Raw genomic sequence first — 57671 nt, 5'->3', positions numbered from 1 at the left:
TGGCATTCTTAGACCAAGAAATGTCGGATTCGCTCTCTTATCACTTCTGGAATAACGGTGTAGTGATCCGCCATAACGAAGAGTTTGAGAAAGTTGAAGGCGTTGAGGATGGCGTGATTATGCACCTCAAATCCGGCAAAAAAATGAAAGCGGACTGCTTATTATTTGCGAACGGCCGGACGGGTAACACCGATTCACTCTCATTAGAGAATGCTGGTCTTGAAGCCGATGGCCGCGGTCAAATAAAAGTTAATAATATGTACCAAACTAGTCAGCCTAATATCTTTGCGGTGGGTGACGTGATTGGTTATCCGAGCCTAGCTTCTGCAGCCTACGATCAAGGTCGTATTGCGGCACAAGCTATCATCAAAGGCGAGGCGACTGCCCATCTCGTTGAAGATATCCCAACGGGGATCTATACCATCCCAGAGATCAGTTCAATTGGGAAAACAGAGCAACAGCTCACTGCAATGAAAGTCCCCTACGAGGTTGGCCGCGCGCAATTTAAACATCTTGCCCGCGCACAAATTGTAGGGATGAATGTCGGTAGCTTAAAAATCCTTTTCCATCGTGAAACGAAGGAAATTTTAGGGATACACTGCTTTGGCGAAAGGGCCGCCGAAATTATTCATATCGGCCAAGCCATTATGGAACAGAAAAATGGTGGTAATACTATCGAGTACTTCGTTAATACCACCTTTAACTATCCAACAATGGCCGAGGCTTATCGCGTAGCCGCATTAAACGGTTTAAACAGACTGTTTTAATACATCAGCCGGTAATGCGTACATGTGTGCGCTTATCGCCTCTGCGAGTTGCTCATAGCGGCTACGCAGAGGTGATCCCGGCCGATAAATTAACGCCACTGTCCGTTGCGGCACTGGCGATTCACATCCAATGTAACACACCCCGTCTCTTTCCCTTTCTGTCGGTACGGACAGTGCTGGCATCAAGGTCACGCCGCTACCTGCTGCAACCATGTTACGTAGCGTCTCAAGACTCGTCGCACGGAAATGGGTATCCTCATCTGCCCCAGCTTGGAAACAGAACCCCATTGCTTGATCACGTAAACAGTGGCCGTCTTCTAGCATTAATAATTTCTCGCCTGAAAGATCGCCCATAGGTATGGTTTGTCGCTGGCACCAAGGATGGTCACTATAAACCGCTAATTTCATGGGTTCGTCGAATAAAGGCACCTCAATAAATGCCTCTGACTCTTTGACTAACGCCATAATGGCGCAGTCCAATTTACCACTGTCGAGCTGGGCTAACAGCTGATGGGTTTGTGCTTCATGGAGGTACATCTCAAGTTTTGGAAAACTTTTATGAAGCATAGGAATAATATGCGGTAATAAATACGGCCCAACGGTAGGGATTAGACCAATATGTAGAGGTCCGGACATGGTTTCACCCTGTTGGCTCGCCATTTCCTTAAGGATTTTGACTTCTCGCAAGACTGTACGTGCTTGGTCAACGAGGAGTAAACCCGCTTGCGTGAAAAGAACTTTGCGACTGGTTCTTTCAAGTAACATGACTCCCAGCTCATCTTCCAGCTTACGTATCTGTCCACTTAAGGTGGGTTGGCTGACATGACAAGCGTCAGCCGCTCGTCTAAAATGACGATGTTCAGCGAGCGAAACAAGATATTCCAGATCACGGATGTTCATTAATACCCTTCCTTCATGATAGGTCGTAACGATAGGTAGCATAGCAACGAACGATTAGCCCTATCAAGGAATGTCTCATATTATTAACTCATCAAACAGTTAACCTATATCAAATAGTGGAGTACAGCATGCCATTAGAGAATCAAGAAGGTAAAAACGTCCCGCAAGTAACGTTTCATACACGTCAAGGTGACAAATGGGTCGATCTGACCACTGATGACTTATTCAAAAACAAAACGGTTATCGTTTTCTCATTACCCGGCGCTTTCACGCCAACCTGTTCTTCAAGCCATCTGCCACGTTACAACGAGCTGCATAGTGTATTCGCGGCACACGGCGTCGACGAGATCTTATGTGTTTCCGTCAACGATACTTTCGTTATGAATGCATGGAAACAAGATCAACATGCTGAGAAAATCACTTTCATTCCAGACGGTAATGGTGATTTTAGCCGCGGCATGGGAATGTTAGTCGGTAAAGGCGACTTAGGGTTCGGTGAGCGTTCATGGCGTTATTCTATGCTGGTACGCGACGGAAAAATCGAGAAGATGTTTGTCGAGCCAGACCAACCGGGCGACCCGTTTGAAGTCTCCGATGCTGATACTATGCTGAAATACTTGGCACCGGACCATAAATTACAAGAGTCTGTGTCAATTATTACTAAACCAGGTTGCCCTTTCTGTGCAAAAGCGAAACAGCTGTTGCAAGATAAAGGCCTACAATATGAAGAGCTGGTACTGGGTCAAGACGCTACCACAGTTAGCTTACGCGCTATCACTGGTCGTTCCACCGTACCACAAGTCTTTATCGGAGGCCGCCACATCGGGGGTAGCGACGATTTAGAGAAGCATTTCGCAGTATAGAGAATTATAAGAAGAGAGTACCACACCAGGGCAGCGGACGAATTTTCGTCCGCTTTTTTTTTACGCTAAACGAGCACGCGCTTGTTCAATCGCATAGGTTACTTGCTCGCGGGCAACTCCGCCCTTTGCATTACGCTTATCTAAGCAAGACTGAAGCGACAATAATGGATAGACGTCTTCCTCAATCGTATCGCTAAACTGTTTAAAGTGTTCCAACGATAATTGCTCAAGAGGGATCCCTTGTTTGATGGCCGACACCACGACTTCGCCGACAATATGGTGAGCTTCACGGAAGGGGACTCCTTTGGCGACTAAGTAATCGGCCAACTCAGTAGAGTTCGCATAACCTTGTTCTGCCGCTTCTTTGCAGCGTGTGGAATTAAGTTGAATGTCTTCTAAGACCAGACAGCTCATATGCAGACACTCTAACCAAGTATCTAAGGCATCAAACAACCCTTCCTTGTCTTCTTGCATATCTTTATTGTAGGCGAGGGGTAATCCTTTAAGCGTCATCATCATACCGGTCAAAGCGCCCTGCACACGGCCGCACTTACCACGAATAAGCTCTAATGCATCGGGGTTTTTCTTTTGTGGCATTAATGACGAGCCAGACGTTACTTTATCTGATAGCTCAATGAAACCCGCCTCACCTGAGTTAAAGAAAATCATATCTTCAGCGAAACGTGATAAATGTATCATGCTAATAGAAGCATGACTCATTAACTCTAGCGCGTGGTCGCGGTCAGAGACTGAATCAAGGCTATTGCGCGTAGCACTGGAGAAACCTAACCATTCAGCCAATTGTTCACGATCAATAGGATATGCGGTCCCGGCCAGCGCGCCACAACCTAGAGGGCTGACATCGAGGCGCTTTAAAGCATCCTCTAAACGACTTTGGTCACGCGCTAACATCTCGGTATAAGCTAAACACCAGTGGGCAAAAGTGATAGGTTGCGCACGTTGTAAATGGGTGTAGCCCGGCATCACTACGTCTTGATGGGTAGCCGCAGTTTCGACTAATGCGCGTTGTACCGCACGGACAGCGGTAATTAATTCATTGACCTGAAATTTACACCACAGCTTTAAGTCGGTCGCCACTTGGTCATTACGGCTCCGGCCAGTATGCAGTTTTTTTCCTAAATCCCCGACCTTATCGATGAGTTTACCTTCGACCCAACTGTGAATATCTTCCGCATCACTTTCCAGGATCTGCATTGGGTTCTCGCGCACGTCAGCCAATAACTCAGCTAATGCTTGCTCCAGACGTTGTTGCTCCTCGCGAGTCAAAACATTGACGGTAACTAAGGCTTTTGACCATGCTACCGAGCCAGTAATATCTTGCTCAGCCAAACGATAGTCAAAACGTAATGAGTCGTTGAAATGTTTGAACCGTTGATCGGCTGCCTGAGTGAACCGTCCGCCCCACAATGCCATGGTAACTCTCCTGAAAAATAGATAAGGAGGTGGCGCTACGGCCACCTAAAGACTTATTGTTGTTTTAATGCCCGGATACGAGAAGACAGCGAGTAAAGACGGATAAATCCTTCCGCATGGCTATGATCATAAACGTCATCTTCGCCAAAGGTCGCAAATTCTTCAGAATAAAGGCTATTGTCTGATTTCTTTTTAATCGCCGTGGCATGCCCTTTATAAAGACGTATCACCACTTCGCCATTAAGCTCTTCCGCTAACGATTCAGCAGAGGCTTGCAGCGCTTTACGAATCGGAGTAAACCAACGTCCGTCATAAACAACATAAGACATTTCTAAGCCAAGCTGCTCACGCCATTTGAAGCTGTCACGATCTAAGACCAGCTGCTCAACCGCACGTAAGGCATTCACCATAATGGTACCGCCCGGAGTTTCATAACAGCCACGTGACTTCATGCCGACTAAACGGTTCTCAACAATATCGATCCGGCCAACGCCGTGTTTGGCCCCAAGAACGTTCAGTTTTTCTAACGCTTGGAACGGACTTAACCTTTCACCATTGACCGCGACGACTTTACCTTTCTCGACCGTCAGGGTAACTTCTTCAGGTTGATCTGGCGCTTCTAAGGGGTCGACGGTCCAAACCCAGCAATCTTGGTTTGCAGCATTAGCAGGACTTTCTAATACGCCACCTTCAGTGGAGATATGCCACGCATTTTCATCACGGCTATAAATTTTTTCCAAACTGGCGGTTGTAGGGATATCACGCTGTTTGAGGTAATCGAGGAGCGCTTCACGAGAACGTAGATCCCACTCACGCCAAGGTGCAATCACTTTCAGTTGTGGCGCTAAGGCCGCGTAAGTGCTTTCGAAACGAACTTGGTCATTACCTTTACCGGTTGCACCATGACACAGTGCATCTGCACCCACTTTCAGGGCGACTTCAACTTGAGCCTTGGCGATAATTGGGCGCGCCATAGAGGTTCCCAGTAAGTATGTACCTTCATACAGTGCACCAGTTTGGAGTACTGGATAAACATATTCACGGATAAACTCTTCGCGTAGATCGACAACGTGGCACTCGCTCGCCCCAGACTGCATCGCCTTTTTCTCTACACCTTCTAAATCAGCAGGATCTTGGCCAACGTTGGCAACAAATGCCACCACTTCACAGCCATAATTCTCTTTTAACCACGGAATAATCGCCGAAGTATCAAGACCGCCTGAATACGCTAAAACAATTTTATTAATATTTTGAGTTTGCATTATAGATCCTTGAAAATATTCTTTAATTTACGCAACAATCCGCGTACCAATGGCTAAGCCATTGAACAAGTCTGGCAGTTTTTCAGCATGTCGCCAGCTGGCTATATCGACCGGTCTGTTTAAGCTACGCGCAGCATCTAACGCCGCGTTCACCTTCACAATCATTCCATCAGTAATAATGCCCTGATCAATCAATGATTCCGCCATTTGTGCCGACATCTGATCAATTTTTTGTCCTTTACCATCCAAGATACCACTCACATCGGAAAGGAGAATTAAATCTGCACCTAAAGCCGCTGCCAATGCTGTCGCCGCTTGGTCTGCATTAACATTCATGAGCTGCCCCCCATCAGTAATACCGATAGAACTGATAATTGGCAAATATTCAGCAGTTAAAAGTGTGTGTAACAGCGCCGGATTTCCCGCAGAGGCCTTACCCACATGGCCCAAGGATTCATCTAATTGCGTAACTTGGGTGATATTGCCATCGCCAAGCGACAGCCCAACGGCTGAGATACCATATTTTTTTGCCCAGGCTAACAGGGTCTTATTCGCCGTTCCCGCTAAAGCGCCGGTGATGATATCGATTTGGTCAGCCGGGGTGACGCGCAAACCGTTTTGCTTTTTCACGGGCAGATTAAGTTGGCTCATGAGCTCATCAACTAAGCAGCCCCCACCGTGAACAATGACCAGTGGTCGTTGATGTTGCGAGCGGTACTGCTGCAGTGCGTCAAAGAGCCTAGACAGGGCTTCTTCACTGTCTAATAGAACTCCACCTAGTTTAATAATTAATGGATTTTCCATAATCGATGACTCGTCTTAAAGTAAGGAAAGGGTGGATGAAAAGTTAAAGCGAATATTCAAGCATTGCACTGCTTGGGAAGCCGCCCCTTTCAATAAATTATCTTCAACACTGACCAAAATCAGATACTGACCTTCTACGGCAAAGCCGATATCACAATAAGGAAGCCCTACAACCGATTTCAGTGCCGGGACGCCTTCATCATAGATTCTCACTAAGGGCTGGCCATCGTACGCTTGATGGAAGATAGCCGCGATCTCTTCGCGAGAGAGCGTCTGTGTTAACTGGCAAGTGATAGTTTCAGAGATACCCCGAGGGAAATCCCCTAAATGAGGAGTAAAAATAACTGGCGTGCCGAGGTGCGTCGCAATCTCTGGCTGATGACGATGGGTAAAAATACCGTAGGGCTGTAAGCTGACTTCACACAGACTCGTTTTAAGTGAAGCTTTACGCCCCGCACCGCTCACACCGCTCGTCGCATTAATGACTGGCCAAAAATCGGTATTCAGTAACTGGCGGTCCAGTAAAGGTTTTAGTGCTAATTGGGCCGCTGTCGGGTAACAGCCCGGTACCGCAATCAGCTGTGCAGTCTGAATTTTTTCAGCCTGCCACTCGGCCAAGCCATAAACCGCCTTCGCTAACCAGTCTGTATGTTGGTGAGTAAATCCGTAATAATTAGTATAAAACTCTGGATCGTTAACCCGATAAGCACCGGAAAGATCGAACACCGTACAACCTGCACTAAGAAAGATTGGGGCCAAATCGTGGCTTACTTCATGGGCCGTAGCTAAAAACACGACATCGTGCTGTTCAGCCAACGCCTGTGGATCGGTCATCCCGTGTAAAGCGAGATCGATGCGGCCTTTGAGTTGCGGATAAAGATCTGATAATAATTTACCTGCATCTTCACTTTTTGCAGACACTGCCAGTGTGGCAAGGTTAACTTCAGGGTGACGATTCAGGTAGGTTGCCAGTTCCGCACCGGCATACCCGCTAGCGCCAACAATCAATGCATTTAACATTAGAAAAGACCTTTCTTAGCTCTCGTAATCAGGTGCGGGTTAAGTTGCTACTTTCCCTTGAATCGTGAATAAATCGTTGTCATTGAGATGGCCAATAATGTATTTTTATTCACATAATTTGCATGATTATTTGTACATCCTAATTAAAGGAGCGTCAACAGTGAATAACAAATTACCGCCATTTATAGAGCTTTATCGTCAATTAATTGGTACGCCTTCCATCAGCGGTACAGAATCTGTACTGGATCAGAGCAATGAACCGCTCATTAGCTTACTCGCGGGTTGGTTCGAAAATTTAGGTTTTCAGGTTGAACTTCAGCCGGTACCGAATACGCGGAATAAATTCAATTTACTGGCGAGTTATGGACAAGGCTCTGGTGGTCTACTATTGGCCGGTCATACTGACACCGTGCCTTACGATGAAGGGCGCTGGACGCAAGACCCCTTTACGCTGACTGAGCGCGATAATCGCTTATATGGTCTAGGGACCGCAGATATGAAAGGATTTTTTGCTTTTATTCTGGCTGCGCTAACGGAGATGGATCTGAGTAAACTCACCAAACCACTCTATATCCTCGCCACGGCAGATGAAGAAACGACGATGGCGGGTGCAAGCTACTTTGCGCAATCGACCTCTATCCGCCCGGATTGTGCAATCATTGGTGAGCCGACCTCGTTGCAGCCCGTACGAGCCCATAAAGGTCACCTCTCTAAAGCAATTCGTATCGAAGGTCACTCAGGCCACTCCAGCGATCCAGAGAAAGGGATCAATGCGATCGAGTTAATGCATGATTCCATCACCGCGCTCCAAGGTTTACGCCATCAATTAAAAGAACGTTTCAACCATGATGGATTTGTCATCCCTTACCCGACGATGAATTTTGGAAAAATTTCAGGCGGTGATGCACCGAATAGAATCTGTGCCTGTTGTGAATTACATATGGATATACGCCCTCTGCCGGGACTCTCTCTTCCCGATCTTCACGACTTACTCGCCCAAGCATTGGCACCACTCAGCGAACAATGGCCAGGACGCTTAACGATCACTGACTTACACCCACCTATTCCTGGTTATGAATGTCCGGTTCATCATCCATTGGTGGAGTTAATCGAAAAGGTGTTAGGAACTGAAACTGAGATTGTGAATTACTGTACCGAAGCGCCTTTTATTCAACAGCTTTGCCCAACCTTAGTCCTGGGACCGGGGTCGATTGAACAGGCGCATCAACCTGATGAATACCTTGAGACAAAATTTATCGAGCCAACAGATCAACTGCTGAAAAAATTAATTCATCATTTTTGCTAAGTGAGAGATCGGGACTCCTCTTTAAGAGATAGCTTAAAAAGCTTTATGAATAGAGCAAGCTCAACACAATCCGCTTCCGAAGCGCTAATTGAGCATTAATACGATATGTTTTGAAGTCACTGGACACTTCACTGACATTTGACGTTCATTCCGTTACATGGCTAGATAGAGATACAGAAAACCAATAACAATAATTAATGGGCAGACAACAGCTAAGGGGTTAACGCGTCACATGAACGAACAATATTCAGCTATGCGTAGTAACGTGAGTATGCTTGGAAAACTACTTGGCGATACGATTAAAAACGCCCTCGGCGATGAGATTTTAGAACGTGTTGAATCGATTAGAAAACTTTCCAAAGGTTCACGTTCTGGAAGTGAAGAAGATCGTGAAGCCTTACTCACCACTTTACAGAATTTGTCTAATGATGAATTGCTCCCTGTTGCCCGGGCATTTAGCCAGTTTCTCAACTTAACGAACGTCGCAGAGCAGTATCAAACTGTTTCACATCAATCTCCCGGTGAAAGTCCACCGGAAGTATTGCAAGCTACCTTCGAACGGTTGAAAAACATCCAAAATATTTCTGAGAAAGATATTTGCCAGGCGATTGAAGAACTATCAATTGAGCTCGTATTAACGGCGCACCCGACCGAAATTACCCGCCGGACACTTATTCATAAACTGGTCGAAGTGAATAATTGCCTTGAGCGTCTCGACCATAACGACTTAACCGAGTACGAGACGTCAAAAATTATGCGTCGTCTCCGCCAACTCGTTGAACAAGCCTGGTATACCGACGAAATACGTAAACAACGACCAACCCCCATCGATGAAGCAAAGTGGGGGTTTGCGGTCGTTGAGAATAGCTTATGGGAAGGTGTTCCTGCTTTTTTACGTGAATTAAATGAACAGGTTCACGCTACATTTGGTATCACCCTCCCCGTTGATTTTGTGCCGGTAAAATTTACCTCTTGGATGGGCGGTGATCGGGACGGTAACCCTAACGTCACCGCAACAGTCACTCGTCAAGCAATCCGACTGAGCCGTTGGAAAGCCGCCGATCTCTTTATAAAAGATATGACGGTTTTAATTTCTGAGCTATCCATGTCGAACTGCGACGATGTCGTTAAGGCGATGTGCCACGATCCAGAAATTCAAGAACCTTATCGCTATGTGCTTAAACGTTTAAGAACACAACTTATTTCTACACAAAACCACCTAGAACTGCGCTTAAAAGGTGAAGAGCCCCCCCCGCCTAAAGACATTATTGTCAGTAACGAACAACTTTGGACGCCCCTCTATGCGCTCTACGAGTCGTTACAAAAAAGTGGGATGGGAATTATTGCCAATGGCCATCTTCTTGATACGCTACGCCGCGTTAAATGTTTTGGCGTACCACTGGTACGTATTGATTTACGGCAAGAAAGCACTCGCCATACTGAAGCCATCTCAGAAATTACGGGTTACTTAGGGCTAGGGGATTATGAAAGTTGGTCTGAAGCCGATAAACAAGCCTTCTTAATTCGTGAGCTCTCTTCTCCTCGCCCGCTACTGCCTCGTCATTGGCAACCGAGTGAGGCAACTCAAGAGGTATTGGATACCTGCCAAGTCGCGGCTGAAGTGCCTCAAGGTTCGATTGCGGCCTATGTTATCTCCATGGCGAAAACGCCTTCCGATGTTTTAGCAGTGCATCTACTCCTTAAAGAAGCGGGGATCCGATATGCACTTCCCGTTGCGCCGTTATTTGAAACACTGGATGACCTGAATAATGCCGATAGCGTGATGACGCAATTACTGAGTATTGATTGGTATCGTGGCTTTATTCAAGGCAAACAAATGGTCATGATCGGTTATTCCGATTCTGCTAAGGATGCAGGCGTGATGGCGGCCAGTTGGGCACAATATCAAGCCCAAGATGCACTCATTAAAACCTGTAATAAAGCCGGTATCGCCTTAACTCTATTCCATGGCCGTGGTGGGTCAATTGGTCGTGGTGGCGCCCCCGCCCATGCCGCCTTGCTATCACAACCGCCTGGTAGCTTGAAAGGTGGGCTTCGTGTCACCGAACAAGGTGAGATGATCCGCTTCAAATACGGCTTACCGGAAATCACTATTGCGAGCTTAACCCTCTATACCAGTGCAATTCTTGAAGCGAACCTCCTACCCCCGCCCGAACCCAAAGCTGAATGGCGTGAGGTGATGAACCAACTCTCGGCAGACTCCTGTGACATGTACCGCGGGTATATCCGGGAAAATAAGGATTTTGTTCCTTACTTCCGTTCGGCTACGCCAGAGCAAGAACTGGGTAAATTACCGTTGGGATCTCGACCGGCTAAGCGCCGTCCAACTGGTGGTGTTGAGTCATTACGGGCTATCCCATGGATTTTTGCTTGGACACAGAACCGCTTAATGCTCCCTGCATGGCTAGGTGCTGGCGCGGCATTGAATAACGCGATTGATCAAGGTCAACAGAAAAATTTAGAAGAGATGTGTCGCAATTGGCCTTTCTTCTCGACGCGTATCGGTATGTTAGAGATGGTATTCGCTAAAGCCGACCTTTGGCTAGCGGAGTATTACGACCAACGCTTAGTTGACCCGACGCTTTGGTCTTTAGGTAAACAGCTCCGTGAACAGCTGGCAGCAGATATTAAAACGGTTTTAACGATCGCAAATGATGCCCATCTGATGGCTGACCACCCATGGATTGCTGAATCCATTGCGTTACGTAATGTCTACACTGACCCACTTAACGTGCTACAAGCCGAGTTGTTGCATCGTGCTCGTCAAGCTGAAGCAAATAACCTTCCTACAGACCCTAATGTTGAACAAGCCTTAATGGTGACCATAGCCGGCGTTGCTGCAGGTATGCGTAATACAGGCTAGGTCGTACTGGCCCAAAAAAAAGCACCTTATTAGGTGCTTTTTTTATCAAATTATATCAGTTTAGCTAATCGGTTCAGGTCGGAGAGTAACGCGCCTGCGGTAACATCTCGTCCCGCTCCCGGTCCACGTATTACCAATGGATTATCCCGGTACCATCGGCTCTCGATCGCGAAAACATTATCACCCGGTAAGAGTGCGGCAAGAGGATGATCTGGACGCAGCGCTTCTAAACCGACTTTAGCTTTACCGCGCGTATCGTATCGCGCAACGTAACGCAGAACTAAACCTAGCTCTTGCGCGGCTTCAAAACGCTGCTGGATCTGCTCATCGAGAGCTTCGCTATTTTCGAAGAAGTAGTCCATCGAATTCTCACGACACGCTTCGGGCACTAATGACTCAACCTTCACTTGGTGAGGCTCAATATCCGAGCCCGCTTCTCGCGCAAGAATGACTAACTTCCGCATAACATCTATTCCCGATAGGTCGACGCGGGGATCGGGTTCAGTAAGCCCCTGCTGCCATGCTTGATCGACCAGCTCGCTAAAAGGGATAGACCCATCATACTGCAGAAATAGCCACGAGAGAGTACCGGAGAAGATCCCGCTAATCGACAGAATTTTATCTCCCGAATTACGTAAATCCCTTACCGTATAATTGATAGGTAAGCCTGCCCCGACCGTCGCGTTAGTTAACCAGTAGCGGCCAGTCTTATCGAATGCGTCACGAAGTTGTCGCCAACGCGGATTGGAGGAGGCCCCAGCCACTTTATTAGCACTGATCACATGAAAACCATAGCTGGCAAAATCTAAATATTGCTCTGCTAGCGCTTCACTCGCGGTCACATCGAGAACGACTAATTCGTCAAAGGGATGATCACGCATCCAGAGAAAAAGCGATTCTTCATCTAAGGCTGTGGCGTCTCGTTCAAAATTTGCCAAACTCTCCGCGGCACTCAGTCCCTCATAGCTGAGCAGACTCCGCCGACTATTCGCAATACCAGCTAATACAAAATCCATCCCGGTTCGCTCAGATAGATTCTCCTGTTCGCGAGAAAACAGTTCTAACCAGCGAGAGCCAATGTTCCCTTTACCGAATAGCATGATACCTACGCGCTTTTCGGCACGAAACAAGGATTGGTGCAGCCCCTGAACGATCGGAGGGAGTGCTATCTTACGCAGCACAGCAACTAAACTCAGCTTTTCATCTGACTGCCAAACGAACTCCACAGGCAGGTCTTTAATCTGTTGCCAAAAACGATGGCAGTGGAGTGGGTTTTGAGTCACCCCAGCCCCCACCATTCCAACCAGCACCCGCCCTTCTCGTAAGCGTAAACTAACAGGCAACCCCGATGCTTGAAGTTGAGAGAGCGCGCTTTCAACTAATTCAGAGGTATAGCAAAGCTGCAGTAATTGGCGGTCACTGTGGACACCACGCGCCAACGGCCGAAGTTGCATACGAATTAAGAATTGGTCGACCTCTTTCAATAATTGAGTGAAATCGTGGCGTGGTCCAATTTGTATTTCGATTAAGCAGACATCTTCGTGACTGGTGACAATCCGCGCACCGGTTCCCGATGCTAACACGCGTTCAATGCGTGTTGACCCCACCTCAGGCTGATAACTGCAACGTAATTGCAGATCAATATGACTCGTCGCCACGGGCTGCAAGGTACGAGTATGCAGTACGGGTGCCGCGAGGCGCGCGAGTTCTGCCGCCTCGTCAAGACGTAATAGGGGGAGCAAGCAGGCATCCGAGACAATCCGTGGATCAGCACTGTAGACCCCAGCGACATCGCTCCAAATTGTTACCCGGTTAACACCGGCCAACGCACCGATTTGGGTCGCAGAGTAATCCGACCCATTGCGTCCAAGTAAGACGGTTTCGCCTGCGCGATTCGCAGCAATAAAGCCCGTTATAACGAGTCGCTTGTGCGGATATTGCGCCAAGATTGTTTGTAAAAGCGGATAGGACTCGCCCTCTTCCACTTGCGGCTGTCCCGAACGTTCTGCCCGTAAGAAAGTCCGCGCATCAATCCACTGCGCTTCAATCCCGGAATGGTTGAGCACTGCACTCATCAACCGCGCTGACCAGATCTCTCCGTGACCGACTACTTTGGCGTACAACGCATCACTCCCTTCGCCATCTAAAAGGATGGAAAGATGATCGACATCCGCTACAAACTGTTGAGCAATCGGCTCAGCTAGCGCCGCTGGCAGCAGACTCTCTAACAGCTCTATTTGATAGCGTCGTAAGTGTTGTTGAACTTGGAAAGCGGATAGCCGATCAGTTTGGCTGAGACGATACCAATTAATCAGCTGATTGGTCGTACTTCCCGCGGCAGAAACCACCATAATGTCACCAGCGTGACTGTATTCGGCCATAATTTCTGCAACACGTAAGTAGCAGCGTCGATCAGCAAGGCTGCTACCACCAAATTTATGAAGCTGACGTATCTCAGCACTTTTCAGATCTATACCGCCGACCATATTTACTCCTGGGTAAGACGTTGGAAAGCTTGGTCAAGATCAGCAATCAGATCGTTATGATCCTCGATTCCTACTGAAACACGCAGTAACGTCTCAGAGATCCCTGCCGCGGCTCTGGCTTCGGCCGACATACCCGCATGCGTCATCGTTGCCGTATGGGAAATCAAACTCTCGACGCCGCCTAATGACTCAGCAAGGGTAAAAAGTTTTAGCGATTTAAAGAATTGACGAACCGTATTTTCATCACCCGCTAACTCAAAACTTAGCATTGCACCAAACCCACGTTGCTGGCGACAGGCAAACTCGTGACCTTGATTCTCAGGAAGTGAGGGATGGTAGAGCTTGCTCACCAAAGGCTGATTTCTCAGATACTCAACTATTGCCAGCGCGTTCTCTTGAGCCGCTTTGGTCCGTAGCGATAGTGTCCGCATCCCTCTTAATAAGAGATAACTATCAAAAGCTGAGCCGGTCACACCAATATTATTCGCCCACCATGCTAAGTCCGTCGCGACTTGAGGATCTCGGGCAATAACCGTGCCTGCAACAATATCCGAATGCCCGTTTAGATATTTCGTACAGGAGTGCACCACCAAATCGGCACCGAGTTGAAGAGGGTTTTGTAACGCAGGACTAAGAAACGTATTATCGACAACCGTCACCGCGCCGACTGCACGAGCTGCTCGGCATAAGCTTTCAATATCCACCACCCGTAGCAGCGGGTTACTCGGGCTTTCGATTAAGAAAAGCTTGGGATTAAGCTTCAAGGCCTCTTCAACCGCTTGAGGATCACCCTGATCAATAAATTTCACATTGAAAGCACCGCGTTTCTGTAAGCTATCGAAGAGTCGGTAACTTCCACCATAGCAATCGTGCGGTGCAACCAGCCAGTCTCCAGGTTTTAAAAAGACAGTGGTCACAAGCATAATGGCTGACATACCGGTATTCGTCATCACCGCACCAGCCCCACCTTCTAACTCCGCTAAGGCTTGCTGGACAACATCACGTGAGGGGTTACCCCGACGAGAGTAATCGTGTGCCCGAGGTTGATTATAATCCGTAAAATTATAGGTCGTCGAAAGATGGATAGGAGGAACGACGCAGCCATATTGGTGATCTTCATTTAATCCGCTGCGTACCGCAATTGTCGCCTGCTTGAATTGTGTCATAGGGAAGTAACCAAGAGTCATAAAGTGATCCTTAGCATATCCTTGCAGAAAATAGACGTCAACACATCTAGACATCCAAATAGATTTGCGTGTAGATTGAGCAATACGAGGATAAGAGGTAAAATCAGACCACAACGTCCGGTCTTAGAAGAGAATATTTTCTTTTGACGGCTCCTGGACCAATAAATCCAGTTTTATCTGCGATATCTGGCATAATAAGCTGAATTCAAGTAATTAACATTTATTAATAAGGTACCCCATGGCTGAGTGGAATGCCGAATATATCAGCCCTTATGCTGAACATGGCAAAAAAAGTGAGCAAGTAAAGAAAATCACTGTTTCTATCCCGCTAAAAGTATTGAAAATCCTAACGGATGAGAGAACACGTCGGCAGGTTAATAATTTACGTCATGCGACGAACAGCGAGCTATTGTGCGAAGCTTTTCTACATGCCTTTACTGGCCAACCTTTGCCAGATGACAACGATCTACGAAAAGAAAGAAGTGATGAGATCCCTGAAACGGCAAAATTGATTATGCGTGAAATGGGCATCGATCCCGATACCTGGGATTACTAACGTTATGCTTTTTTCCCCATAAAAAAACCCGGCATTGCCGGGTTTTTTATACAGCGGGGAATTCCCCACTGATCAAGAAACTTATTTAGAGCTTGGGATGCTGAAACGCTTGTTGAAGCGATCAACACGACCACCAGTGTCTACAACACGTTGCTTACCGGTGTAGAATGGGTGGCAGTTACCACATACGTCTAAGTTTAAAGGCTGACGCAGGGTTGAACGCGTTTCGATTACGTTACCGCAAGAACAAGAAATGGTAACGTTGTTATATTCTGGATGAATACCTTTTTTCATGGGATAACCTCAGTAGAAGGCCGTGTCGCTCTCCGTGCCAAGCATAGCTTGCACAGCACCACACGCGATTGAACAATAATATAAGTGTATGTCTTCGTCGCGTAATAAGACCGCTGTCTAACGAAGGCCCCATATTATACAGAAAATAGACAACAACATGCAAATGACGATTTCAAACACTTCACGATCAACGGTACACTTGCCGTTTCGGTTCACTGAGTATGAGTAATGCATGACCATCATTAAGGTAGCTTTACCGGTTCCTCTTCCCAAACTGTATGATTATACCGCCGACCCAGCGCAGATCCCTCAGATAGGGTGTCGTGTCCGCGTAACTTTTGGTCGCCGAAAAATGATCGGAATCGTGGTAACGCACAGTGCGAGCAGTGATCTCAGTTCCGAGCAGCTTAAGCCTATTGATGAAATCCTTGATACCGAGAGCCTTTTCACGCCCAGTCTCTGGGAGTTATTGACCTGGTCAAATCGCTACTATCATTATCCATTGGGTGAAATTCTTTTTCACGCGATCCCATCCCAACTTCGCCAAGGCAAAGAAGCACGTAAAACAATCGCGTATGAGTGGCGACTCACCGATATGGGACGAGTCATCGACCCGAGTGAAATTAAGCGTTCGGAGAAGCAGCGCCAAGCGATGATGCTATTGCGACAAGGTGGATTATTACGCTCGGCAGTGGCTGACCACGACTTGCCGGAAAGCACGTTCCAAGCCCTACGTAAAAAAGGGTGGAGTGATCTCTACGAACTTGCTGAATCGCTTGATGATTGGCGTCCTCAGTTCCGTATCCTGGGCGATCGGCTAAAATTAACCACCGAACAAGCCACGGCGGTAGGGGCGATACATAGTTTGACTCAGCAGTTTAGCCCGTGGTTATTAGCGGGAATTACGGGTTCTGGGAAAACCGAAGTATACCTCAGCGTTATTGAGAATATCCTTGCGCAAGGGCGACAAGCCCTAGTGCTAGTCCCGGAAATAGGGCTGACTCCGCAAACTATCGCCCGCTTTCGGGAGCGTTTTCAGGCCCCCGTTGCAGTACTGCACTCAGGACTTAATGATACTGAACGTCTAAGTGTATGGCTGAAAAGTAAAAAGGGTGAGGCTGCGATTATTATCGGTACTCGCTCAGCGGTTTTTACCCCATTAGCACGACCAGGCGTAATAATTGTCGATGAGGAGCACGATAATTCTTATAAGCAACAAGATGGCTGGCGCTACCATGCTCGAGATCTCGCCGTGTTTCGGGCCAACAAAGAAAATATACCGGTCATCCTCGGGTCAGCAACCCCTGCCTTGGAAACCTTGCATAATGTCCGCGTCGGTAAGTATCGCCAGCTAAACCTTACTCGGCGAGCAGGTAATGCGACCACGGCTCAACAGCAGCTCATTGATCTTAAATCCGTTACTTTGCAATCGGGGCTATCACCCCAGCTGATTCGACGTATTCATGCTCACCTCCAAGCGGGTAACCAAGCGCTGCTATTTCTCAATCGCCGTGGCTACTCGCCAGCCTTACTCTGCCACGATTGCGGATGGTTAGCGGAGTGCCAACGTTGTGACCACTATTATACTTACCATCAGCAGCAACGCAGCCTTCGCTGCCACCACTGTGACAGTCAGCGGCCGATCCCTTGGCAATGCCCTGAGTGTGGCTCGTCTCATCTAATGCCCGCGGGATTAGGGACCGAACAATTGGAAGAGCATCTACAGCGGTTATTCCCTGAGACGCCCCTGACGCGTATAGACCGTGATACCACGCGCAGGAAAGGCATGCTCGAACAACACCTAGAGCAAATCCATCAAGGCGGCCCGCGAATTCTTATTGGTACCCAAATGCTCGCAAAGGGTCATCACTTCCCAGATGTTACCTTAGTGGCATTGTTGGATGTCGATGGAGCACTATTTTCCGCAGATTTCCGGGCAACTGAGCATTTCGCACAACTTTATGTGCAAGTGGCTGGCCGAGCTGGGCGCGCGGGTAAACAAGGTGAAGTGTTGCTGCAAACTCATCAACCGGAGCATCCTCTCCTGCAAACCTTACTCAGTAAAGGCTATTTTCAGTTCGCTACTGAAACGCTCGCCCTCCGGCAACAATTACAACTGCCGCCTTATTCTAGCCAAGCTATCTTTCGTGCCGAACATCAAGATAGCAACCAAACGGAGCGTTTCTTACAGCAATTACGTAACCTCATCGAATCAAGTCCATTAAAAGATGAGGAATGTTGGATTATCGGTCCGGTCCCCGCCCTGCATGCTAAACGTCAAGGACGTTGGCGTTGGCAACTAGTGATACAAACCCCTTCACGGAGCCGGCTACAACAGCTTCTCGCGCAAAGCTTACTGCTGGTGGGCACGCTGGCTGGGGAGAAGAAGGTCAAATGGTCTTTAGATATTGATCCTACAGAGAGTTAAGCAATAAAAGGTTGTGAAGTAACTCTTAAAATTAATCGATGAATAACAATTAGTTAATGGATTTTGATACGCTCTGGTGCATTCAGAATCTGAAGTAGCACGACTAATTGGCTGGTTGATACAGAATCTCATTCATTGAGGAGTTATGCATTGAAAACGACCCCAAATTCCTCCCCAGCAACCATGAAAGCGGTGGCATTAGCAGCGGGTGTATCAACCGCTACCGTTTCGCGCGTGTTTACCTCACCGGAAAAAGTCTCACCAACGACCCGACAACGCGTCGAATCCGTTGCAATCACCTTGGGTTACTCAACAATCCCCCTTTTTCCACGCGGTATAACACCTAGTTGGCGTAAGGTCTTGGTGATTATTGCCGATGTCACCGACAGCTTTTACAGCGAGATTATTCGTGGTATCGAGACGCAAGCAAGCCAACAGCACTGCTTGGTCACTTTATTCGATTGCGCGCATCAATCGATGAATCGTTACATTACACAAGCAAGGGGCTTACCAGAGGGGTACGATGGCTTAATTTATGTCGGCCTTTCCCCCACTGACCGTGATCATCGCCCTCCACTGCCCTGCGTGGTGATTAATGAGTACTCCTCAAATCATGGGGCCCCCACCCTGCACGTTGATAACTTAAGCGCCTCTTTTAATGCCGTTAATTATCTTATCCAACGCGGCCACCATCGTATTGCCTGCGTAACAGGTCCTGAAGCATTGGCGATCTGCCAATATCGGCGACAAGGCTATCTGCAAGCTTTACAACGTCATAACCTTCCCCTGAATCCCTATTACATTACCCGGGGCGATTTTTCATTTAAATCAGGGATAGCCGCTGCCGAGCACCTTTTGACACTTTCTACACCGCCTGATGCGATTTTTTGCCACAACGATAAAATGGCGCTTGGTGCGATGTATCGCGCTAAACAACTCGGTGTTGCTGTACCAAGGCAGCTCTCTCTAATTGGCTTCGATGATATAGAAGAGAGTCAATATGCCGATCCGCCACTCACGACCGTCGCACAACCAAGGGTCGCGCAAGGAGAGGCCGCGATTTCTCTATTAACGACACTTATGGAAGGAAAGCCACTTATTCATCGTTCCTATCTGTTGGAAACCGAACTCATTTTACGGCAGTCTACGCGTTGAGCGTTATTACTGAAAAATTTCACTCCAAATAATAAAAATCTCAACTAGAGTTTACTGGTCAAACTTCATTCGGTTAAGTAACATAGTAGCAATTGTTATTAATCAATTCTTCAGGCAATCTTGCCTTTCAGCTGGCTTAAATAATATCGGTACCGGTGTGGCACAAAAAGACTATGTAGGACGCGGACGTTCATCGACGACGCAACGAAAAAAAAATAATAGCCGACGTAAAAACTCCAAGGCAAATACTGGTATTTCTAAGGTAATTGTTGTTATTGCAGCGGCAGCTTTAGTGCTCTTTATCGGTGTGTTGGCACTGCTCGCTCATCATAAGAAACAAGCGGAAAAAGAAGCCGCCCCGCATAAGACAACCACCAACGGACTTCCTCCTAAACCTGAAGAACGCTGGAAATATATAAAAGAATTAGAGAACCGCCAAATAACGGTACCTAGCCCAGTGGAACCTAGCGCCGGGGGAGAGGTTAAGTCGCCCACGCAACTTACCGACGAGCAGCGCCAGCTATTAGCACAAATGGCTGAAGATATGCGCCAGCAACCCACTCAGCTGAGTGAAGTGCCGTGGAATCAGCAAACGCCTGAACAGCAACAGCAAACCATTCGTCAGCAACAGCAAAATGCTGCGTTACAGCGCAAGTATCAGCAGCAAGAACAGCAATTTATTTCGCAGCAGCAGCAGCTGAACCAATCTCGTCCCGCTCAGCCAGCGAACAAAGAGCTACAAGAGCAGAATCGACAAATACAGTTACAGCATGAGCGTCAACAAAAAGCCTATGCCGATCAGCAAAAAAAATTAGACCTTGAACGTCAGCAGCAGGCCTATCGCGAGCAGCAAAAGCAGCGCCAACAATTAGAGCGTCAAATCCAGCAACAGCAGCATAGTGCACCGATCACTGCGGCGAAACCGAGTACATCGCAACCTGAGAAAGTGGCTCCAGCAACACCGGCCTCGCCTCCAGCGGCAACCGAAACGGCGTCCAAACATTGGTTAATTCAATGTGGGTCGTTCAAAGGTGCCGCCCAAGCAGAGTCGACTCGAGCAAAACTCGCTTTTGAAGGGTTTGAGAGTCGTGTTACCACGGGTGGGGGCTGGAATCGGGTCGTCATTGGCCCTTACACTCAGCGCTCGAAAATAGATTCAGTGATTAAACAGTTAAAAAATTCTGGACATACAAACTGTATAACTCTCTCTGTGGGGGGTTGAAAGTTTTAAACCCACCCCCATATGCTTGAGTAAGTGACTCCGCGCTTTGTCGCGGAGTTTTTATTTCAAGAGATTAAGGGGCAGCCCGTGACAACGATAGTAAGCATACGACGTAACGGTAAAGTCGTCATTGGTGGTGACGGCCAGGCAACGCTCGGTAACACCGTGATGAAAGGCAACGTGAAAAAAGTCCGTCGTCTTTATAACGATAAAGTCATCGCTGGTTTTGCAGGAGGCACCGCAGATGCCTTCACACTTTTCGAACTTTTTGAGCGCAAGCTTGAAATGCACCAAGGCCACTTGGTGAAAGCCGCGGTAGAGCTGGCTAAAGATTGGCGAACGGATCGTATGCTACGTCGTTTAGAGGCACTCTTGGCAGTCGCCGATGAAAATGCCTCACTGATTATCAGCGGTAACGGCGACGTCATTCAACCAGAAAACGACCTGATCGCGATTGGTTCAGGTGGCCCTTATGCCCAAGCGGCTGCGCGGGCGATGCTCGAAAACACAGAATTAGATGCTCGTGAGATCACCGAAAAAGCGTTAGAAATCGCCGGTGATATTTGTATTTATACCAACCACAATCTCACGATCGAAGAACTCAACTCAGGAGATAAGGAGTAAGTTATGTCTGAAATGACTCCTCGCGAAATCGTCAGTGAACTAAATCGGTTCATTATTGGCCAAGATAACGCTAAACGCGCGGTCTCGATCGCACTCCGTAACCGGTGGCGTCGTATGCAGCTTAATGATGAGCTGCGCCATGAAGTCACACCGAAAAATATCTTAATGATCGGTCCAACCGGCGTAGGTAAAACAGAAATTGCTCGCCGCCTCGCTAAGCTTGCCAATGCGCCGTTTATAAAAGTCGAGGCCACTAAATTTACGGAAGTGGGTTATGTCGGTAAAGAAGTCGACTCCATTATTCGTGATTTAACCGAAGCAGCTGTGAAAATGGTACGTTCGCAGGCCATCGAGAAAAATAAAGCGCGTGCAGTCGAACACGCTGAAGACCGCATCCTTGATGTCCTGATCCCACCAGCGAAAAATAACTGGGGACAATCTGAAGGCTCACAAGAAGAGTCGTCAACCCGCCAATCTTTCCGTAAAAAACTACGCGAAGGACAGCTAGACGATAAAGAGATCGAGATCGATCTAGCCGCATCCCCGATGGATGTCGAGATTATGGCACCTCCTGGTATGGAAGAGATGACTAATCAGCTTCAATCCATGTTCCAAAACATGGGTAACCAGAAGCAGAAATCGCGTAAGCTGAAAATCAAAGAAGCAAAGAAATTGCTAATTGAAGAAGAAGCCGCACGTCTAGTCAACCCGGAAGAGCTAAAACAACAAGCCATCGAGGCGGTTGAGCAGCACGGTATCGTCTTTATCGATGAAATCGATAAAATCTGTAAGCGTGGCGGGCAATCATCTGGTCCTGACGTATCCCGCGAAGGGGTACAACGCGACTTACTACCGCTTGTTGAGGGGTGTACTGTCTCGACTAAGCACGGTACGGTAAAAACTGACCATATCCTGTTTATCGCATCAGGGGCCTTCCAAGTGGCTAGCCCGTCTGATCTTATCCCTGAATTACAAGGACGTCTGCCTATTCGCGTCGAATTACAGGCCCTAACGGTCAATGATTTCGAGCGTATCTTGACTGAACCAACCGCCTCCGTGACGGTTCAGTACAAGGCGTTAATGGGAACTGAGGGGGTGAATATCGATTTCACCGATGATGGGATCCGACGCATTGCCGAAGCGGCATGGCAGGTCAACGAAACCACCGAAAACATTGGTGCGCGTCGACTCTATACCGTATTAGAGAAGCTGGTAGAAGATATCTCCTTCGAAGCGAGCGATCGCTCCGGTGAGGCCGTTACGATTGATGCGGACTACGTCAGCAAGCACTTAGATGTACTCGTTGCAGATGAAGATTTAAGCCGCTTCATACTATAACCCGTCCCGTTACCCAGAGCGACTTGCTTTGGGTAACGCTCTCCTTACGCCCGACCTTCCCCAAGAACTTTGCCGCAACACTGAGAAAGAGATATACTTGGTCTACCTCTGGCAACCAGATGAAACGACTATGAAATATGATACTTCCGAACTCTGTGATATCTACCATGAAGAAGTCAACGTGGTTGAACCTCTTTTCTCTAACTTTGGGGGACGTACCTCTTTTGGTGGACAGATCACAACAGTAAAATGTTTCGAAGATAATGGGCTACTCTACGATCTACTTGAAGAAGATGGCTCAGGGAAAGTTTTACTTGTAGATGGTGGCGGCTCGGTTAGACGCGGGTTAGTGGATGCCCAACTAGCCCAACTTGCAGCCAGTAACCATTGGGAAGGGATTATTCTATATGGCTCTGTGCGCCAAGTTGACGAACTGGCAGAGTGTGATATCGGCATTCAAGCCATCGCAGCCATTCCGGCGGGTGCTTCTGGCGAGGGTGCGGGCGAAAGTGATATTCGAGTCAATTTCGGCGGCGTCACCTTTTTCTCAGGCGATTATGTTTATGCCGACAACACCGGTATTATCCTCTCTGATACACCATTAACGGAAGACGAGTAATGGTCGCAACGGCGGACAGTCATACTGCCCGCCCATTTTCTTATACTTCTTCCATCTTACCGAGCAGAGCACGTAAACGCTCTTGCCACTGCGTTTGCTCTTCTTTTAGCTGTTGATTTTCACGGGTGAGTGACTCGTGATTACCGACCGCTTGTTGAGCATCTTGCTTAAGGGCACTATTTTGCTCTTTCAATTCTTCAATTTCCATTTGTAGCAGGGTAATGGTGTCAATCGCCTGCTGTACTTTCGCTTCCAATTTCTCAAACATTTCAAATGACATTGTTACTATCTCCAATTAACGCAAGGCGTTGATAACCGCATCCTTCAATGTATCGCAATGATACATTATAAAGCCGCGCTGATAATCCGATTGTATGGAGGCCAGCGGTGCAAGTCCAGAGGGGAAACAACTTCAAGAGTAGTCTGTTCTTTTTTTTCACCGTAAAAAGGGTAAAAGGAAAAGAGAATATGCGGAAACGCGCATTTTTTTTGACCAAGTACACATTTTTTGAGTGCGGTATTTTGCGTTTTTTTTCGTTAACGATAAATTCACAAGAAAAATACATTTGAGGTTTTTGCAAAACTCAAATACTGTCTCTCTCTCCGTCAAGGAATACGCTATGAGTACATCAACCACCACGCTCACTGGTCAGTGTATTGCAGAATTTATAGGAACTGGCTTAATTATCTTTTTTGGCGTCGGTTGTGTCTCTGCGCTGAAATTGGCCGGTGCCAATTTTGGTCAATGGGAAATCAGCATCGTCTGGGGTCTTGCCGTTGCGATGGGCGCTTACGTCAGTGCTGGCGTATCAGGCGCTCACCTCAACCCTGCCGTCAGCATTGCATTATGTGTGTTCGGCAACTTCGAAGCCCGTAAGCTCTTCCCTTATATCTTCGCGCAAACAGCGGGAGCCTTCTGTTCTGCTGCCTTAGTTTACGGGTTGTACCAAAGCCTCTTTATCGACTACGAACAGACTCACCATATCGTTCGTGGCACCTTAGACAGCTTACCTATGGCGGGGATCTTCTCAACCTATCCCGATGCGCATCTCTCTATCGCTCAAGCTTTCTTGATTGAGATGACCATCACTGCAGTGTTAATGGGCGTCATCATGGGCTTGACTGACGATGGTAACGGCATCCCTCGCGGGCCTTTAGCACCACTATTAATTGGTTTACTGGTTGCCGCGATTGGAGCCGCCTTCGGTCCACTGACCGGCTTTGCCCTGAACCCTGCCCGTGACTTCGGCCCTAAACTGTTTGCAGATTTAGCGGGATGGGGACATTTGGCCCTGACCGGTGGTAAAGACGTCCCTTATTTCTTGGTCCCAATATTTGCCCCAATTGTTGGCGCATTAGTCGGCGCACTGTTATATCGGACCCTGATTGGCCGCCATCTTCCCTTAGCAGTAAAAGTCGAACCCGAGCCAATCACTGCTGAAAAGGCCACTGTACAAGAACGTAAAGTATAAACTTCACGGCGAATAGGAACTCACTATGTCTATTAAAGAAAAAAAATATATCGTCGCGCTCGACCAAGGAACGACTAGCTCTAGAGCCGTTATTCTTGATCACGATGCGAATATCGTCGCCGTTTCACAACGTGAGTTCGAGCAAATCTATCCGAAAACCGGCTGGGTAGAACATGACCCGATGGATATTTGGGCGACACAAAGCTCGACACTGGTCGAAGTCTTGGCACATGCCGACATTAGTTCAGATGAAGTCGCAGCAATCGGTATCACTAACCAGCGCGAAACCACGATTGTGTGGGACAAAGAAACGGGTAAACCGATTTATAATGCCATCGTATGGCAGGATCCCCGTACCGCCGATTATTGTTCAAGCTTAAAAGATGAAGGATACGAAGAGTATATCCGAGATACCACTGGCCTCGTCATCAACCCTTACTTCTCAGGAACTAAGGTTAAGTGGATCCTTGATCACGTTGAAGGGTCACGCGAACGAGCGAAACGCGGAGAACTTCTATTTGGTACAGTCGATACCTGGTTAGTCTGGAAAATGACTCAAGGCCGTGTGCATATTACGGATTACACCAATGCCTCACGTACCATGCTCTTCAATATCCATACCTTAGAGTGGGATCAGAAGATGCTAGATTTATTAGATATCCCGCGTGAGATTTTACCAGAGGTCAAAGCGTCTTCCGAGGTGTACGGCCAAACCAACATCGGCGGTAAGGGCGGCACACGTATCCCGATTGCGGGGATCGCGGGCGACCAACAGGCAGCGCTTTATGGACAACTCTGTGTTCAACCCGGTATGGCAAAAAATACCTATGGTACTGGCTGCTTTATGCTGATGAATACCGGTAAAGAAGCGATTACCTCGAAAAATGGTTTATTAACCACCATTGCTTGTGGTCCACGCGGCGAAGTGAATTATGCGCTAGAAGGTGCTGTCTTTATCGGAGGGGCATCGATTCAATGGTTGCGTGATGAACTTAAGCTGTTTAACGATGCGGACGATTCAGAATATTTTGCTAACAAAGTAAAAGATTCTAATGGCGTTTACATGGTGCCAGCCTTTACCGGCTTAGGCGCCCCGTATTGGGACCCCTATGCGCGCGGAGCTATCTTCGGCCTTACTCGTGGCGCGAATGCTAACCACATCATTCGTGCGACGTTAGAATCGATCGCTTTCCAAACTCGCGATGTATTGGAAGCGATGCAGCATGATGCGAACACCCGTTTACAGACACTACGAGTGGACGGCGGAGCCGTAGCCAATAACTTCCTCATGCAATTCCAAGCCGATATTTTAGGCGCGCATGTAGAACGTCCTGAAGTTAAAGAGGTAACGGCTTTAGGCGCAGCTTACTTAGCAGGCCTTGCTGTGGGATTCTGGAATGATTTAGAAGAAGTACGCTCTAAATCTGTGGTGGAGAAAGAGTTCCGTCCTTCTATTGAAACCACCGAGCGTAATTACCGATACGCAGGATGGAAAAAGGCGGTCTCACGCGTCAGAGGTTGGGAAAAAGAAGAATAGCACGCAGAGTGCTAAACAATAGCACTCACTGCCTCCTGCGCTTTGCAGGGGGCATCCCTCCCCTTTTCTCGCTATGATACACTGAGTCCCTGTTTTCTCTGACTAACCTAATGACTCAGTATGAAACACACACTCACGCAACAATTTAATCGCGTCACCGAAGCAGCGGCAATCGCCGGTTTCGAGTGGCTCGGGCGAGGCGATAAAAATCTCGCAGACGGTGCAGCGGTGACAGCGATGCGCCAGCAACTCAATGCGATGCCCATTGACGGAACGATTGTGATTGGCGAAGGCGAAATTGACAACGCCCCTATGCTTTATATCGGGGAAAAAGTCGGGCAATCGTCTGACCTGCAAGTCGATATCGCAGTCGATCCGATAGAAGGCACTAGAATGACGGCGTTCGGTCAAGGTAATGCTTTGTCGGTGATGGCGGTGGCGGAAGCGGGAACGCTGCTGCATGCCCCGGACATGTACATGGAAAAGTTGATTGTGGGTCCTGCGGCAAAAGGCGTTATCGATCTCCATCTCTCTCTTGAAGACAACCTGCGACGTATTAGCCAAGCGCTACAAAAAAATCTCTCTGACTTAACGGTATCTATCCTCGACAAGCCACGCCATGCTCCGGTTATCGCCGCCCTTTATCAATTAGGGGTTCGCGTTTTTACTTTTCCCGATGGCGATGTCTCCGCGTCTTTACTGACCTGCTTTCCTGACCAACCGATAGATGTCATGTACGGTATCGGTGGCGCACCAGAAGGTGTTATTTCTGCTGCGGCCATCCGGGCATTGGGGGGCGATATGCACGCTCGCTTACTCACCCGCGAACAGGTTAAAGGCAGCAGCGCTGAGCATTGCCTTGCAAGCCGCGAGGAAACAACGCGTTGCCAAGCAATGGGACTCACGCTGGGGCAAGTGCTCCGACTAGACGATCTTGCCAAAAGCGACAATGTGTTATTCAGCGCAACAGGAATTACCGATGGTGATTTACTTAAAGGCGTTGCGGCCTCTGAGTCGTCGATAACGACGCATAGTGTAGTCATTGATGGTCAACGTCAGACCCAGCAATGGATTAAAACGGTCACTACCCCTGACCCGATAACAACAAAATATTTACCAACTGGAGGCAATGATGGCGGTATGGTGTACAGGAAAAATTATTGAGGTTAAGGCGTGGACCGACACCCTTTTTAGTTTAATTGTCGATGCGCCCATCGCGCCCTTTACTGCTGGACAATTTGCTAAACTTAGCCTGACTATTGAGGGTGAGACCGTTCAGCGGGCCTATTCCTATGTCAATGCACCGAGTCAAACTCCCCTTGAGTTTTATCTTGTCCATGTTCCCGAAGGACGCCTAAGCCCAGCACTGTTATCACTTAAACCTGGTGACGAAGTATTAGTGACGGAAGAGGCTGCCGGATATTTTGTATTGGAAGAAGTACCCGACGCTAAAGAGCTGTGGATGATTGCGACCGGGACCGCTATCGGCCCCTATCTCTCTATTTTGGAACAAGGTGACGATCTCGAACGATTCGAGACGATTGTTCTGGTCCATGCCGCCCGTTATGCTGCCGACCTAAGTTACGTACCACTGTTCGAAAAACTCCAGCAACGCTATGGCGATAAACTACGTATTCAAACGGTCGTAAGCCGAGAGGAATCAGCGGGAAGTTTACGGGGTCGTGTCCCGGCATTACTGGCCGACGGCACGCTAGAGGACGCGGTAAAGACTCGTATCTCAGCCGAACAGAGCCATGTTATGATCTGTGGTAATCCGGAGATGGTGAGAGAAACACAAAAGTATCTCAAAGAGCAACGAGGGCTGCGTAAGCATCTTCGCAGGAAACCCGGTCAACTCACCAGCGAACACTATTGGTAAGGGCATAGCATGCGATACGCCGCTTATTTTACCCTGATTCTACTTACTAGCGGGCTAACCAATCAGGTTAATGCGCACCCCGTATCAATGCCGTTACCGGAAACGGCCCCCTACCTATCGCCAGATGCCCCAACCTTCGAACTGACGATCACTCAGTTTCGCCAACAGTACAGCCAGCTGTTTACGGCCACGCCTCTACAAGAATTTCGCGCCATCAAAACGGGGGCGATGCAGAAATTGGTGACGATTGCGGCGACAAAAATCAGTGAAACGGTTTATGCCTCGACCGTATTAGAAGTGGGGACAGCAAAAATAAAATCGATACAGCTCACTTGGCTGCCCGTGCCTGGAAATCAAGCCACAGCCTCTCGCCAGCAAGCCATGAGCTATATCACCAATATTATTCACTTTTTCTCACCACAACTTACCACTAAACAGTGTCGCGAACATTTGGAACAATTGCTGACGGTGGGAAAAGGGAAAGCCTATACGCTATCGAATGAAGGCGCAGTGCGATATATTTTATCTGATAAGGGTGAAGGGGGCATGACCTTTGCCGCAGAACCCGTTAAATTGATACTCAGTGAGACCAAATGATCCACCGGTTTGTGATCCTACGCAAGTTGGGGGCTTCGACACGGTTTATAGTGAACTTAGACGCTATTACCCCGGCGTAATAGCATTTTACTCAAGCGCGTAATGCGGAGGAAAGCATGCGACATCCATTAGTAATGGGTAATTGGAAGCTTAATGGTAGTAGACAACTTACTGCGGACTTAATCAGTGGTCTGCGTACAGCCCTTGCAGAAGTACAGGGATGTAAAGTCGTTATCGCCCCACCGGCTCTGTATTTGGCCCAAGCCGTTGCTGCCGTTGAAGGCAGTGATATCGGTGTTGGTGCGCAAAATATCGATGTGAACCTTTCGGGAGCTTTTACCGGTGAGACCTCTGCAGACATGCTGAAAGACACCGGCGTACGCTACGTCATTCTGGGTCACTCAGAACGTCGCACCTACCATCATGAAACTGATGAAGTGGTTGCTGAGAAATTTGCCATCGTCAAACAGCAAGGACTCATCCCGGTTTTATGTATTGGTGAGACAGAAGCCGAGAATGAAGCGGGTAAAACAGAAGAAGTCTGTTCACGTCAAATTGATGCTGTTATCAATGCTCAAGGTGTTGACGCGCTCACTGGTGCTGTCATTGCCTATGAACCCGTGTGGGCTATCGGTACGGGTAAATCCGCCACACCTGCGCAAGCACAAGCCGTTCACAAATTTATTCGTGACCACATTGCTAAACAGAGCCGTGATGTGGCTGAACAAGTCATTATTCAATACGGCGGTTCAGTCAACGATAAAAATGCGGCTGAACTTTTCGGTCAGCCCGATATCGACGGTGCGCTGGTCGGCGGCGCCTCCCTGAAAGCAGACGCTTTCAGCGTTATCGTTAAAGCTGCCGCGGCGGCGAAAGCATAATGATCGGAAGTATCGCAGCCCCGCTGCGATACTTATTTCATACTGCGTGACATTGATGGTCTTGTAACTCTTCTGCTGAACCCAGTATTCCCTTCATCCAATTCGTGCGTAAGACCAATATCACCAACCGTCCATCAGCAAGCATTGTGACGGCTATCCCTTCTCTACCACTGCTCGGGTCGATATCGGGTAATTCAGTAAATACACGCTGAAATAAAGAACGAGAGTTAAGTTGCTCAAGCGATAGTGTGCGTACCCAATAGGAATGGTTCAGTAATAACAGCGGTTGCCACTGATCGGTTAACGTCTGCTGCTTTTCCGCTAAACGCTGGCGAACATCACCCCGTAGGCAGGACATATGAATATGCAGCTGATTTTGCGATCTCCCCCATTTCGAATTAATCGCCAGAGAAAGTAAGGTATTCGGTATAGGCTTTTCCAAGCGCTGGCTTACCTGAGGCATCAGCGACCACGCTAAAGAGAAATAATTGGGCGTAGTAGCGGCTAATAACTTATCACTCTCAATACCCGAAACCTTATCGGTCGGAATCAACAAATACTGGGCAACGCCTATTTTGTCTTTCAGCAGAGCATAGGCTTGAGATAGATCGACCTGTTGGCAAGGGGCAGGCGAGTGTTGTTGCTGCTGATGAGGAACACACTGACGGCTGACTATCTTCCACAATGCATCACTGTTGCGATGAAGCGCGTACCCGCGCCACGTGCCATAAACCATAATACCGATAATACTGACTAGGCAGAGCCTTTTGATAACTACCCAATTCATGTTAATCATTCCGCCGAGAACCGTAGTCCCAGTGTACGACTTCTCGGCGAAAAGTCAGCGACTATTGCGGCTTCATAATTTGATCGTAGGTTCCGCCATCACTGAAATGGTTTTTTTGCGCATTCGTCCATCCACCGAATTTCTCATCAACCGTAAACAGATGAAGAGGCTTGAAGACCGTTGAATATTGCTTCTCGACCGCTTTGTCTTGAGGGCGATAATAGTTCTGCGCGATGATTTGTTGTCCTTGTGGAGAGTAGAGGTACTTCAGATAAGCTTCCGCTACCGGACGGGTGCCTTTCTCATCGACGACTTTATCCACTAGGGAAACCGTCGGTTCTGCGAGGATAGATTCTTTCGGGGTGATAATTTCAAACTGATCTTTTTTCAGTTTGTTCACCGCTAAATAGGCCTCATTTTCCCATGCAATCAGGACATCACCGATACCGCGTTCAACAAAGGTATTCGTTGCGCCTCGCGCACCGGAGTCCTGGACCTGAACATTTTTATACAATGCTTTCACAAAAGCTTCGGCTTGCTTAGCATCACCATGATGGCTATCTAGAGCATAACCCCATGCTGCAAGATAATTCCAGCGTGCTCCGCCAGAGGTCTTAGGATTAGGGGTAATAACATTCACGCCTGGCTTAATCAGATCACTCCAGTCGTGGATCCCTTTTGGATTTCCTTTACGGACCAGGAAAACGATGGTTGAGGTATAAGGTGCTGAATTATCCGGGAGTCTTTTTTGCCACTGCTGATCAATACGACCCCGCTGAGCGATCGCATCGACATCAGATTGTAAAGCAAGGGTGACAACATCGGCACGGATACCATTGATTACCGAAGTGGCTTGTTTACCCGATCCACCGTGTGACTGACGAACGACCACGTTGTCACCGGTTTGCTGCTTATAGTAAGCCGAGAAAGCTTTATTATACTGCTCATAAAACTCTCTGGTTGGGTCGTAAGAAACATTTAATAACTGAAAGTCTTTCGCCAGCACGCTGGCAGAGACCATCAGTAGTCCTACTCCGAGTTGCCACTTTTTCATAGTCACCCCTTATCGTTTATTACGCGTAGAGTGACATGAGATGTTGCAGAGTTTAAAGAATAAAAAGTATATTTTTATATCTCAAATGCATATAGCTAGAATCATTAATAAAGCCGTTTAGCTGTCGCCATCAAATCGCCTCGGAAAGGCCTACGCATGTTCTCGATAGCATCAATAATATCATGATGAACCATCCGGTCATTTTGTACCCCAACGCAACGCCCGCCAAATCCTTGCAGCAACAAATCTACCGCATAAGCGCCCATTCTTGATGCAAGAATACGGTCAAACGCGCAAGGTGCTCCGCCGCGTTGGATATGACCAAGTACCGTAGCACGCGTCTCTCTTCCCGTCTCTTTCTCAATGTACTTGGCAAGTTCAGCACAGTCGCAAAGCAGTTCAGTGATCGCGACTATCGCATGTTTCTTGCCTTTTTTCAGACCTGCGCGGATTTCAGCCACTAACTCTTCACGGGTATAAGGAATTTCTGGCAGCACGACATACTCACATCCTCCAGCAATCGCCGCCGACAGCGTTAGGTCACCACAATGGCGTCCCATTACTTCAACAATCGAGATACGTTGATGGGAAGATGAGGTATCACGCAAACGGTCAATCGCCTCAACAACCGTTTCGAGGGCGGTTTGATAACCGATAGTGTAATCCGTACCAGCCACATCATTATCGATAGTGCCGGGTAAACCAATACAGGGGAATCCCATTTCAGTTAGACGCTTTGCTCCCATGTAAGAGCCGTCTCCGCCAATCACGACGAGGGCATCTAGGCCACGCTTGCGCATATTCTCAATAGCGATTTGGCGAACACTTTCTTCCTTAAACTCTGGAAAACGTGCAGAACCCAAAAAAGTCCCACCACGGTTAATCACGTCTGAGACACTATAACGGTCTAAGCTCAACATCCTATCTTCATACAAACCGAGGTAGCCGTCGTAAATGCCAAATAATTCTAAACCTTCCGCAAGACCCGCTCGCACCACGCCGCGAATAGCCGCATTCATGCCGGGAGCATCTCCCCCGCTGGTCAATACACCGATTTTTTTGATCATAGCAACCCCTGGATGAATGAGTAAAAATTAAGCGAAATGAACAGGCCTCGGCCACCAATTAAGTATGCCGAGGCCCTGGATCATAATATAACATACCCGACAGCCTGAGTTGATATAGGTCATCGAAACTCACAGCCACCGGGTAATCATTCCACAAGTCGCTTAAAAGCTATAGCGGAGACCTACGCTGGCCATCAGTGACGTAGCTTCAATTCCCGCACTGTTTTTTGCCGACTCCGAGACGCCTTCTTCACGATCATGGTAACGGCTAGACCCTTTCTGATTAAAGGTACGGCCCCAAGTTCCTTCTAGATAGACCTTGGCATTGTCAGTGACATAATAACCACCATTGAGTGATAAGGCTGCAAACTTCTGCGTAGTAACAGACGACTTAAAGGTGGTATCGGTAAGATAATGCTCATCAACATCAGAAGCCCGTCCCCAAGCACTGTATTTAACGTCGCCCCCCACTTCCCATTGTTGATAACGGTAGGAGGCTAGTAGACCGATATAAGGTGTTTTAAAGGTTTGGCGGTAGGAGATACTGAGAATACTATTTGGCAACTCACCGACGAGTTGACCGTTATTATAATTATATTGTCCCCCATTAGCACTGAAACGATAGCGCGTCTGTTGGTAGCCACTCACAATTCCTACGCGAGCATCCTCATTTGAGAGCAGCCAATATTTTAAGCTAATGTCGAACTGGTTGGCACGGTTTAATCGAGTCGAAGGATGATGGCTCTTTGACGTCCAACTTTTTTGGTTTTCGTCTTCCCAATCGTAGTCATTCATCACGCCACTACGCTTCGCAAGAGTGCTCCATCCTGCAACCCCTAAAGAGAGTTCTGGTAACACTCGCCACTCTATCGCACCATTTAACGTTGCCGCATTACGCACACGCCAATTCAATTGACTGTTTTTATGGCCGTTAGTCGGATCGTAAACACGTTCTTTAGTGGTTGTGGAAAGCATTCCTACGCCAAGATCCACCGAGATATCTTCCCATGAAGCGCGGTACTGATCACTGGCATAAGCATTGGCGATCAGATTGCTCCCGATTAAAACCATGACTGCACGATTAATTCTACGCATTATTATCTCATCCTTGTTGATATAACTCCTTTATATTCATACCGTTAATACGGTTTATCTCAACGGATTTCTGCGTAGTGTTTATTCTGTATTTAGCTAAATTTTATTTATCAATGCCATTTTCTTCCCTTGCTACTCGGCCTCCATATCACAAGATGGTTGCAGTCGCGGTATCCCTCTCATTTCCTAACACACAGAATAGAACGCTTAATTGTCTAAAATTGCTTCCTTTTTCTCTGCTTTTTTAGACAAAAGACTGCTTCATTCGCAAAGGCTGTGTATAATGGCTCGGATATTGTCCCCGCTCTTTATCTAATCCAAGAAAACTATGGCCCAAGGTACGTTATTTATTGTTTCCGCTCCCAGTGGTGCGGGTAAATCGAGTTTGATCCAAGCGCTGCTGAAAACTCAGCCGTTATACGACACTCAGGTTTCTGTCTCACACACCACGCGAAATATCCGTCCAGGAGAAGTACACGGTGAGCACTACCACTTTGTGACGAAGGAAGAGTTTACCGCGATGATCGCTGAGAACGCTTTTTTTGAACATGCGCAAGTGTTTGGAAACTATTACGGCACCTCCCGTCATGCCATCGAACAAGTGCTGGCTACCGGTGTGGATGTTTTCTTGGATATTGATTGGCAGGGTGCTCAGCAAGTTCGTCAACAAATGCCAGGCGCGCGGAGTATTTTCATTCTCCCTCCCTCACAAGATGAGCTCGATCGTCGATTACGTGGGCGAGGTCAAGATGACGGTGACGTCATCGCGTCTAGAATGGCGAAAGCGGTTGATGAAATGAGCCACTACGCCGAATACGATTATCTGATCGTCAACGACGATTTCGATCTCGCACTGTCTGACTTAAAGACCATCATCCGCGCTGAACGTTTACGGATGCACCGTCAAAAATCTCGACACAGTGCGCTTATTAGCAAATTATTGGCAGACTGAATTCGCTTCAGTATCATGCCTTATCTATACCCGATCAGTGGAGTAATACCTATATGGCACGCGTAACCGTACAAGATGCAGTAGAACAAGTTGGCAACCGTTTTGACTTAGTGTTAGTTGCTGCACGCCGCGCACGTCAATTACAAACCGGCGGCAAAGATGCACTGGTTCCTGAAGAAAATGATAAACAAACCGTGATCGCCCTGCGCGAAATCGAGGAAGGTTTAATCACCAACAGTATTCTTGATGTGCGTGAGCGCCAAGACCAGCACGAGCAAGAAGCTGCAGAACTGCAAGCTGTCAATGCTATCGCTGAAGGCCGTCGTTAATTCTTATAGTGAAGGTAGCCCTTGTATCTGTTTGAAAGCCTTAACCAACTGATTGAAAAGTACCTGCCTGCAGATCAAATTTTACGTCTCAAGCAGGCTTATCTCGTCGCGCGTGATGCTCACGAAGGACAAACTCGTTCGAGTGGTGAGCCCTATATCACCCACCCAGTAGCCGTTGCCTGTATTTTGGCAGGGATGAAGCTGGATCATGAAACGCTCATGGCCGCTTTGCTGCATGACGTCATTGAAGACACCGCCGTCACGTATCAAGAAATCGAGCAGCTATTTGGTGAAAGCGTCGCAGAGTTGGTAGAGGGCGTTTCTAAACTGGATAAACTTAAATTCCGGGATAAGAAAGAAGCGCAAGCAGAAAACTTTCGCAAAATGATCATGGCGATGGTGCAAGACATCCGCGTGATCTTAATTAAACTGGCTGACCGTACGCATAATATGCGTACGCTCGGCTCGTTGCGTACCGATAAACGTCGTCGTATCGCGCTTGAAACGCTTGAAATCTACAGTCCGCTTGCCCATCGTCTCGGTATCCACCATCTTAAAACGGAATTAGAGGAACTCGGCTTCGAGGCCTTGTATCCTAACCGTTACCGTGTGATCAAAGAAGTGGTTAAGGCCGCCCGCGGCAACCGTAAAGAGATGATCCAACGCATCTTGAGTGAAATCGACGGCCGTTTGCAAGAAGCCGGCATCCCTTGCCGAGTCAGCGGTCGCGAAAAGCATCTTTACTCTATCTATCGTAAAATGCACCTGAAAGAACAGCGCTTCCACTCCATCATGGATATTTACGCCTTTCGGGTCATCGTCAAAGATATTGATACTTGTTACCGCGTCTTAGGCCAAATGCATAGCTTATTCAAGCCTCGCCCAGGCCGTATGAAAGACTATATTGCCATTCCTAAGGCCAACGGCTATCAATCGTTGCATACCTCAATGATCGGTCCGCACGGTGTTCCCGTCGAAGTGCAAATCCGTACTGAAGATATGGATCAGATGGCCGAGATGGGGGTCGCTGCACACTGGGCCTACAAACAGCAAGGCGAAAGTGTCACAACCGCTCAGCTGCGTGCCCAACGCTGGTTACAGAGCTTAATTGAGCTACAACAAAGCTCAGGTAACTCCTTTGAGTTCATCGAGAGCGTGAAGTCTGACCTGTTCCCTGATGAGATCTATGTCTTCACCCCAGAAGGCCGTATCGTCGAACTGCCAGCCGAAGCGACACCGGTCGATTTCGCCTACGCGGTGCATACCGATATTGGCCATGCTTGTGTCGGTGCGAGAGTTGATCGTCAACCCTATCCTCTGTCACAACCGCTGACCAGTGGACAAACTATCGAAATCATTACCGCGCCTGGGGCACGGCCCAACGCGGCCTGGTTGAATTTTGTCGTCAGCTCCAAAGCGCGCGCCAAAATTCGTCAGCTACTGAAGAATCTTAAACGTGAAGATTCGGTTTTACTGGGTCGACGCTTACTCAGCCATGCGCTGGGCGGCAGTAAAAAACTGGCTGAAGTGCCACAAGAGAGCATTCAGCACGAGCTTGAACGCATGAAGCTCGCCAGCTTCGACGACCTACTGGCTGAAATCGGCCTAGGTAACGCGATGAGTGTCGTCGTGGCGAAGAACCTTCTTCCACAACCTGAATCGCATGACACGGCAACCGGTAGTCACTCGAAACGCCACAAGCTCCCAATCAAAGGTGCTGAAGGGGTATTGATTACCTTTGCAAAATGTTGTCGCCCGATTCCTGGTGACCCGATCTTGGCACATATTAGCCCCGGTAAAGGGTTAGTGGTGCATCATGAATCCTGTCGTAATATCCGCGGCTTCAGCAAAGAGGCCGAGAAATTTATGCCAGTCGAGTGGGATACCCATACTGAACAAGACTTTATCGCCGAATTAAAAGTCGATATGTTTAATCATCAAGGGGTATTAGCCAACTTAACGGCAGCGATCAATCAGGAGCGCTCCAATATTCAGAGCCTGAACACCGAAGAGCGCGATGGCCGGGTTTACACCGCTTATTTACGGCTTACCGTTCATGATCGCGTCCATCTAGCCAATATCATGCGTAAACTACGTGTGATGTCCGATGTCATTAAAGTCCAACGAAATCGTAACTAAGCTTATGAATTCCCAACGACTTGCTCGAATTCAGGAAATGCTGGCGAGACGCCAGCCTGACCTGACCCTGTGTCTTGAACAAGTCCATAAGCCGCATAATATTTCGGCGATTATTCGTACGGCCGATGCGATCGGTATCCATGATATCCATGCCGTATGGCCAGAAGAAAAGATGCGAACCGCTGTCTCATCCTCGGCAGGCAGCAATAACTGGGTCAATGTTCATACGCATGACAGCATTGAACAGGCCGTGTCTGAAGTTACGGCGCAAACTATGCAGGTGCTCGCGACCAACTTAAGCGACAAAGCGGTTGATTTTCGAGAGATTGATTACACCAAACCAACCTGTATTATTGTGGGGCAAGAAAAGACCGGTATCAGTGACCAAGCGCTAGCGTTGGCAGACCACCATATCGTGATCCCAATGCTCGGAATGGTACAATCGCTGAATGTCTCCGTGGCGGCGGCCTTAATCTTGTACGAAGCCCAACGTCAACGTCAGGTTGCAGGCTTATACCAGCGTGACTATAGCGATATTGACCCACAAGAGCAGCAACGACTCCTGTTTGAAGGCGGCTACCCTACCCTTGCTCGGGTGGCCAAACACAAAGGCTTACCCTATCCACGAATTGATCATGAAGGCAACATTCATGCCGATCAGGCATGGTGGGACAGTATGCAGGCCACGAGAAAACGATGAAAGGTCGCCTGCTTGATGCCATCCCGCTCACTACACTGACCGGTGTCGGTGCCAGCCAATCCGCTAAATTAGCGAAAATCGGCCTCCATACGCTACAAGATTTACTGTTACATCTGCCATTACGCTACGAAGACCGTACGCACCTTACCGCTATCAATGACTTACAAGCCGGTTCACATACCACCGTCTGCGGAGAGGTGTTACACAGCGAGATCACCTTTGGCCGTCGACGCATGCTAGTTTGCCAAATCAGCGATGGAACAGGGACCCTTACGCTACGCTTTTTCAACTTCAATGCGGGGATGAAAAATGGCTTGGCGACGGGTAAGAGAATCATTGCATGGGGCGAGATCCGACGCGGACAGCGCGGCCCAGAAATTATTCACCCTGAATATCGTCAGCAGGATGAGCAACAGTCCATCACCCTGCAAGAGACCTTGACCCCGGTTTACCCCGCTACCGATGGAATTCGTCAAGCCACGCTGCGTAATTTAACGGATCAAGCATTGGTATTGCTGCAACATAATCCTATTCAGGAATTATTGCCCCAAGAACTTTGTCGCAGCCTATTGTCACTGACTGAGGCATTGCAGCTATTACATCGCCCGCCTCCGGAAATGCAGTTAGCCGATGTTGAGCTGGGCCGTCATCCTGCACAATTACGACTGATTACCGAAGAGTTATTGGCACATCAGCTCAGTATGTTACAAGCGCGGGCTGGGGCGCAGCAGTATCGAGCCTTATCCTTCAAACCTGATTACCGTTTATCGGAGCAATTATTAAGCCAGCTCCCCTTTACGCCGACCGGCGCACAGCAGCGTGTAGTCAAGGAGATCGAACAGGATTTAGCGCACCCCTATCCGATGTTACGTCTCGTTCAAGGCGATGTAGGATCGGGAAAAACCTTGGTGGCCGCACTGGCCGCATTACAAGTCATTGCCGCCGACCAGCAAGTGGTGATGATGGCCCCCACCGAGCTACTTGCCGAACAGCACGCGCATAATTTCCGTACTTGGTTCGAGCCACTCGGCATTCAAGTCGGCTGGCTAGCCGGAAAACAGAAAGGGAAAGCGCGCGCTGCCGAGCAAGAGCGTATTGCCCGCGGCGAAGTGCAAATGGTAGTAGGGACTCATGCCCTCTTCCAAGAACATATTCAATTCCAACATTTGGCTCTGGTCATTATCGATGAGCAGCACCGTTTTGGTGTTCACCAACGTCTCGCGCTGTGGGAAAAAGGTCAGCAACAAGGTTTTCATCCGCATCAACTCATCATGACGGCAACCCCTATACCCCGCACCTTAGCGATGACCGCGTATGCCGATCTCGAGACATCGACCATTGATGAGTTACCGCCTGGCCGTACCCCTGTCACGACTGTGGCCATTCCAGACTCTCGGCGTAGCGAGATCATTACCCGCGTTGAAAAAGCGTGTGCCGAAGGTCGACAGGCTTATTGGGTATGCACCTTGATTGAAGAATCAGAGCAGCTCGAAGCGCAAGCGGCTGAGAACACATTGATCGAACTTCAAGCCGCCCTGCCTGCAATGCGTATCGGTTTAGTGCACGGCAGAATGAAACCGGCTGAAAAACAGCAGATTATGCAGCAATTTAAAGGGCATGAACTGGATCTTCTTATTGCGACGACCGTCATTGAAGTGGGCGTAGATGTCCCGAATTCAAGTTTGATGATAATTGATAATGCCGAACGTCTTGGCTTAGCCCAGTTACACCAGTTGCGCGGACGAGTCGGTCGTGGCGCTATCGCCTCACACTGCGTCTTATTGTATAAACCGCCTCTCAGTAAAACTGCGCAAAAGCGTTTGCAGGTGCTGCGCGATACCAATGATGGATTTATCATCGCTCAGCATGACCTAGAAATACGAGGCCCGGGAGAACTGCTCGGGACGAAACAAACCGGAAACGCTGAATTTAAAGTCGTGGATTTAGTCCGTGACCAAAGCTTAATCCCTGAAATACAGCGTATCGCCAAGCATCTCCACCAGCACTACCCCGAACAGTCGAAAGCGTTGATTGAACGATGGCTACCGGCCAAAACGCTGTTCAGTAACGTTTGAGCCATTGAGAGTGGCCTAAGTCTAAGCAATCGTTTGCAATCGTACCCGACTCCTTTAAAATTGCCCCTTTTTATGACTCTGCCAGAGAAAAACTATGTCCGCCGAACGTGTCGAACCGACTGAAAACCCGCCACTTGCTCCGCGTAGTGAGCTAATCTATCCGCTAGAAGCTCGCCCTCCGCTTCCACAAGCTATATTTGCCGCCTTGCAGCACTTACTGGCCATGTTCGTGGCCGTGATTACGCCAGCACTCCTGATCTGTAAGGGCTTAAACTTACCGGCAGAAGACACGCGGCATATTCTGAGTATGTCGCTCTTTGCTTCCGGCATCGCCTCCCTATTGCAGATTAAAACGTGGGGTCCTATTGGCTCAGGCCTACTGTCGGTACAAGGGACCAGCTTTAACTTTGTCTCGCCGCTCATTATGGGTGGCCTCGCCTTGAAACAAGGAGGCGCAGACACCTCTCACATGATGGCCGCTCTCTTCGGTACTCTAATGCTTGCCTCCTGTACCGAAATGATTATTTCGCGAATACTTCCGTATGTTCAGCGTGTCATCACCCCACTGGTCTCGGGGATTGTGGTCATGATTATTGGCCTCTCGTTGATTCAGGTCGGCTTAACCTCGGTAGGAGGAGGTTTTAGCGCAATGGCTGACCATAGTTTTGGCTCACCGACGAATTTACTGTTGGCGGGGGTCGTGTTATTAACCATCATCCTATTGAATCGCCAAAAAAATCCTTACCTAAGAATTGCCGCTCTGTTTATTGCCATGCTAATCGGCTACATCCTTGCCTGGACGATGGGGGTGTTACCGAGTGCTCTACCGAGCACCACGCATCCACTGGTGATGTGGCCCCAACCGTTACGTTATGGGCTTGAGATCGATTGGAATTTATTACTCCCCTTGATGCTGGTATTCATGGTGACATCGCTTGAAACCATTGGCGATATTACTGCCACCTCGGATGTCTCAGAGCAACCGGTAAAAGGCCCTCTTTATATGCAACGTCTCAAGGGTGGGGTGCTGGCTAACGGAATAAATAGCTGTGTTTCGGCGCTGTTCAACACTTTCCCTAATTCCTGTTTCGGCCAAAATAATGGCGTGATCCAACTGACTGGGGTCGCCAGCCGCTATGTCGGTTTTATTGTCGCAATAATGTTAATGCTGTTAGGGCTTTTTCTTGCCGTCAGTGATATTGTACAAAATATCCCCGAACCGGTGCTCGGTGGAGCAACCTTAGTGATGTTTGGGACCATTGCTGCCTCAGGGGTACGTATCGTGGCTCGAGAAACCTTAAATCGCCGCGCAATCATGGTCATGGCATTATCTTTGGGGATTGGATTAGGGGTTTCGCAACACCCAGAAATTCTCCAGTTTGCACCCGAGTGGCTTCGTACACTCTTTTCCTCGGGTATCGCTGCCGGTGGCGTAACAGCTATCGTGTTAAACCTGATTTTGCCTCGCGAGGAATAGGTCATAATATCCGACTGATTATTGATCCAGATAGTCAGTCGTCTTTATGCTCCTTGAGCTGACAGTGATTTTGAGGCATAACCAACAGTTCGCTCATCATTAGGAAATGCCGATGAAGTTACTCGTTAAATTGCTCCTCTCTCTTATAATACTCCTGCTCGTCCTAGTGAGTCTCGGTTATGCCGTCTTACGTAGTCATTGGGGAATCGCCGCAGCCTGCCGATGGATTAGTGATGCGACAGCTTATCATTTATCGATTGAGCGTCTTTCCCATGATTGGTCGCATCCCTTAACCTTTCATATCGACAAGGTCACCTTTGGCGAAGATGGTCAACCTGCGCTGCTGATTGCCGGTAAACTGTCGCTATCACTCACTGCTCGCCAGCTGGTCAGCCCGGCACATTTCGCGCAGCTTACTATCGAACAAGGTACACTGATCCTCAGTAATTTAACCCCTGAAGCGACACTCCCAATCAGCGCCGATCGCTTAGAGCTTCAGGCGGTTAAATTATTAAATCCGTATCCAACCAACTGCCTTTCTGCGGAACATATCAACGGAGTGTTATCGCCGTGGATGCCGAGTCAACAAGCGCTATTAGGTAAGAAATTTACCTTCAGGTTTTCAGCAGAAGGCGTGCATGTTGCCCATCGGCATTTCGATAAGTTGGTCGCGCAGGGGGATAAAGACGCTCAGCGGTTGACGATCACCGCATTATCCGGGGCCGTTCAGCGTGGGACTTTTGAAGGCAAACTTTCACGGTCGGCGGAAGGCGAGTGGCAAATCCCTACGCTGCGACTCGATAATATCCGTTTTCAAACCGATAAAGGCTTAGCTGACCTCTTCGCTACGGCGATGCTACCGCCAGTCACCATTCAAGACTTAGCGATCAACCATCTCAGTATCGTTGGCCCAGACTGGGTAGCCAACGATGTATCAGCCAACGGCCAGAACCTTACCAATACCTCAGGATCCGCAGGTCACTTAGCGTTAAACGCGGACAGCCTCATCTTGGGGACAGAACAATGGTCGCAACCACACCTCAGACTAACCGCTGCAGAGGGTAATATTATCCTTGATCAATTTGATGCCGGTTGGGCGAAAGGGACCGTCTCCGCCAAAGGGCAGTGGCTAAGAAAGACCGGGGAAATTCAGTTAGATACGCTGAGTTTCAGCAATATTCGCTATACCTTACCCGCCGACTGGCGTCAGTTCCTCCAGACCCCCCTGCCACAGGCTATCCATTCGATTACGCTTAATAACCTGAGTGTGGAGAATGGTCTGCTGATCGATATTAACGTCGACTATCCATTCCAGATGACCGCGGCACATATCACGGGGACTCAGCTACAACTTGCGCAACAGCGCCAGTGGGGACTTTGGAAGGGCGAGGCAGAATACTATGCCGCGGCCGCAACCTTTAATCGCCAAGATATTCGGGCGCTCTGGTTTACACTCAGCGCGAACAGCAATAGATTGAGTTTGCAAAATATTAAGGGATTAGTACAGGAAGGTCCTGTGGTCGGTAGCCTAGATATTGCCCAATCACCGACACACCCTTTTGCCCTCTCACTGCGTGGCGAGAAGGTGCCTTACGCCGCATTCACACAGTGGTTTTGGCCACGCCCCCTGTCCGGGCAAGGCAACTTTAGTCTACACCTTAAAGGAAATCTGCCGTCACTCACCGCCCCACCGTCCTCTTTACAGGGAGCATTTACTACGCCGACCTTTAGTCAGCAGGTCGGCGTGGAGTAAAGACCAGGGTGATAAGCACTGCTTGTCACCCGACTTAGCGCTTTAGTGAGGGGCTGAGCCGCCCTCTTCCAAGGGTTTCTCAGCTTCAGCGGGTAATACCAGGTACACCCCTTGAAACACCGCCCCTTGATGATGCTCATCACTCAAGATGACGTCTAAACTCACTCTCGCTTTACGGCCACAAGCAAGGCGGTCTAAGTCACCTTTAAGCGATCCCAAATCCGCACTGGCCGTGGGCCGCCCTTGTAAGGGTTGGCTATAGCGAATATGGGCATCCGCTAAGACAATGGTCCCCCCCAATTTCCGCTCTCTAAGCAGTAACCAAATCAGTCCCCAGCCGGTCAAGGTTGCCAGCGAGAATTGGCTACCCGCAAAAAGCGTATGATGAGGATTTTGGTTACCGGTTTCCGGCATAGTCGTCATAAACTTCTGACCCGTATATTGCTGGATACGCACCCCCATTTTTTCACTTAACGGAATATGTTGATACCAAGCCTGCTGTAACTGCTCACACCAATCAGCGCGATGCAGAATATCATCCATTGACGCCATCGGCTTAATCATCAGAAAGTGGCGAATCCGGGGGGTTTGTGAGGTAGTGGCTCGGCCTTGATTGACATAACCCAGTTGAGAAAAGAACTCGACGGCATCTTCCCGCGCGCTGCAAGTCACTCGCTTAACCCCTTCTTGTCGCGCAACGGACTCTAAGGTCATGATCAGTAATCGACCCAACCCCTTACCGCGTAGTTCAGGAGATACCGCCAAGAATCGGATAGAAGCTTCATTATCGCCACTAATCGACAGCCGCCCAACACCCACCACTTTATTCTCGTCGTCGACCAGCATTTGATGGTGCGCGGTGGTATCCCAAGCGTCCTGCTCTGAACCCGGTGGCTGATTCAACGGCTTGCGTAGCATCTGCCATCGAAACTGAAAATAATCGGCAAGATCACTAGCGGTTTCGGGAACCCGTAATTGATACATCGCTTACCTCCCCCTTAACACTGAAGCCAGAAAGTCACTGGCCCATCATTTGTTAAGGTGACTTGCATCTCTGCGGCAAACTGCCCATTTTCTGTTTTAACACCCAGCTCTTGGCAATAGTTGCTAAATAAATGGTACAGCTCACGCGCCAACTCGGGCGATGCGCCTTTAGAAAAGGAAGGACGCATCCCTTTTTGGGTATCGGCGGCAAGGGTAAACTGTGAAACGACCAATAACTCCCCGACGGCCTGCTGCACATTAAGATTCATCTTTCCTAGTTCATCGCTAAAGACCCGATAGTTCACCACTTTTTCGGCTAACTTACGCGCCGTCGCCTCATCATCATTTTTCTCGACACCGAGGAGAACCAGAAGGCCGCTCGCGATCTGGCCGACCACGCCCCCCTCAACACTGACTTGGGCCGCTGAAACACGTTGAATTAATGCAATCATGAAATATCCGCTTCTTGTTGACGCTGACGACGAAGTTTACGGTAGTGCTCAAGCGAGACCGTGATCTCTGCTCCTAACAACACGATACACCACGTCCAATAGACCCAAAGGAAGAGCATTGGAATAACGGCAAGTACGCCGTAGATAAGCTGATAAGCGGGAAACATCGTCACGTACAGCGTAAAAACTTTTTTACCAATCTCGAATAATACTCCGGCCACTAGCGCCCCTATCAGTGCGTCTTTACCCGCCACATTACAGGTGGGTACTACACTAAATAGTAGCCAGAAGGCCAGGCACGACAGGAGTAAGGGAAAACTTCGCAGCACTAGCTGAATAATCTCGCTAATACCGGGCATATTAAGCCACTGCGGTGAGAGCAGATAGGAACTTAGCGCAATACTTGCCCCGGCGAGTAATGGCCCCAGAGTGAGGATCATCCAGTATACGGCAAAAGAGAAAACTAATGGCCGCTTACGCGAGCTGCGCCAAATACTGTTTAAGGCGCTATCGATGGAGAACATCAATAGTAACGACGTAAAAATGAGTCCAATCGCGCCAAACACCGTCATACGATGAACATTAACGACGAAACGGTCGATATACTCTTCAATCACATTACCCGTGGTGGGGACAAAGTTTCGGAAAATAAAATGTCGGATCTCACCACTGATATCGTTAAAAACCGGAAACGCAGAAAAAATAGCGAAAATTACCGTTACGAAGGGGACTAACCCTAATAATGAAACAAAGGTGAGGTTTCCCGCCTGTACCGTCATGTTATCGTCGTTAATTCGTCGCCAAAGTACACCTAGCCAGCGAAGGAATGATCGTGTCCTGAGTTTAACCCGCATAAATAGTTTGCTTCCCTACGAAAAATTACTGGTACCTTGAATTGCCGCGTCTAACCCTTCAACGTCTTGGTAAAGGTGAGTGTTGATCCCTAACTGTGCTGCAGCTTCAATATTTTCAAAGAGGTCATCAACAAAAAACGCTTGCTCAGGGGCAACACCCTCTTCAGCCAACACATGGTGAAAAATTGCCGTATCCGGCTTACGTAGCCCAATATGATGAGAGAAATAGCTTTGGTCGGCTGCCGCAAGGAGTTCAGGGTACTGCTGCGCCAAAAATTCGGTATGAATTTGATTGGTATTGGAAAGGAGAACGACGCGATGCCCCTCTGCGCGCAGTTGCTGGATGAGCGCTAAGACGGCTTGATTCACCCCCGTAAAAATCGCTTGCCAGCCGCTCACAAATTGCGGGTAGCTAAGGTTGACCTCTAACTCATCACATAATGCCTCAGCAAATTGTTCATCCGATATTTCTCCCCTTTCGTGGCGCTCAACCTGTGGCCCGAGTTGGAAGTGTTGTTGAACATGAGCAAGCGGAGTACCGCTTAGATTACTCCAGACGCCTAAAGCACGGGTGAAGTCGAGATTAACGATAACGTTTCCCAGATCGAAAATATATAACATGGCCTCTCTCCCGTAAGTTTTACTTATCTACACTATAAAGCCGACCCTCTCATTCTACCAATCGAGTTTTGGAAAATTGTTCGGGTTTTGCGTGCAATATTCGGCAAGCTAGACGCGAGGCAAAAAAAAACCTGAACCAGAAGGGTCCGGTTCAGGTTTGGCTTAACGCTCAGAAAACTGAGGATTAAGACTCTTTACCACCACGCGATGCACGTTTACGATCATTTTCAGTTAAATGACGCTTACGGATACGGACAGAGACTGGTGTCACTTCAACTAATTCGTCATCATCGATGAACTCAAGCGCTTGCTCAAGGCTCATCTTGATTGCTGGAACCAGTGTCGTCGCTTCATCAGTACCTGACGCACGCATGTTAGTCAGTTTCTTACCGGTTAAGCAGTTAACCGTTAGGTCGTTAGAACGTGAGTGAATACCAATGATTTGGCCTTCATACACTTCCGCACCGTGACCTAAGAATAACTTACCGCGGTCTTGCAAGCTGTACAGCGCGAACGCAACGGCTTTACCTTGACCGTTAGAAATCAATACACCATTTTGACGTTGGCCAACTTCACCTGGACGCACATCGTCGTAGTGACTGAAGGTTGAGTACAGTAAACCTGTACCTGAAGTCATGGTCATGAATTCGTTACGGAAACCGATCAATCCACGGCTAGGAATAACGTAGTCTAAACGTACGCGACCTTTACCATCTGGATCCATGTTTTTCATGTCGCCTTTACGCTCACCCATCGCTTGCATCACAGAACCTTGGTGCTGTTCTTCGATATCAAGGGTAACGTTTTCGAATGGCTCTTGTTTACGTCCATCAATCTGACGGAAGATAACTTTAGGACGAGATACTGCCATCTCGAAGCCTTCACGACGCATGTTTTCGATCAGTACCGACAGGTGAAGCTCACCACGTCCTGAAACACGGAAAGCATCCGCATCTTCTGTTTCTTCAACGCGTAGCGCAACGTTGTGTACCAGCTCTTTCTTCAGGCGGTCAAGAATTTGACGTGAAGTCACGTACTTACCTTCTTTACCACAGAATGGAGAGGTGTTAACACAGAAGAACATGCTGACGGTTGGCTCATCAACGCTCAGTGCTGGCAGGGCTTCAACTTTCTGAGTATCACAAATCGTGTCAGAAATGTTGAGTTCGCCTAAACCAGTGATGGCAATGATATCACCCGCTTCCGCTAAATCAGACTCGATACGCTCAAGACCTAAATGGCCCAGCACTTTACCGACTTTACCGTTACGTGTTTTACCTTCGCTATCGATAACCGTAACCTGTTGGTTAGGTTTGATTTTACCGCGCTTGATACGGCCGATTCCGATTACACCTAAGTAGTTGTTGTAATCAAGTTGCGAAATCTGCATTTGCAGCGCGCCGTCTTGGTCAACATTAGGAGCAGGTACGTGTTTTACGATCGCTTCGTACAGTGGCGTCATATCTTCAGCCATGTCTGCGTGATCGTCGCCCGCAATCCCTTGGATTGCAGAAGCGTAGATAATTGGGAAATCTAATTGCTCATCTGTCGCGTCTAAGTTGACGAACAGATCGAATACTTGGTCAACAACCCAATCAGGACGTGCACCCGGACGGTCAATTTTGTTGATGACAACAATTGGCTTTAGCCCATGAGCAAACGCTTTCTTAGTTACGAAACGGGTCTGTGGCATAGGACCGTCAATCGCATCAACGACTAACAGTACTGAGTCGACCATAGACATAACACGTTCAACTTCACCACCGAAGTCGGCGTGTCCCGGGGTATCAACGATATTGATACGGTAATCATTCCACTTAATAGCGGTGTTTTTTGCGAGGATAGTAATTCCACGCTCTTTCTCCAGGTCGTTGGAGTCCATCACACGCTCAGTCGCTTCAGTACGCTCGTCAAAGGTACCGGACTGTTGTAAAAGTTTGTCGACTAGGGTGGTTTTTCCATGGTCAACGTGCGCGATGATGGCGATATTACGCAATTTTTCGATCACAGCTTTGCCTCAGGCATTAGAAATAGCGCGCTATTGTACACGGATTAGGCGAAAGACTGAACATGATCACACGATTCACAGCCACTTTATGCAGTTTTTTTTTATTACCCAGGTTTGCCGACTTTTTTTGTGCAATTTCAGTGCAAAATGACTACTCTTTACCCATAATGCACCAAAATAGATCATCGAAGTTGACGAGATTGCCCTTCATTGGTGCAATGCCCTGCAATACGGCAATAGTCATTGAGGTCTACACTCGCCTCTGCTGGGCCTTTTCGGTGTTTTAGAAAAGTTGGCACGCTTTTCGCTTTAAGAATAATAAGCGAAAACGATAGCTAAAAAACGTTTTTAGGCGCTTGCCGGATTTCGGGTTAAAGGGTTGAGCCCTCGTAAGCATAATGCTTCCCATTTCCCCCCACGATAATAGAGCTTTCAGGAGAGTAGATATGTCCGTTGAACACGTTCTCTCGTTGATGAACGAACATGAAGTCAAGTTTGTTGATCTGCGCTTTACAGACAGTAAAGGTAAAGAACAACACGTTACCATCCCTGCACATCAGGTGAATGAAGACTTCTTTGAAGAAGGTAAAATGTTCGATGGCTCATCCATCGGGGGTTGGAAAGGGATTAACGAATCAGACATGGTGCTGATGCCGGATATGACTACCGCCGTGCTTGACCCGTTTTTCGAAGATCCAACGCTAATCATCCGTTGTGATATCCTCGAACCAGGCACTCTGCAAGGCTACGATCGTGACCCACGTTCTATCGCCAAACGCGCTGAAGACTTCTTACGTACCTCAGGTATCGCTGATACCGTCCTGTTTGGACCAGAACCAGAATTCTTCTTATTTGATGACATTCGCTTCGGTTCTTCTACCTCTGGCTCCCATGTCGCGATTGACGATATCGAAGCAGCCTGGAACACCGGTAAAGAGTACGAAGGCGGTAACAAGGGCCACCGTCCTGGTTTAAAAGGCGGCTATTTCCCAGTACCACCGGTCGATTCCGCACAAGATATCCGTTCTGCCATGTGTTTAACGATGGAGCAAATGGGCTTAGTCGTCGAAGCACATCACCACGAAGTGGCGACCGCGGGTCAAAACGAAGTGGCAACTCGCTTTAACACCATGGTGAAAAAAGCGGACGAAATCCAGATCTATAAGTATGTGGTTCACAACGTTGCACACATTTACGGCAAAACCGCGACCTTTATGCCAAAACCAATGTTCGGCGATAACGGTTCTGGTATGCACTGCCACATGTCTTTATCAAAAGATGGTAACAACCTGTTTGCGGGCGATAAGTACGGCGGTTTGTCCGACATCGCTCTCTATTACATCGGCGGTATCATCAAGCACGCCAAAGCGCTTAACGCCTTAACTAACCCAACCACCAACTCTTATAAGCGTTTGGTCCCGGGTTATGAAGCGCCGGTCATGTTGGCTTATTCTGCCCGTAACCGTTCTGCTTCAATCCGTATTCCGGTTGTTGCGAGTCCTAAAGCTCGTCGTATCGAAGCGCGCTTCCCCGATCCAGCGGCTAACCCATACTTAGCCTTTGCTGCGCTGCTGATGGCAGGCCTAGACGGTGTGATCAATAAAATCCACCCTGGTGATGCAATGGATAAAAACCTCTATGATCTGCCTCCGGAAGAAGATGCAGAGATTCCAAAAGTAGCAGGTTCACTCGAAGAAGCGCTGAATGCCCTGAACGAAGACCGCGAGTTCCTGACCCGTGGCGGCGTATTCACCGACGAAGCTATCGATGCTTACATCGAATTACGTAAAGCGGATAACGAACGCGTTCGTATGACGCCACACCCGGTTGAATTTGAACTTTACTACAGCGTCTAATTTTCGTTTGTAGTGTGTTGCCGTGAAGTCTTAGCCCATCCTCGGATGGGCTTTTTTCTCGGGTATCTTACCTGCGGGTCACCCCATTCTGGAGAGATGTAATGCTTAGCAATACCGCCTCAGATGCCGTGCAGATCCTAAATTCGTTGATCAACTGTGTCCTCGTTGTCGACCACAAATTAGTGATCCATTATGCCAATCCCGCGGCGCAGCAATTACTCGCTCAGAGTTCACGTAAGCTGTTTGGAACCCCGCTTCCAGAGCTCACGGGATATTTCTCCCTGAATGTTGAAGTGATGCACGAAAGCCTTAGTGTTGGACAAGGCTTTACCGACAGCGAAGTCACTCTTGTGGTAGATGGTCGAGCGCATACGCTGGCACTGACTGCGCAGCCGTTACCTGACCAACAGATCCTCCTTGAGATGGCGCCAATGGATAATCAGCGCCGATTAAGCCAAGAGCAACTGCAGCATGCCCAGCAAATCGCGGCGCGTGATCTGGTTCGTGGACTCGCCCACGAAATCAAAAATCCATTGGGAGGATTACGGGGGGCGGCTCAACTGCTCTCCAAAGCCCTGCCCGATCCTGCATTAAAAGAATACACCAACGTGATTATCGAACAGGCTGACCGTCTGCGAAATCTCGTTGATCGCTTATTAGGCCCTCAGCAGCCGGGTATGCATGTTATGCAAAATATCCATCAAGTGGCTGAACGCGTGGTTAAGCTGGTATCGATGGAATTACCCGATAATGTCACCTTAGTTCGTGACTACGATCCGAGTCTTCCTGAGCTGCAGCATGACCCCGACCAAATCGAACAAGTTTTACTTAATATGGTGAGTAATGCATTACAGGCGTTAGGCCGCGAGGGCGGAACGATTACTTTGCGAACCCGCACCGCCTTTCAGCTCACGCTTCATGGCACGCGTTATCGCTTAGCCGCACAAATCGATATTGAAGATGACGGGCCGGGGATCCCAACTCACCTGCACGACACCCTGTTTTACCCCATGGTCAGTGGGCGCGAAAATGGCACCGGGTTAGGGCTGTCGATTGCACGTAGCTTGATCGATCAACACGCTGGCAAGATCGAGTTCAAGAGTTGGCCAGGTCATACCGAATTTTCAATTTTTCTCCCTATTCGTCAGTGAGGTTTCTATGCAACAAGGGATAGTTTGGATCGTCGATGACGATAGTTCCATCCGCTGGGTGCTTGAACGCGCACTGACTGGCGCCGGATTGGTCTGCACCGCCTTTGAAAATAGTCACGACGTATTAGATGCGTTAGCGACCAAAACGCCGGATGTTTTGTTATCCGATATTCGTATGCCTGGCATGGATGGTTTGGGGTTACTCAAGCAGATTAAAAAACGCCATCCTATGCTACCGGTTATCATTATGACCGCGCATTCCGATCTCGATGCGGCCGTTAGCGCTTATCAACAAGGCGCGTTTGATTACCTCCCTAAACCTTTCGATATTGATGAGGCAGTAGCCCTGACCGAACGGGCGATCAGCCATTATCAAGAGCAGCAACAACCGCGCCATCAGCAAGAAGATGGTCCGACAACGGATATTATCGGTGAGGCGCCTGCTATGCAGGACGTCTTCCGTATCATCGGTCGGCTGTCACGCTCGTCCATCAGTGTCTTAATTAACGGTGAATCCGGTACGGGTAAAGAGTTAGTGGCCCATGCCTTACATCGCCATAGTCCGCGCGTGAAGGCCCCTTTTATTGCCTTAAATATGGCCGCTATCCCCAAAGACTTGATCGAATCGGAATTATTCGGCCACGAGAAAGGGGCATTTACCGGTGCAGGGCAAGTGCGCCAAGGCCGCTTTGAACAAGCGGACGGCGGTACACTCTTCCTCGATGAAATTGGTGACATGCCGTTAGACGTACAGACTCGACTGTTAAGAGTTCTGGCGGATGGGCAATTCTATCGCGTCGGCGGCTACGCGCCGGTAAAGGTCGATGTACGGATTATTGCCGCCACGCACCAAAATCTTGAGCTAAGGGTTCAGGAAGGTAAGTTTCGTGAAGACTTATTCCACCGGTTAAATGTGATCCGTATCCATTTACCGCCGCTGCGTGAACGCCGCGAGGATATCCCTCGCCTCGCGAACTACTTCCTGCAAACGGCGGCGCGTGAGTTAGGGGTCGAGACCAAAGTCTTGCACACGGACACCATTAACGCCCTCACCCATATGACGTGGCCAGGTAACGTTCGACAATTAGAAAATACCTGTCGTTGGTTAACCGTGATGGCCGCGGGGCAAGAGGTGTTATTGCAAGATTTACCGCCAGAGCTTTTTGATAACACCGTACCGCAGGAAAATCCGACCAGCCCATCGATTCCAGAAAGTTGGTCTGGACTACTTGCCCAATGGGCGGAAAGAGCATTACGTTCTGGGCAACAGGATTTACTGTCAGAGGCTCAGCCGGAAATGGAGCGGGTGCTACTCACCACCGCACTGCAACATACCCGCGGCCATAAACAAGAAGCCGCACGTCTACTGGGCTGGGGCCGCAATACGCTAACGCGTAAATTGAAAGAGTTAGGAATGGAGTAGCACTAATCGGGTCTAGCCACGCTTAGGCCCGATTAGATCACCCGTGAAAACGCCTGCTGGGCGGCGCGGGCACGCGAGTACTGATCAAAACATAGACAAATATGTCGGACTAACAACCTCCCTTTTGCCGTCACCTGAATCCGCTCCGGCGTGATCCTTAGCAAGCCATCGTCCTGCATCGGCGCCAATAGGCGGAGTTCTTCGGCAAAATAGTCGTCGAAAGGTTGCGAGATTCTAGCCTCTACTTGGCTAATCTCAATCGAAAATTGGCACATCAGGGTGGTAATGATGTCACGGCGTAGACAATCTTCTGCACTCAGTGTGAGGCCGCGTACTATAGCACTCCCTTTCTCAGCCAAGCGTGACGCCCAGCCGGTGAGTGTTTTCTCATTCTGGCTATAAGTGTCACCGACCATACTGATTGCCGATACCCCAACCCCTAATAAGTCGGTCTGACTTTGCGTGGTATACCCCTGAAAATTACGCTGCAAGCTGCCAGCACGTTGCGCGCGAGCCAGCTCGTCTTCCGGCAGCGCAAAGTGATCCATACCGATAAATTGATAGCCCCCTGCCTGCAACTGCATAATTGTCTGTTGTAATATCCGCAACTTTTGCGCGGCACTCGGCAGTTCGTCTGACTTAATTTTTCGCTGGGCGGCGAAGAGCTCTGGCATATGTGCATAATTGAACACACTCATCCGATCAGGGCGCAGCGTCAGGACCCTATCGATAGTATGCGCAAAACTTTCCGCCGTCTGCTGGGGCAATCCATAAATTAAATCGATATTGGTTGAGGTAAAACCCAGCCTCTTCATGGCCGTAATCAGTTCGACAATCTGCGCCTCATCTTGCTCGCGGTTGACTCGCTGTTGCACCACTGGGTCGAAATCTTGTACCCCCATACTTAAACGATTAAACCCGATGCGACGTAGGGCGGCCAACCGTTCGAGCGGGAATTGTCGAGGATCCAGCTCCAAGGAGATCTCGGCTGAGTTATCAACCGTAAAGACCTCAGTAATCACACGCATTACCTCGGCAAGTTGCGCATCGCTGAGAAAGGTAGGGGTGCCGCCGCCAAAATGGATCTGTGTCAACGGACGTAGGGAGAACAGCGTCGCGCGGGTGCGGATCTCATTGATTAACTGCTGTAAATAGCGCTCAGCTTTCTCCGAATGGCGGGTGACGACTTTATTGCAGCCACAAAAATAACAAAGCTGATGACAAAAAGGGATATGAAGATAAAGGGAAAGCGGGCGCGTGGGATAGCGTTGTGCTGCCTCACGGAAATCCTCTTCAGAAAAGCGAGGAGAAAATTCTAACGCCGTGGGATAAGAGGTGTAGCGAGGGGAGGAAGAATTATATTTTTCAATCAGTGCCTGATCCCATTCGACGTCTTGCAGCAGCATGCTTACCTCTTACGTTGGCTTTACCGCCGCGCTTTGCTCGCCCATTGCGAGAAAATAAACGTCGGTGCAACACAGACTTCCTGTGCGACAAGCGTAAAAGTTTACTAACACTCCAGACGAGATAACAGGCGAATAATCCGGCAGGAATTGATCCAAGCCAATGCATTATCAATTAATCCTTCTGATGAATGGCAGGGCGATCACTCGCCCTGCCACGCAGCATTACTGTCCTTTCAACAAGCGGTACATATCTTCTTCCGCTTCGTCGTCTTTCTCGTCATCATCAATATCAATACCCAGCAAGACCATTAGCTCTTCAATGCGGTCTAAACGCGCTTCGAGCCAGGTTTGATCTTCACCGCTTAGCGTATCGCCCGCTTCGAGGCGGTCCAGCAGTTGATCTAAACGTGGGTCGTTTTCCAACATCCGTAATTCTTGTTGGCGGGTCATTTTTTCGGGTTCAGCGTGAGCGTTCGCTGCTACCGGTGCGACAGCGACTTTACCTTCAGCGACCAAAGGCACAGGCGTTTTACTTCCAAGACGTGGGTCACTTTTCTTCGGTCCGGCGTTGCCTTGCTGTTGAGTCACTTTAGGGTGACTACGATTGCCGGCGACATTGCCTTTAAGCTTGCTTTTGCGTTTACGCTCTCGGCCTTCAAGATTCAGTTCGGCACGTGTTTTACGACGTTCCGTAGACTTGCTTTTGGTCGGTCTGGAAGGTTGCTTCATAATGTCAGTCTCAAGGAGGATTACTTCGATAGGTTCTGGGCGCGAATCTAGCAGAAACTTGGACAATAAAAAAGCGGTAACACTAAGGTTACCGCCCTTTCGTCCTTTTTTCGTAAATCCGTTACGTTGATGTTCGCATCCCGATCCCTGAACAACGTTCCCTAAAGCCCTCCGTTAGCGGATTAACTGTAGTTCAAGAAACCCATAACACAAGGCGACATTAGGACTAAATTTCACTTTTTAATCATCCATTGGTTTTTATTGATTTTTACCGAATATCGGCCACACATCACGAGACTTGAGCCTGGAAGTCAATTCGCCGGACGGTCAATAAAACTCTCCGCCACGCACGGCGTCAGCCACGATACGATAACAATGCGCGAAATCTAGGCAAAAGGCAGGTATACTCGCGGTTTATGCTGCTAAAATTATGTGGAGTTTGCTGTGCCGAGCTGGAATTATCACGTCACTCATTTTGTAACTAGTGCCCCAGATGTTCGTCATCTACCGGACGATACGGGCGCGGAAGTCGCCTTTGCTGGCCGCTCTAATGCCGGAAAGTCGAGTGCGTTGAATGCCTTAACCCAACAAAAAAGTCTTGCACGCACCAGTAAGACACCGGGACGTACGCAACTCATTAACCTATTTGAAGTAGCAGACGGTGTACGCTTAGTAGATTTACCCGGTTATGGCTATGCCGAGGTGCCAGAAGAAGTTAAACGTAAATGGCAAAAATCTTTGGGTGAATATTTAGAAGTCCGCCAAGCCCTAAAAGGTCTCGTGGTATTGATGGATATCCGCCATCCCATGAAGGAGCTCGACCAACAAATGGTCACTTGGGCGGTCGCGAGCGATATACCGGTACTAGTACTGCTCACTAAAGCCGATAAACTAGCCTCTGGCGCACGTAAAAAGCAACTCGCGATGGTGCGTGAAGCAAGCCTAGCTTTTATGGGTGATGTGCAAGTGGAGCTTTTCTCTTCCCTGAAGAAGTTGGGAATCGATAAGTTAAGCCAGAAGTTAGATGACTGGTTTAGCGAATACAGTGAACAGCAGGAAGCTGCTGAAGAATAATCCTTTTTTCCTTCCCCCAAACGAAAAAACGCCCCAGCGATAAACGAGCTCGCTGGGGCGGCTAATTTCTAGCCTAATCCGATTACGTGAAGTAAAAGGTCTTAAAGATAGAACATCTTACCTCTGTACCCTACAAGGGAAAATGTACCCCAATTTTTAAGAGCGGGAAAGCGCTTTTTTGATTCAAAAATAGCCTTTTCAGGCAATTTACGCTGGATAGATCACATAAATCCCCCTTACCCCTCGCAATAATGTTAAAAATATGTTTCTCAAACATAAAAAAAGGCGTATGCTCTGCCCCCGTTTTTTGAGACTTCTTTTCTGCATCAAATCAGCCTAAGGAGTGCATCATGACTCACTTGTTGAAGTGATGACCTTTTTCGTGATCGAAGTCTAAAAGTACAAATATTTAATAAAATTGGCACTAATTTACGCGTTATTCTGCGGTAACCTCTTCAGAGTGTTAACACCTTTTTTCGGGATAAAAATAATGAAAATAAAAAATAAATTTTTCTTACGTTCACCTTCTTTCTTTGCGATGTCCCTCGTGGCGGTCAGCTGCGCAAGCGCGTTACCCGCGGCACACGCGGCAGAACCCTTCAGTTACGACTCCGCTTGGATGCTGGGTGACTGGAATGGCACGCGTAGTCAATTAAAAGATGAAGGCGTGGATTTTCAGGTCAATTACACCATGGAAAGTGCGGCTAATTTAGCCGGAGGCTACCGCTCCTCAACCACCATGCGTTATTCTGACCAATGGGCTTTTGGCGTTGATTTAGATCTTGAGAAGCTTTTAGGTTGGAACGATACCGAGTTCCAAATGACCATTACTGACCGTAATGGCCGTAACTTATCGGACGATGCCGTCAGCCGTAATGGCACACTCTCTTCCGTCCAGGAAGTTTATGGCCGTGGTCAGACGTGGCGTTTAACGCAGTTTTGGTTACGTAAGCATTTCTTCGACAACTTAGTGGATGTGAAAGCGGGTCGCGTCACCGTAGGTGAAGACTTTGATTCCATCGACAGTAAGTTCCAAAACTTGGCCTTCGGTGGCGGCCAAGCAGGTAACTGGCGTGGTGATCACTGGTACAACTGGCCAGTCTCTCAATGGGGTGGCCGTGTTGCCGTCAACATCACGCCTGATGTTTTCTTCCAAGTGGGTTTCTATAACCAAACCCCTTACAACTATGACCGTGGCGATGGTTTCCGTTTTGAAGTCAGTCAAACAGAAGGAAACTTGGTTCCAGCAGAAGTCGTTTGGCACCCAACCTTCGGTCCAGACAACTTAAAAGGTAACTACCGTTTAGGGGGTTATTACTCTTCTGTCCGTGACCAAGTCTATGGCTCATGGCGTAATGGAAATACCGATACCGCTCATGCTTACGGCGGCTATGTACTTGCCCAACAACAACTTTTTTCCCAACCAGGGGGTAGCGATCGCGGCCTAACCTTAACGGCTCAAGCGGTGATGAACGACCATAAGACAGCGAAAATTGATAATTACCAATCGCTGACTCTGGTATGGAAAGGCCTAGCCGACGCACGTCCAGAAGATGAAATCGGAATTGGCGCCTCCCGTATCCACGTCAACTCAAGCTATTCAACTATGCAACGTCGTGAAAACCGTTCTAACGGTGCTTATTACGATAGCAACCCAGCTTGGATCCCGATTCAGCACGGTTCAGAGTATGACTATGAAGTGTATTACAATATTCATGCAACCAACTGGCTGCAAGTTCGTCCTAACCTGCAATACGTTGTCGCACCAGGTGCCGAGAACGGCGTGAAAAATGCTTTAGTCGGTGGTATCAGCGCCAACTTGAGCTTCTAAGCCCCCTCTCCGTATCCGACCTCATCGGGTACGGAGATTCTTCTCTTGCCAGCCTCTCCTTGAAGCGTTACCTTTTTGCCTCGACCAAGGAGGCACCATGTCTACAACCCCCCGCTCAATAACCATTATTAACGAACAAATTCTTTCTGATGATTGGTATTCCCTGAAAAAATACACGGTTGATTACCAGCGGATAGACGGTAGTCAACAGACCTTCAGCCGTGAAGTGTATAATAAAGGGGATGGTGTAACCGTCTTTCTCTATAACCGCGCACAGCAATCCATTATTTTAACTCGCCAGTTTCGTTTACCGTTAAAGATCCAGGGTGATTCCGGCGT

50 protein-coding genes and 1 pseudogene (2 of these 51 running past the window's edge) are annotated in these 57671 nt (G+C 48.5%); 30 read left to right on the top strand and 21 right to left on the bottom strand.

What is annotated here, in order from left to right:
* A protein-coding gene (gene sthA, locus BMX14_RS11970; RefSeq protein WP_092677086.1) for a Si-specific NAD(P)(+) transhydrogenase crosses the window boundary here: on the top strand, nucleotides 1-767 show its 3' portion. Its footprint begins 634 nt before the window's first position; 767 of the gene's 1401 nt are visible here — the last part of the coding sequence; its start codon lies beyond the left edge, outside the window; its stop codon occupies nucleotides 765-767.
* Here the strand turns inward: sthA and oxyR are convergent.
* Nucleotides 750-1667 carry a DNA-binding transcriptional regulator OxyR gene (oxyR, locus tag BMX14_RS11965; protein ID WP_048912965.1) on the bottom strand — a complete coding sequence of 306 codons (918 nt, stop codon included), beginning with the start codon at nucleotides 1665-1667 and terminating at the stop codon, nucleotides 750-752. The two genes, sthA and oxyR, sit on opposite strands and share 18 nt — an antisense overlap.
* Nucleotides 1668-1795: 128 nt before the next feature.
* Here oxyR and BMX14_RS11960 point away from each other — a divergent pair, with 128 nt between their 5' ends.
* On the top strand, nucleotides 1796-2530 hold the full coding sequence (locus BMX14_RS11960; RefSeq protein ID WP_092677084.1) for a glutathione peroxidase: 735 nt from the start codon (nucleotides 1796-1798) through the stop codon (nucleotides 2528-2530).
* A gap of 60 nt (nucleotides 2531-2590) precedes the next feature.
* On the opposite strand, the gene argH is transcribed toward BMX14_RS11960, so the two are convergent.
* Genes argH through argC form a run of 4 tightly spaced genes read right to left on the bottom strand, consistent with a single transcriptional unit; the run spans nucleotide 2591 to nucleotide 7050 of the window.
* The gene (gene argH / locus BMX14_RS11955; RefSeq protein WP_092677082.1) at nucleotides 2591-3964 is read right to left on the bottom strand and encodes an argininosuccinate lyase; all 1374 of its coding nucleotides are present in this window, start codon (nucleotides 3962-3964) and stop codon (nucleotides 2591-2593) included.
* 53 nt (nucleotides 3965-4017) lie between these two features.
* Nucleotides 4018-5226 (bottom strand): argininosuccinate synthase, encoded by a 1209-nt coding sequence (locus BMX14_RS11950; protein ID WP_092677080.1) that lies wholly within the window; start codon nucleotides 5224-5226, stop codon nucleotides 4018-4020.
* A 27-nt stretch (nucleotides 5227-5253) separates the two neighbouring features.
* Nucleotides 5254-6030, bottom strand: a complete 777-nt coding sequence (gene argB, locus BMX14_RS11945; RefSeq protein WP_092677078.1) for an acetylglutamate kinase — start codon at nucleotides 6028-6030, stop codon at nucleotides 5254-5256.
* Between the two features lie 15 nt (nucleotides 6031-6045).
* On the bottom strand, nucleotides 6046-7050 hold the full coding sequence (gene argC / locus BMX14_RS11940) for an N-acetyl-gamma-glutamyl-phosphate reductase (RefSeq protein ID WP_092677077.1): 1005 nt from the start codon (nucleotides 7048-7050) through the stop codon (nucleotides 6046-6048).
* 160 nt (nucleotides 7051-7210) lie between these two features.
* Between argC and argE the strand changes: the two genes are divergently transcribed.
* Nucleotides 7211-8356 (top strand): acetylornithine deacetylase, encoded by a 1146-nt coding sequence (gene argE, locus BMX14_RS11935; protein WP_092677075.1) that lies wholly within the window; start codon nucleotides 7211-7213, stop codon nucleotides 8354-8356.
* 232 nt (nucleotides 8357-8588) lie between these two features.
* A complete protein-coding gene (gene ppc, locus BMX14_RS11930) occupies nucleotides 8589-11240 on the top strand; it encodes a phosphoenolpyruvate carboxylase (protein WP_092677073.1) in 2652 nt (883 codons plus the stop codon).
* Between the two features lie 50 nt (nucleotides 11241-11290).
* On the opposite strand, the gene BMX14_RS11925 is transcribed toward ppc, so the two are convergent.
* Nucleotides 11291-13726 (bottom strand): bifunctional aspartate kinase/homoserine dehydrogenase II, encoded by a 2436-nt coding sequence (locus tag BMX14_RS11925; protein WP_092677071.1) that lies wholly within the window; start codon nucleotides 13724-13726, stop codon nucleotides 11291-11293.
* Nucleotides 13727-13728: 2 nt separating this feature from the next.
* Entirely contained in the window at nucleotides 13729-14892 is a 1164-nt protein-coding gene (gene metB, locus BMX14_RS11920; protein WP_092677117.1) for a cystathionine gamma-synthase, read from the bottom strand.
* 259 nt (nucleotides 14893-15151) lie between these two features.
* On the opposite strand from metB, the gene metJ reads away from it, so the two are divergent.
* The gene (gene metJ / locus BMX14_RS11915) at nucleotides 15152-15469 is read left to right on the top strand and encodes a met regulon transcriptional regulator MetJ (RefSeq protein WP_048912975.1); all 318 of its coding nucleotides are present in this window, start codon (nucleotides 15152-15154) and stop codon (nucleotides 15467-15469) included.
* An 81-nt stretch (nucleotides 15470-15550) separates the two neighbouring features.
* Here metJ and rpmE read toward each other — a convergent pair whose 3' ends face one another.
* Nucleotides 15551-15763 carry a 50S ribosomal protein L31 gene (rpmE, locus tag BMX14_RS11910; RefSeq protein ID WP_062814690.1) on the bottom strand — a complete coding sequence of 71 codons (213 nt, stop codon included), beginning with the start codon at nucleotides 15761-15763 and terminating at the stop codon, nucleotides 15551-15553.
* A gap of 232 nt (nucleotides 15764-15995) precedes the next feature.
* On the opposite strand from rpmE, the gene priA reads away from it, so the two are divergent.
* The 6 genes from priA (at nucleotide 15996) to rraA (ending at nucleotide 23149) form a co-directional block, all read left to right on the top strand.
* The gene (gene priA / locus BMX14_RS11905) at nucleotides 15996-18191 is read left to right on the top strand and encodes a primosomal protein N' (protein WP_092677069.1); all 2196 of its coding nucleotides are present in this window, start codon (nucleotides 15996-15998) and stop codon (nucleotides 18189-18191) included.
* A gap of 150 nt (nucleotides 18192-18341) precedes the next feature.
* Nucleotides 18342-19346: a substrate-binding domain-containing protein gene (locus tag BMX14_RS11900; protein ID WP_230527474.1), complete on the top strand. Its 1005-nt coding sequence runs from the start codon at nucleotides 18342-18344 to the stop codon at nucleotides 19344-19346.
* 157 nt (nucleotides 19347-19503) lie between these two features.
* On the top strand, nucleotides 19504-20568 hold the full coding sequence (gene ftsN, locus BMX14_RS11895; RefSeq protein WP_092677067.1) for a cell division protein FtsN: 1065 nt from the start codon (nucleotides 19504-19506) through the stop codon (nucleotides 20566-20568).
* Nucleotides 20569-20655: 87 nt separating this feature from the next.
* Nucleotides 20656-21192 carry an ATP-dependent protease subunit HslV gene (gene hslV, locus BMX14_RS11890; protein ID WP_048912993.1) on the top strand — a complete coding sequence of 179 codons (537 nt, stop codon included), beginning with the start codon at nucleotides 20656-20658 and terminating at the stop codon, nucleotides 21190-21192.
* Nucleotides 21193-21195: 3 nt separating this feature from the next.
* Nucleotides 21196-22530 (top strand): HslU--HslV peptidase ATPase subunit, encoded by a 1335-nt coding sequence (gene hslU / locus BMX14_RS11885; RefSeq protein ID WP_092677065.1) that lies wholly within the window; start codon nucleotides 21196-21198, stop codon nucleotides 22528-22530.
* A 130-nt stretch (nucleotides 22531-22660) separates the two neighbouring features.
* Nucleotides 22661-23149, top strand: a complete 489-nt coding sequence (gene rraA, locus BMX14_RS11880) for a ribonuclease E activity regulator RraA (protein WP_092677113.1) — start codon at nucleotides 22661-22663, stop codon at nucleotides 23147-23149.
* 40 nt (nucleotides 23150-23189) lie between these two features.
* Here the strand turns inward: rraA and zapB are convergent, their stop codons facing one another.
* Nucleotides 23190-23429, bottom strand: coding sequence for a cell division protein ZapB (gene zapB / locus BMX14_RS11875; protein WP_048912981.1), 240 nt, complete (start codon nucleotides 23427-23429; stop codon nucleotides 23190-23192).
* 340 nt (nucleotides 23430-23769) lie between these two features.
* Here zapB and BMX14_RS11865 point away from each other — a divergent pair, with 340 nt between their 5' ends.
* From BMX14_RS11865 to tpiA, 6 genes are all read left to right on the top strand, one after another.
* Nucleotides 23770-24621 (top strand): MIP/aquaporin family protein, encoded by an 852-nt coding sequence (locus BMX14_RS11865; RefSeq protein ID WP_092677062.1) that lies wholly within the window; start codon nucleotides 23770-23772, stop codon nucleotides 24619-24621.
* A gap of 25 nt (nucleotides 24622-24646) precedes the next feature.
* Nucleotides 24647-26158: a glycerol kinase GlpK gene (glpK, locus tag BMX14_RS11860; protein ID WP_092677060.1), complete on the top strand. Its 1512-nt coding sequence runs from the start codon at nucleotides 24647-24649 to the stop codon at nucleotides 26156-26158.
* A gap of 120 nt (nucleotides 26159-26278) precedes the next feature.
* Nucleotides 26279-27322 carry a class II fructose-bisphosphatase gene (gene glpX / locus BMX14_RS11855; RefSeq protein WP_092677058.1) on the top strand — a complete coding sequence of 348 codons (1044 nt, stop codon included), beginning with the start codon at nucleotides 26279-26281 and terminating at the stop codon, nucleotides 27320-27322.
* Nucleotides 27291-28037, top strand: a complete 747-nt coding sequence (gene fpr / locus BMX14_RS11850) for a ferredoxin--NADP(+) reductase (RefSeq protein WP_092677056.1) — start codon at nucleotides 27291-27293, stop codon at nucleotides 28035-28037. Before glpX ends, fpr begins: the two co-directional genes overlap by 32 nt.
* A 9-nt stretch (nucleotides 28038-28046) precedes the next feature.
* Entirely contained in the window at nucleotides 28047-28634 is a 588-nt protein-coding gene (locus BMX14_RS11845) for a DUF1454 family protein (protein ID WP_092677055.1), read from the top strand.
* A 116-nt stretch (nucleotides 28635-28750) separates the two neighbouring features.
* Complete coding sequence (tpiA, locus tag BMX14_RS11840) at nucleotides 28751-29515, top strand: triose-phosphate isomerase (protein WP_092677053.1); 765 nt, start codon at nucleotides 28751-28753, stop codon at nucleotides 29513-29515.
* Between the two features lie 37 nt (nucleotides 29516-29552).
* Here tpiA and BMX14_RS11835 read toward each other — a convergent pair whose 3' ends face one another.
* The 4 genes from BMX14_RS11835 to BMX14_RS11820 all read right to left on the bottom strand — a co-directional run bounded on the left by BMX14_RS11835 (nucleotide 29553) and on the right by BMX14_RS11820 (nucleotide 33518).
* The gene (locus BMX14_RS11835; protein ID WP_177173143.1) at nucleotides 29553-30302 is read right to left on the bottom strand and encodes a CDP-diacylglycerol diphosphatase; all 750 of its coding nucleotides are present in this window, start codon (nucleotides 30300-30302) and stop codon (nucleotides 29553-29555) included.
* A 61-nt stretch (nucleotides 30303-30363) separates the two neighbouring features.
* Complete coding sequence (locus BMX14_RS11830) at nucleotides 30364-31356, bottom strand: sulfate ABC transporter substrate-binding protein (protein ID WP_092677050.1); 993 nt, start codon at nucleotides 31354-31356, stop codon at nucleotides 30364-30366.
* Nucleotides 31357-31460: 104 nt separating this feature from the next.
* The gene (gene pfkA / locus BMX14_RS11825) at nucleotides 31461-32423 is read right to left on the bottom strand and encodes a 6-phosphofructokinase (protein ID WP_092677048.1); all 963 of its coding nucleotides are present in this window, start codon (nucleotides 32421-32423) and stop codon (nucleotides 31461-31463) included.
* A gap of 162 nt (nucleotides 32424-32585) precedes the next feature.
* Entirely contained in the window at nucleotides 32586-33518 is a 933-nt protein-coding gene (locus tag BMX14_RS11820) for an omptin family outer membrane protease (protein WP_092677046.1), read from the bottom strand.
* Nucleotides 33519-33846: 328 nt separating this feature from the next.
* Here BMX14_RS11820 and gmk point away from each other — a divergent pair, with 328 nt between their 5' ends.
* From gmk to BMX14_RS11785, 7 genes are all read left to right on the top strand, one after another.
* Nucleotides 33847-34470, top strand: coding sequence for a guanylate kinase (gmk, locus tag BMX14_RS11815; RefSeq protein ID WP_048913034.1), 624 nt, complete (start codon nucleotides 33847-33849; stop codon nucleotides 34468-34470).
* Between the two features lie 53 nt (nucleotides 34471-34523).
* The gene (gene rpoZ, locus BMX14_RS11810; RefSeq protein ID WP_048913035.1) at nucleotides 34524-34799 is read left to right on the top strand and encodes a DNA-directed RNA polymerase subunit omega; all 276 of its coding nucleotides are present in this window, start codon (nucleotides 34524-34526) and stop codon (nucleotides 34797-34799) included.
* 21 nt (nucleotides 34800-34820) lie between these two features.
* Entirely contained in the window at nucleotides 34821-36938 is a 2118-nt protein-coding gene (gene spoT, locus BMX14_RS11805; RefSeq protein WP_092677044.1) for a bifunctional GTP diphosphokinase/guanosine-3',5'-bis pyrophosphate 3'-pyrophosphohydrolase, read from the top strand.
* Between the two features lie 4 nt (nucleotides 36939-36942).
* Complete coding sequence (gene trmH, locus BMX14_RS11800) at nucleotides 36943-37638, top strand: tRNA (guanosine(18)-2'-O)-methyltransferase TrmH (protein WP_092677111.1); 696 nt, start codon at nucleotides 36943-36945, stop codon at nucleotides 37636-37638.
* A complete protein-coding gene (recG, locus tag BMX14_RS11795) occupies nucleotides 37635-39713 on the top strand; it encodes an ATP-dependent DNA helicase RecG (protein ID WP_092677042.1) in 2079 nt (692 codons plus the stop codon). The genes trmH and recG overlap by 4 nt, the downstream gene beginning before the upstream one ends.
* A 94-nt stretch (nucleotides 39714-39807) precedes the next feature.
* Complete coding sequence (locus BMX14_RS11790; RefSeq protein WP_092677040.1) at nucleotides 39808-41190, top strand: uracil-xanthine permease family protein; 1383 nt, start codon at nucleotides 39808-39810, stop codon at nucleotides 41188-41190.
* A 112-nt stretch (nucleotides 41191-41302) separates the two neighbouring features.
* Nucleotides 41303-42943 (top strand): AsmA family protein, encoded by a 1641-nt coding sequence (locus BMX14_RS11785; RefSeq protein ID WP_092677038.1) that lies wholly within the window; start codon nucleotides 41303-41305, stop codon nucleotides 42941-42943.
* 42 nt (nucleotides 42944-42985) lie between these two features.
* Here the strand turns inward: BMX14_RS11785 and fabY are convergent, their stop codons facing one another.
* The 5 genes from fabY to typA form a co-directional block, all read right to left on the bottom strand.
* Nucleotides 42986-43927, bottom strand: a complete 942-nt coding sequence (fabY, locus tag BMX14_RS11780; protein ID WP_092677036.1) for a fatty acid biosynthesis protein FabY — start codon at nucleotides 43925-43927, stop codon at nucleotides 42986-42988.
* A 14-nt stretch (nucleotides 43928-43941) separates the two neighbouring features.
* Entirely contained in the window at nucleotides 43942-44379 is a 438-nt protein-coding gene (gene dtd / locus BMX14_RS11775) for a D-aminoacyl-tRNA deacylase (RefSeq protein WP_092677034.1), read from the bottom strand.
* The gene (locus BMX14_RS11770) at nucleotides 44376-45233 is read right to left on the bottom strand and encodes a virulence factor BrkB family protein (RefSeq protein ID WP_092677033.1); all 858 of its coding nucleotides are present in this window, start codon (nucleotides 45231-45233) and stop codon (nucleotides 44376-44378) included. The genes dtd and BMX14_RS11770 overlap by 4 nt, the downstream gene beginning before the upstream one ends.
* 15 nt (nucleotides 45234-45248) lie before the next feature.
* On the bottom strand, nucleotides 45249-45854 hold the full coding sequence (locus tag BMX14_RS11765; protein WP_092677031.1) for an HAD-IA family hydrolase: 606 nt from the start codon (nucleotides 45852-45854) through the stop codon (nucleotides 45249-45251).
* Between the two features lie 184 nt (nucleotides 45855-46038).
* On the bottom strand, nucleotides 46039-47862 hold the full coding sequence (gene typA, locus BMX14_RS11760; RefSeq protein ID WP_092677029.1) for a ribosome-dependent GTPase TypA: 1824 nt from the start codon (nucleotides 47860-47862) through the stop codon (nucleotides 46039-46041).
* 446 nt (nucleotides 47863-48308) lie between these two features.
* On the opposite strand from typA, the gene glnA reads away from it, so the two are divergent.
* The 3 genes from glnA (at nucleotide 48309) to glnG (ending at nucleotide 52292) form a co-directional block, all read left to right on the top strand.
* Nucleotides 48309-49718, top strand: a complete 1410-nt coding sequence (gene glnA / locus BMX14_RS11750; protein WP_092677027.1) for a glutamate--ammonia ligase — start codon at nucleotides 48309-48311, stop codon at nucleotides 49716-49718.
* A 101-nt stretch (nucleotides 49719-49819) separates the two neighbouring features.
* Nucleotides 49820-50869: a nitrogen regulation protein NR(II) gene (gene glnL, locus BMX14_RS11745; RefSeq protein ID WP_092677025.1), complete on the top strand. Its 1050-nt coding sequence runs from the start codon at nucleotides 49820-49822 to the stop codon at nucleotides 50867-50869.
* A gap of 7 nt (nucleotides 50870-50876) precedes the next feature.
* Nucleotides 50877-52292: a nitrogen regulation protein NR(I) gene (gene glnG, locus BMX14_RS11740; protein ID WP_092677022.1), complete on the top strand. Its 1416-nt coding sequence runs from the start codon at nucleotides 50877-50879 to the stop codon at nucleotides 52290-52292.
* 32 nt (nucleotides 52293-52324) lie between these two features.
* Here glnG and hemN read toward each other — a convergent pair whose 3' ends face one another.
* Both hemN and yihI read right to left on the bottom strand, forming a co-directional pair.
* The gene (gene hemN, locus BMX14_RS11735; RefSeq protein WP_092677020.1) at nucleotides 52325-53698 is read right to left on the bottom strand and encodes an oxygen-independent coproporphyrinogen III oxidase; all 1374 of its coding nucleotides are present in this window, start codon (nucleotides 53696-53698) and stop codon (nucleotides 52325-52327) included.
* Nucleotides 53699-53920: 222 nt separating this feature from the next.
* Entirely contained in the window at nucleotides 53921-54427 is a 507-nt protein-coding gene (gene yihI / locus BMX14_RS11730; protein WP_092677018.1) for a Der GTPase-activating protein YihI, read from the bottom strand.
* Between the two features lie 444 nt (nucleotides 54428-54871).
* Here yihI and yihA point away from each other — a divergent pair, with 444 nt between their 5' ends.
* Entirely contained in the window at nucleotides 54872-55501 is a 630-nt protein-coding gene (gene yihA, locus BMX14_RS11725; protein ID WP_092677017.1) for a ribosome biogenesis GTP-binding protein YihA/YsxC, read from the top strand.
* A gap of 68 nt (nucleotides 55502-55569) precedes the next feature.
* On the opposite strand, the pseudogene BMX14_RS17250 reads toward yihA, so the two are convergent.
* Nucleotides 55570-55617 (bottom strand): annotated as a pseudogene (locus tag BMX14_RS17250) (hypothetical protein).
* A gap of 422 nt (nucleotides 55618-56039) precedes the next feature.
* Between BMX14_RS17250 and BMX14_RS11720 the strand changes: the two are divergent.
* Nucleotides 56040-57332, top strand: a complete 1293-nt coding sequence (locus tag BMX14_RS11720) for a carbohydrate porin (RefSeq protein WP_092677109.1) — start codon at nucleotides 56040-56042, stop codon at nucleotides 57330-57332.
* Between the two features lie 97 nt (nucleotides 57333-57429).
* Nucleotides 57430-57671, top strand: the beginning of a protein-coding gene (locus BMX14_RS11715; RefSeq protein WP_092677015.1) for an NUDIX domain-containing protein. It continues 364 nt past the right edge of the window; only the first 242 of its 606 coding nucleotides appear in the window; it begins with the start codon at nucleotides 57430-57432; its stop codon lies beyond the right edge, outside the window.

The sequence above is a fragment of the Rosenbergiella nectarea genome (assembly GCF_900111105.1).
GTDB classification, from domain to species: Bacteria; Pseudomonadota; Gammaproteobacteria; order Enterobacterales; family Enterobacteriaceae; genus Rosenbergiella; species Rosenbergiella nectarea.
This window is presented reverse-complemented; position numbering and strand designations above follow the sequence as displayed.

Excerpts from the sequence above, each read along its gene's own strand:
- BMX14_RS11790 (WP_092677040.1), top strand. The coding sequence starts at position 39,808 with ATGTCCGCCGAACGTGTCGAACCGACTGAAAACCCGCCACTTGCTCCG.
- glnL (WP_092677025.1), top strand. The coding sequence starts at position 49,820 with ATGCTTAGCAATACCGCCTCAGATGCCGTGCAGATCCTAAATTCGTTG.
- BMX14_RS11785 (WP_092677038.1), top strand. The coding sequence starts at position 41,303 with ATGAAGTTACTCGTTAAATTGCTCCTCTCTCTTATAATACTCCTGCTC.
- BMX14_RS11830 (WP_092677050.1), bottom strand. The coding sequence starts at position 31,356 with ATGAAAAAGTGGCAACTCGGAGTAGGACTACTGATGGTCTCTGCCAGC.
- argB (WP_092677078.1), bottom strand. The coding sequence starts at position 6,030 with ATGGAAAATCCATTAATTATTAAACTAGGTGGAGTTCTATTAGACAGT.
- BMX14_RS11865 (WP_092677062.1), top strand. The coding sequence starts at position 23,770 with ATGAGTACATCAACCACCACGCTCACTGGTCAGTGTATTGCAGAATTT.
- rpmE (WP_062814690.1), bottom strand. The coding sequence starts at position 15,763 with ATGAAAAAAGGTATTCATCCAGAATATAACAACGTTACCATTTCTTGT.
- BMX14_RS11845 (WP_092677055.1), top strand. The coding sequence starts at position 28,047 with ATGCGATACGCCGCTTATTTTACCCTGATTCTACTTACTAGCGGGCTA.
- hemN (WP_092677020.1), bottom strand. The coding sequence starts at position 53,698 with ATGCTGCTGCAAGACGTCGAATGGGATCAGGCACTGATTGAAAAATAT.
- dtd (WP_092677034.1), bottom strand. The coding sequence starts at position 44,379 with ATGATTGCATTAATTCAACGTGTTTCAGCGGCCCAAGTCAGTGTTGAG.
- rraA (WP_092677113.1), top strand. The coding sequence starts at position 22,661 with ATGAAATATGATACTTCCGAACTCTGTGATATCTACCATGAAGAAGTC.
- recG (WP_092677042.1), top strand. The coding sequence starts at position 37,635 with ATGAAAGGTCGCCTGCTTGATGCCATCCCGCTCACTACACTGACCGGT.
- zapB (WP_048912981.1), bottom strand. The coding sequence starts at position 23,429 with ATGTCATTTGAAATGTTTGAGAAATTGGAAGCGAAAGTACAGCAGGCG.
- pfkA (WP_092677048.1), bottom strand. The coding sequence starts at position 32,423 with ATGATCAAAAAAATCGGTGTATTGACCAGCGGGGGAGATGCTCCCGGC.
- BMX14_RS11950 (WP_092677080.1), bottom strand. The coding sequence starts at position 5,226 with ATGCAAACTCAAAATATTAATAAAATTGTTTTAGCGTATTCAGGCGGT.
- glpX (WP_092677058.1), top strand. The coding sequence starts at position 26,279 with ATGAAACACACACTCACGCAACAATTTAATCGCGTCACCGAAGCAGCG.
- metJ (WP_048912975.1), top strand. The coding sequence starts at position 15,152 with ATGGCTGAGTGGAATGCCGAATATATCAGCCCTTATGCTGAACATGGC.
- BMX14_RS11720 (WP_092677109.1), top strand. The coding sequence starts at position 56,040 with ATGTCCCTCGTGGCGGTCAGCTGCGCAAGCGCGTTACCCGCGGCACAC.
- BMX14_RS11835 (WP_177173143.1), bottom strand. The coding sequence starts at position 30,302 with ATGAATTGGGTAGTTATCAAAAGGCTCTGCCTAGTCAGTATTATCGGT.
- tpiA (WP_092677053.1), top strand. The coding sequence starts at position 28,751 with ATGCGACATCCATTAGTAATGGGTAATTGGAAGCTTAATGGTAGTAGA.
- fpr (WP_092677056.1), top strand. The coding sequence starts at position 27,291 with ATGGCGGTATGGTGTACAGGAAAAATTATTGAGGTTAAGGCGTGGACC.
- ppc (WP_092677073.1), top strand. The coding sequence starts at position 8,589 with ATGAACGAACAATATTCAGCTATGCGTAGTAACGTGAGTATGCTTGGA.
- BMX14_RS11960 (WP_092677084.1), top strand. The coding sequence starts at position 1,796 with ATGCCATTAGAGAATCAAGAAGGTAAAAACGTCCCGCAAGTAACGTTT.
- argC (WP_092677077.1), bottom strand. The coding sequence starts at position 7,050 with ATGTTAAATGCATTGATTGTTGGCGCTAGCGGGTATGCCGGTGCGGAA.
- BMX14_RS11820 (WP_092677046.1), bottom strand. The coding sequence starts at position 33,518 with ATGCGTAGAATTAATCGTGCAGTCATGGTTTTAATCGGGAGCAATCTG.
- oxyR (WP_048912965.1), bottom strand. The coding sequence starts at position 1,667 with ATGAACATCCGTGATCTGGAATATCTTGTTTCGCTCGCTGAACATCGT.
- gmk (WP_048913034.1), top strand. The coding sequence starts at position 33,847 with ATGGCCCAAGGTACGTTATTTATTGTTTCCGCTCCCAGTGGTGCGGGT.
- BMX14_RS11925 (WP_092677071.1), bottom strand. The coding sequence starts at position 13,726 with ATGGTCGGCGGTATAGATCTGAAAAGTGCTGAGATACGTCAGCTTCAT.
- yihI (WP_092677018.1), bottom strand. The coding sequence starts at position 54,427 with ATGAAGCAACCTTCCAGACCGACCAAAAGCAAGTCTACGGAACGTCGT.
- priA (WP_092677069.1), top strand. The coding sequence starts at position 15,996 with ATGACCATCATTAAGGTAGCTTTACCGGTTCCTCTTCCCAAACTGTAT.
- trmH (WP_092677111.1), top strand. The coding sequence starts at position 36,943 with ATGAATTCCCAACGACTTGCTCGAATTCAGGAAATGCTGGCGAGACGC.
- argH (WP_092677082.1), bottom strand. The coding sequence starts at position 3,964 with ATGGCATTGTGGGGCGGACGGTTCACTCAGGCAGCCGATCAACGGTTC.
- hslU (WP_092677065.1), top strand. The coding sequence starts at position 21,196 with ATGTCTGAAATGACTCCTCGCGAAATCGTCAGTGAACTAAATCGGTTC.
- metB (WP_092677117.1), bottom strand. The coding sequence starts at position 14,892 with ATGACACAATTCAAGCAGGCGACAATTGCGGTACGCAGCGGATTAAAT.
- rpoZ (WP_048913035.1), top strand. The coding sequence starts at position 34,524 with ATGGCACGCGTAACCGTACAAGATGCAGTAGAACAAGTTGGCAACCGT.
- glpK (WP_092677060.1), top strand. The coding sequence starts at position 24,647 with ATGTCTATTAAAGAAAAAAAATATATCGTCGCGCTCGACCAAGGAACG.
- BMX14_RS11770 (WP_092677033.1), bottom strand. The coding sequence starts at position 45,233 with ATGCGGGTTAAACTCAGGACACGATCATTCCTTCGCTGGCTAGGTGTA.
- glnG (WP_092677022.1), top strand. The coding sequence starts at position 50,877 with ATGCAACAAGGGATAGTTTGGATCGTCGATGACGATAGTTCCATCCGC.
- BMX14_RS11765 (WP_092677031.1), bottom strand. The coding sequence starts at position 45,854 with ATGTTATATATTTTCGATCTGGGAAACGTTATCGTTAATCTCGACTTC.
- fabY (WP_092677036.1), bottom strand. The coding sequence starts at position 43,927 with ATGTATCAATTACGGGTTCCCGAAACCGCTAGTGATCTTGCCGATTAT.
- glnA (WP_092677027.1), top strand. The coding sequence starts at position 48,309 with ATGTCCGTTGAACACGTTCTCTCGTTGATGAACGAACATGAAGTCAAG.